The sequence below is a fragment of the Chthonobacter albigriseus genome (assembly GCF_013839445.1).
GTDB classification, from domain to species: Bacteria; Pseudomonadota; Alphaproteobacteria; order Rhizobiales; family Pleomorphomonadaceae; genus Chthonobacter; species Chthonobacter albigriseus.
This window is the reverse complement of sequence record NZ_JACDIT010000001.1, coordinates 851,664-908,369: the sequence shown is the minus strand read 5'-3', so window position 1 is coordinate 908,369 and position 56,706 is coordinate 851,664. Positions and strand designations below refer to the sequence as shown.

At 67.7% G+C, this 56,706-nt stretch carries 47 protein-coding genes and 1 other RNA gene (2 of these 48 running past the window's edge); 26 read left to right on the top strand and 22 right to left on the bottom strand.

Going from position 1 to position 56,706, the window contains the following annotated elements; all coding sequences use genetic code 11:
* The 7 genes in view from HZ321_RS04040 to HZ321_RS04010 are tightly spaced (at most 27 nt apart) and all read right to left on the bottom strand, a layout consistent with a single transcriptional unit that may run on beyond the window.
* Positions 1–1,415 carry the 5' portion of an ABC transporter ATP-binding protein gene (locus HZ321_RS04040; protein ID WP_181700445.1) on the bottom strand. The gene continues 217 nt to the left of window position 1, outside the view, so only the first 1,415 of its 1,632 coding nucleotides appear in the window; the start codon lies at positions 1,413–1,415; its stop codon lies beyond the left edge, outside the window.
* Positions 1,412–1,912 (bottom strand): type II toxin-antitoxin system VapC family toxin, encoded by a 501-nt coding sequence (locus tag HZ321_RS04035; protein ID WP_181700443.1) that lies wholly within the window; start codon positions 1,910–1,912, stop codon positions 1,412–1,414. Before HZ321_RS04035 ends, HZ321_RS04040 begins: the two co-directional genes overlap by 4 nt.
* Positions 1,912–2,151, bottom strand: a complete 240-nt coding sequence (locus tag HZ321_RS04030) for a hypothetical protein (RefSeq protein WP_181700441.1) — start codon at positions 2,149–2,151, stop codon at positions 1,912–1,914. The genes HZ321_RS04035 and HZ321_RS04030 overlap by 1 nt, the downstream gene beginning before the upstream one ends.
* A gap of 10 nt (positions 2,152–2,161) precedes the next feature.
* Positions 2,162–3,334 carry an ABC transporter permease gene (locus HZ321_RS04025; RefSeq protein WP_425305366.1) on the bottom strand — a complete coding sequence of 391 codons (1,173 nt, stop codon included), beginning with the start codon at positions 3,332–3,334 and terminating at the stop codon, positions 2,162–2,164.
* Between the two features lie 4 nt (positions 3,335–3,338).
* On the bottom strand, positions 3,339–4,442 hold the full coding sequence (locus tag HZ321_RS04020; protein WP_181700439.1) for a microcin C ABC transporter permease YejB: 1,104 nt from the start codon (positions 4,440–4,442) through the stop codon (positions 3,339–3,341).
* 27 nt (positions 4,443–4,469) lie between these two features.
* Positions 4,470–6,350 (bottom strand): extracellular solute-binding protein, encoded by a 1,881-nt coding sequence (locus HZ321_RS04015; RefSeq protein WP_181700437.1) that lies wholly within the window; start codon positions 6,348–6,350, stop codon positions 4,470–4,472.
* Positions 6,350–8,224, bottom strand: coding sequence for an extracellular solute-binding protein (locus HZ321_RS04010; protein WP_244635558.1), 1,875 nt, complete (start codon positions 8,222–8,224; stop codon positions 6,350–6,352). The genes HZ321_RS04015 and HZ321_RS04010 overlap by 1 nt, the downstream gene beginning before the upstream one ends.
* A 242-nt stretch (positions 8,225–8,466) precedes the next feature.
* Here HZ321_RS04010 and ffs point away from each other — a divergent pair.
* The 4 genes from ffs (at position 8,467) to recR (ending at position 11,519) form a co-directional block, all read left to right on the top strand.
* Positions 8,467–8,563, top strand: an RNA gene (gene ffs / locus HZ321_RS04005) — signal recognition particle sRNA small type.
* Positions 8,564–8,671: 108 nt separating this feature from the next.
* A complete protein-coding gene (locus HZ321_RS04000) occupies positions 8,672–10,516 on the top strand; it encodes a DNA polymerase III subunit gamma/tau (protein WP_181700433.1) in 1,845 nt (614 codons plus the stop codon).
* A 16-nt stretch (positions 10,517–10,532) separates the two neighbouring features.
* The gene (locus tag HZ321_RS03995; RefSeq protein ID WP_181700431.1) at positions 10,533–10,859 is read left to right on the top strand and encodes a YbaB/EbfC family nucleoid-associated protein; all 327 of its coding nucleotides are present in this window, start codon (positions 10,533–10,535) and stop codon (positions 10,857–10,859) included.
* A gap of 54 nt (positions 10,860–10,913) precedes the next feature.
* A complete protein-coding gene (recR, locus tag HZ321_RS03990; RefSeq protein ID WP_181700429.1) occupies positions 10,914–11,519 on the top strand; it encodes a recombination mediator RecR in 606 nt (201 codons plus the stop codon).
* Positions 11,520–11,526: 7 nt separating this feature from the next.
* Here recR and HZ321_RS03985 read toward each other — a convergent pair whose 3' ends face one another.
* On the bottom strand, positions 11,527–12,903 hold the full coding sequence (locus HZ321_RS03985; RefSeq protein WP_181700427.1) for a glutamine synthetase family protein: 1,377 nt from the start codon (positions 12,901–12,903) through the stop codon (positions 11,527–11,529).
* Between the two features lie 6 nt (positions 12,904–12,909).
* Positions 12,910–14,268, bottom strand: a complete 1,359-nt coding sequence (locus HZ321_RS03980; RefSeq protein WP_181700425.1) for a transaminase — start codon at positions 14,266–14,268, stop codon at positions 12,910–12,912.
* A 167-nt stretch (positions 14,269–14,435) separates the two neighbouring features.
* On the opposite strand from HZ321_RS03980, the gene HZ321_RS03975 reads away from it, so the two are divergent.
* Positions 14,436–14,816 (top strand): VOC family protein, encoded by a 381-nt coding sequence (locus tag HZ321_RS03975; RefSeq protein ID WP_181700423.1) that lies wholly within the window; start codon positions 14,436–14,438, stop codon positions 14,814–14,816.
* A gap of 9 nt (positions 14,817–14,825) precedes the next feature.
* Here HZ321_RS03975 and HZ321_RS03970 read toward each other — a convergent pair whose 3' ends face one another.
* Positions 14,826–16,598, bottom strand: coding sequence for an SPFH domain-containing protein (locus HZ321_RS03970; protein WP_206682717.1), 1,773 nt, complete (start codon positions 16,596–16,598; stop codon positions 14,826–14,828).
* Between the two features lie 278 nt (positions 16,599–16,876).
* Between HZ321_RS03970 and dnaK the strand changes: the two genes are divergently transcribed.
* The 3 genes from dnaK (at position 16,877) to HZ321_RS03955 (ending at position 20,946) form a co-directional block, all read left to right on the top strand.
* Positions 16,877–18,775 (top strand): molecular chaperone DnaK, encoded by a 1,899-nt coding sequence (gene dnaK / locus HZ321_RS03965; protein WP_181700421.1) that lies wholly within the window; start codon positions 16,877–16,879, stop codon positions 18,773–18,775.
* Positions 18,776–19,034: 259 nt separating this feature from the next.
* Entirely contained in the window at positions 19,035–20,180 is a 1,146-nt protein-coding gene (gene dnaJ / locus HZ321_RS03960) for a molecular chaperone DnaJ (RefSeq protein WP_181700419.1), read from the top strand.
* Positions 20,181–20,316: 136 nt separating this feature from the next.
* A complete protein-coding gene (locus tag HZ321_RS03955; RefSeq protein WP_244635556.1) occupies positions 20,317–20,946 on the top strand; it encodes a class I SAM-dependent methyltransferase in 630 nt (209 codons plus the stop codon).
* 27 nt (positions 20,947–20,973) lie between these two features.
* Here HZ321_RS03955 and HZ321_RS03950 read toward each other — a convergent pair whose 3' ends face one another.
* Both HZ321_RS03950 and HZ321_RS03945 read right to left on the bottom strand, forming a co-directional pair.
* Positions 20,974–21,474, bottom strand: a complete 501-nt coding sequence (locus HZ321_RS03950; RefSeq protein WP_181700417.1) for a MarR family winged helix-turn-helix transcriptional regulator — start codon at positions 21,472–21,474, stop codon at positions 20,974–20,976.
* 209 nt (positions 21,475–21,683) lie between these two features.
* Complete coding sequence (locus tag HZ321_RS03945; RefSeq protein WP_181700415.1) at positions 21,684–22,184, bottom strand: GNAT family N-acetyltransferase; 501 nt, start codon at positions 22,182–22,184, stop codon at positions 21,684–21,686.
* A gap of 153 nt (positions 22,185–22,337) precedes the next feature.
* Here HZ321_RS03945 and lepA point away from each other — a divergent pair, with 153 nt between their 5' ends.
* From lepA to olsB, 3 genes are all read left to right on the top strand, one after another.
* Complete coding sequence (gene lepA / locus HZ321_RS03940) at positions 22,338–24,143, top strand: translation elongation factor 4 (protein ID WP_181700414.1); 1,806 nt, start codon at positions 22,338–22,340, stop codon at positions 24,141–24,143.
* Between the two features lie 238 nt (positions 24,144–24,381).
* Positions 24,382–25,386, top strand: coding sequence for a TerC family protein (locus HZ321_RS03935; RefSeq protein WP_181700412.1), 1,005 nt, complete (start codon positions 24,382–24,384; stop codon positions 25,384–25,386).
* Positions 25,387–25,709: 323 nt separating this feature from the next.
* Positions 25,710–26,591, top strand: a complete 882-nt coding sequence (gene olsB / locus HZ321_RS03930; RefSeq protein WP_181701721.1) for a l-ornithine N(alpha)-acyltransferase — start codon at positions 25,710–25,712, stop codon at positions 26,589–26,591.
* A gap of 60 nt (positions 26,592–26,651) precedes the next feature.
* Here olsB and HZ321_RS03925 read toward each other — a convergent pair whose 3' ends face one another.
* Positions 26,652–27,050 carry a GtrA family protein gene (locus tag HZ321_RS03925; RefSeq protein ID WP_181700410.1) on the bottom strand — a complete coding sequence of 133 codons (399 nt, stop codon included), beginning with the start codon at positions 27,048–27,050 and terminating at the stop codon, positions 26,652–26,654.
* 173 nt (positions 27,051–27,223) lie between these two features.
* Between HZ321_RS03925 and HZ321_RS03920 the strand changes: the two genes are divergently transcribed.
* The 6 genes from HZ321_RS03920 to HZ321_RS03895 all read left to right on the top strand — a co-directional run bounded on the left by HZ321_RS03920 (position 27,224) and on the right by HZ321_RS03895 (position 34,239).
* Positions 27,224–29,074: a hypothetical protein gene (locus HZ321_RS03920; RefSeq protein WP_181700408.1), complete on the top strand. Its 1,851-nt coding sequence runs from the start codon at positions 27,224–27,226 to the stop codon at positions 29,072–29,074.
* A 612-nt stretch (positions 29,075–29,686) separates the two neighbouring features.
* Positions 29,687–29,887, top strand: a complete 201-nt coding sequence (gene rpmI, locus HZ321_RS03915) for a 50S ribosomal protein L35 (protein ID WP_181700406.1) — start codon at positions 29,687–29,689, stop codon at positions 29,885–29,887.
* 39 nt (positions 29,888–29,926) lie between these two features.
* Positions 29,927–30,292, top strand: a complete 366-nt coding sequence (rplT, locus tag HZ321_RS03910) for a 50S ribosomal protein L20 (protein ID WP_181700404.1) — start codon at positions 29,927–29,929, stop codon at positions 30,290–30,292.
* 169 nt (positions 30,293–30,461) lie between these two features.
* The gene (gene pheS, locus HZ321_RS03905) at positions 30,462–31,544 is read left to right on the top strand and encodes a phenylalanine--tRNA ligase subunit alpha (RefSeq protein ID WP_181700402.1); all 1,083 of its coding nucleotides are present in this window, start codon (positions 30,462–30,464) and stop codon (positions 31,542–31,544) included.
* A gap of 25 nt (positions 31,545–31,569) precedes the next feature.
* Positions 31,570–33,993, top strand: coding sequence for a phenylalanine--tRNA ligase subunit beta (gene pheT / locus HZ321_RS03900; protein ID WP_181700400.1), 2,424 nt, complete (start codon positions 31,570–31,572; stop codon positions 33,991–33,993).
* 66 nt (positions 33,994–34,059) lie between these two features.
* The gene (locus tag HZ321_RS03895) at positions 34,060–34,239 is read left to right on the top strand and encodes a hypothetical protein (RefSeq protein WP_181701798.1); all 180 of its coding nucleotides are present in this window, start codon (positions 34,060–34,062) and stop codon (positions 34,237–34,239) included.
* Between the two features lie 6 nt (positions 34,240–34,245).
* Here the strand turns inward: HZ321_RS03895 and mepA are convergent, their stop codons facing one another.
* Positions 34,246–35,127 (bottom strand): penicillin-insensitive murein endopeptidase, encoded by an 882-nt coding sequence (gene mepA / locus HZ321_RS03890; protein ID WP_181700398.1) that lies wholly within the window; start codon positions 35,125–35,127, stop codon positions 34,246–34,248.
* Between the two features lie 116 nt (positions 35,128–35,243).
* On the opposite strand from mepA, the gene HZ321_RS03885 reads away from it, so the two are divergent.
* A complete protein-coding gene (locus HZ321_RS03885) occupies positions 35,244–35,921 on the top strand; it encodes a DUF2799 domain-containing protein (protein WP_181700396.1) in 678 nt (225 codons plus the stop codon).
* A 356-nt stretch (positions 35,922–36,277) separates the two neighbouring features.
* On the opposite strand, the gene infC is transcribed toward HZ321_RS03885, so the two are convergent.
* Complete coding sequence (gene infC, locus HZ321_RS03880; RefSeq protein ID WP_181701720.1) at positions 36,278–36,814, bottom strand: translation initiation factor IF-3; 537 nt, start codon at positions 36,812–36,814, stop codon at positions 36,278–36,280.
* A gap of 907 nt (positions 36,815–37,721) precedes the next feature.
* Between infC and HZ321_RS03875 the strand changes: the two genes are divergently transcribed.
* The 4 genes from HZ321_RS03875 to HZ321_RS03860 all read left to right on the top strand — a co-directional run bounded on the left by HZ321_RS03875 (position 37,722) and on the right by HZ321_RS03860 (position 40,818).
* Positions 37,722–38,498 (top strand): alpha/beta hydrolase, encoded by a 777-nt coding sequence (locus tag HZ321_RS03875; protein WP_181700394.1) that lies wholly within the window; start codon positions 37,722–37,724, stop codon positions 38,496–38,498.
* 166 nt (positions 38,499–38,664) lie between these two features.
* Positions 38,665–39,474: a 4-hydroxy-tetrahydrodipicolinate reductase gene (gene dapB / locus HZ321_RS03870; RefSeq protein ID WP_181700392.1), complete on the top strand. Its 810-nt coding sequence runs from the start codon at positions 38,665–38,667 to the stop codon at positions 39,472–39,474.
* Between the two features lie 109 nt (positions 39,475–39,583).
* Positions 39,584–40,204: a 2,3-bisphosphoglycerate-dependent phosphoglycerate mutase gene (locus HZ321_RS03865; RefSeq protein ID WP_181700390.1), complete on the top strand. Its 621-nt coding sequence runs from the start codon at positions 39,584–39,586 to the stop codon at positions 40,202–40,204.
* A 77-nt stretch (positions 40,205–40,281) separates the two neighbouring features.
* Positions 40,282–40,818, top strand: coding sequence for a GNAT family N-acetyltransferase (locus HZ321_RS03860; protein WP_181700388.1), 537 nt, complete (start codon positions 40,282–40,284; stop codon positions 40,816–40,818).
* Positions 40,819–40,923: 105 nt separating this feature from the next.
* On the opposite strand, the gene HZ321_RS03855 is transcribed toward HZ321_RS03860, so the two are convergent.
* Positions 40,924–41,802, bottom strand: a complete 879-nt coding sequence (locus HZ321_RS03855; protein ID WP_181700386.1) for a methylated-DNA--[protein]-cysteine S-methyltransferase — start codon at positions 41,800–41,802, stop codon at positions 40,924–40,926.
* 176 nt (positions 41,803–41,978) lie between these two features.
* Positions 41,979–42,515, bottom strand: a complete 537-nt coding sequence (locus HZ321_RS03850) for a DUF2244 domain-containing protein (protein ID WP_181700384.1) — start codon at positions 42,513–42,515, stop codon at positions 41,979–41,981.
* A 22-nt stretch (positions 42,516–42,537) separates the two neighbouring features.
* Between HZ321_RS03850 and nth the strand changes: the two genes are divergently transcribed.
* Complete coding sequence (gene nth / locus HZ321_RS03845; RefSeq protein WP_181700383.1) at positions 42,538–43,305, top strand: endonuclease III; 768 nt, start codon at positions 42,538–42,540, stop codon at positions 43,303–43,305.
* A 336-nt stretch (positions 43,306–43,641) separates the two neighbouring features.
* Here nth and HZ321_RS03840 read toward each other — a convergent pair whose 3' ends face one another.
* Positions 43,642–45,918: an NADP-dependent malic enzyme gene (locus HZ321_RS03840; RefSeq protein ID WP_181700381.1), complete on the bottom strand. Its 2,277-nt coding sequence runs from the start codon at positions 45,916–45,918 to the stop codon at positions 43,642–43,644.
* Between the two features lie 178 nt (positions 45,919–46,096).
* Here HZ321_RS03840 and murJ point away from each other — a divergent pair, with 178 nt between their 5' ends.
* Together murJ and trpS are read left to right on the top strand one after the other, a co-directional pair.
* Complete coding sequence (gene murJ, locus HZ321_RS03835; RefSeq protein ID WP_181700379.1) at positions 46,097–47,701, top strand: murein biosynthesis integral membrane protein MurJ; 1,605 nt, start codon at positions 46,097–46,099, stop codon at positions 47,699–47,701.
* A gap of 64 nt (positions 47,702–47,765) precedes the next feature.
* Positions 47,766–48,803, top strand: a complete 1,038-nt coding sequence (gene trpS / locus HZ321_RS03830; protein WP_181700377.1) for a tryptophan--tRNA ligase — start codon at positions 47,766–47,768, stop codon at positions 48,801–48,803.
* Positions 48,804–48,848: 45 nt separating this feature from the next.
* On the opposite strand, the gene HZ321_RS03825 is transcribed toward trpS, so the two are convergent.
* Together HZ321_RS03825 and mutS are read right to left on the bottom strand one after the other, a co-directional pair.
* A complete protein-coding gene (locus tag HZ321_RS03825; RefSeq protein WP_181700376.1) occupies positions 48,849–50,900 on the bottom strand; it encodes a sensor histidine kinase in 2,052 nt (683 codons plus the stop codon).
* Between the two features lie 108 nt (positions 50,901–51,008).
* Entirely contained in the window at positions 51,009–53,738 is a 2,730-nt protein-coding gene (mutS, locus tag HZ321_RS03820; RefSeq protein ID WP_244635554.1) for a DNA mismatch repair protein MutS, read from the bottom strand.
* A gap of 164 nt (positions 53,739–53,902) precedes the next feature.
* Here mutS and HZ321_RS03815 point away from each other — a divergent pair, with 164 nt between their 5' ends.
* Positions 53,903–54,403 (top strand): GNAT family N-acetyltransferase, encoded by a 501-nt coding sequence (locus HZ321_RS03815; RefSeq protein ID WP_181700374.1) that lies wholly within the window; start codon positions 53,903–53,905, stop codon positions 54,401–54,403.
* Between the two features lie 6 nt (positions 54,404–54,409).
* On the opposite strand, the gene HZ321_RS03810 is transcribed toward HZ321_RS03815, so the two are convergent.
* Positions 54,410–54,928 carry a metallophosphoesterase family protein gene (locus HZ321_RS03810; protein ID WP_181700372.1) on the bottom strand — a complete coding sequence of 173 codons (519 nt, stop codon included), beginning with the start codon at positions 54,926–54,928 and terminating at the stop codon, positions 54,410–54,412.
* 16 nt (positions 54,929–54,944) lie between these two features.
* Positions 54,945–56,706, bottom strand: the 3' portion of a protein-coding gene (locus HZ321_RS03805; RefSeq protein WP_181700370.1) for a [protein-PII] uridylyltransferase. Its footprint extends 1,025 nt past the window's final position; only the last 1,762 of its 2,787 coding nucleotides appear in the window; its start codon lies off the right edge, out of view — the gene reads right to left on this strand; the stop codon is at positions 54,945–54,947.

Sequence of the window (56,706 nt, the reverse complement as noted above, 5' to 3'; positions counted from 1 at the left end):
AGATCCCGCAGCAGGTCCACCACCTGCGCCTGCACGCTCATGTCCAGCGCCGACGTCGGCTCGTCCAGCATCACGAACTTCGGATTGAGCGCCATCGCACGCGCGATCGCGATGCGCTGCCGCTGCCCGCCGGAGAATTCGTGCGGATAGCGGAAACGCGTCTCCGGATCGAGTCCCACTTCCGTAAGCGCGTTGACCACCCGCGCCTCGCGCTCCTCCGCTCGCATATCCGGCTCGTGCACCAGGAGCCCCTCGCCGACGATGTCGCCCACCGACATGCGTGGGCTGAGCGAGCCGAACGGATCCTGGAACACGATCTGGATGTCGCGCCGGAGCGGCCGGATCTCTGCAGATCGCAGCGTCTCGATCGATCGCCCGAGAAAGGCGATCCGCCCCTCGCTGCCGATCAGCCGCAGCAGCGCAAGTCCGAGCGTGGTCTTTCCCGACCCGGATTCGCCAACGATGCCTAGCGTCTGCCCCGCCCGAACCCTTACCGAGACGCCGTCCACGGCCTTCACGTGGCCCACCGTCCGGCGCAGGAACCCCCGCCGGATCGGGAACCACACCTTCAGGTCGCTCGCCTCCATCACCACCGGTGCTGACGCATCCGCCGGCGGCGGTTCGCCATTGGGCGCCGCGGAGAGCAGGTGCCGGGTATAGGCGTGCTGCGGGTCGGCGAACACCGCCTTGGTCGGCCCCGCCTCCACGATCTTGCCCCTGGTCATTACGCAGACCTTGTCGGCGAAGCGTTCCACGATCCCGAGGTCGTGCGTGATGAACAGGATGGCCATCCCGCGCCTGGCCTGCAGGTCCTTCAGAAGCCTCAGGATCTGCGCCTGCACGGTGACGTCGAGCGCCGTCGTCGGCTCGTCCGCGATCAGGAGGTCCGGCTCGTTGGCGAGCGCCATGGCGATCATCACCCGCTGCCGCTGCCCGCCGGAAAGCTGGTGCGGATAGGCCCCGAGCCGCGACTCCGGCGACGGGATGCCCACCTCGCGCAAAAGCTCGAGCGTCCGCACCCGTGCCTCGCCGTCCGACAGCCCCTTGTGTACCTTCAGGATCTCGCCGATCTGCCGCTCGATCGTGTGCAGCGGGTTGAGCGATGTCATCGGCTCCTGGAACACCATGGTGATCGCGTTGCCGCGCACCTGCCGGAGCGCCGCGTCCGACGCGGCCAGCAGGTCCTCGCCCTTGAACAGGATCCGACCGCTCGGATGCGACGCCGCCGGATAGGGCAGCAGCTTGACCACCGATAGCGCGGTCACCGACTTGCCCGACCCGGACTCGCCAACGATCGCCACCGTCTCGCCCGCCTCCACGGTGAACGAGATCCGGTCCACCGCCAGCGACGTCCCGCCACCCTGCGCGAACGCCACGCTGAGATCATCCACCACGAGAAGGGGTTTGGGTATCATGGCGACAGCATCTCCAGAAGCGTGTCGACAGTTTTCCTGTCAGGCCGAAGCATGATCAGGTTCATCGGTCCTCGGACGAGGCCGTGGGGATGGTGCGACATCGCAACATCATTCGGAAGTCGCTGATCGTCTGACAGAAAATGAGTGCATTGTGATCCGAAGGCCGTCGAAAGGTGGATCGCGTCGGGAAGTTTCAGCGACTTGTAGGTACTCCGCAAAACCGCCGCGTAATACAGACAATCAGGATCCAATGGACACACGTCCAGGACATTGTTGCCGGTTCGAAGCCAGTTTGAATAGAGGTCGATGAGCCGATCGTTTCGTTCCGCATAGGGCTTTTGGATCGCCTCAGCGTAGGTGAGTTGGCTGGTCACCAGGAGCGGACGCCCTTCGACACCGTAGAACAAACGTCTGATCCGGGCGGCCAGTTCGTCGGTTCCTTCGAACGCACGTATGAAGATGTTGGTGTCGAGGTACAGGCGACCGACGGCCTCCATCAGTCGTCCCATTCGTCTCGAAGCGCGCGGACCCGCTGTACGGCTTCCTCGCTGGTCACTCCAGGCTTGTCGGAAATCTGGTGGTACTCTTTGAGAAGCTGGATCGGATCTTTACGGTCATCGTGCGTGACCTCTTCCGAGACCGTGACCGTCACAAGCGCTGATGGCGGGATCTCCCCGCGGAGATCGGCGGGCAGTTCGGAAGCCCGGACGTGTTGTCGCGTCACCACCTTGTTCATCGCCTCATCCTCACCGGAACGTCTTGCGCGGGTCGAACGCATCGCGCACGGCCTCGCCGACGAACACCAGCAAGCTTAGCATGACCGAGATCACGATGAACCCGGAGAAGCCCAGCCATGGCGCCTGGATGTTGTTCTTGCCCTGCGCCAGCAGTTCCCCGAGCGAGGGCGATCCCGGCGGCAGGCCGAACCCCAGGAAGTCCAGCGAAGTCAGCGTGGTGATCGAGCCGTTGAGGATGAACGGCAGGAACGTCAGCGTCGCCACCATCGCGTTCGGCAGCATGTGCCGCCACATGATCGTCCCGTTGGAGACGCCGAGCGCCTTGGCCGCCCGCACGTATTCAAAGTTTCGCGCCCGCAGGAACTCGGCCCGCACCACGCCCACCAGCGCCACCCACGAGAACAGCAGCATGATGCCGAGCAGGATGAAGAATGACGGCGTCATCACCGCCGCCAGGATCAGGAGCAGGTAGAGCGTCGGGATCGACGTCCAGATCTCGATGAAGCGCTGGAACACCAGGTCCACCCAACCGCCGAAATAGCCCTGCACCGCGCCCGCCGCAACGCCGACCACGGACGAGATCACGGCCAGGATCATCCCGAACAGCACGGAGATCCGGAACCCGTAGATCAGTCGCGCCACCACGTCGCGGCCCTGGTCGTCGGTGCCGATCCAGTTGAAGTTGCCGAGCGTGCAGTTGGGGTCGTCCACCCCCATCGGGTAGCGCGAGCAGAGCTCCTCCCGCTCCATCATCCACCACGGCGGCGACGGCGCCGGCCGCGGCATTTCCGTGTTCACCGTGGAGTAGGAATAGCGGATCGGCGGCCAGACCATCCAGCCGTTGGCGTTGATCTCGTCCTGGATGAAGGGGTCGCGGAAGTTGGTGATCGCCAGGAAGCCGCCGAACTTCTCCTCCGGATAGTCCACCAGCACCGGATAGAGCGTCTCCCCCTTGTAGGAGACGAGCAGCGGCTTGTCGTTGGCGATCACTTCGGCGAACAGCGACAGGACGAACAGCGCCAGGAAGATCCAGAAAGACCACACCCCCCGACGGTTGGCCTTGAAGTTGTCGAGCCTGCGCCGGTTGATCGGCGACAGCTGGAACCGGCTGCGCTTGGCCACGAGCGGTTGGGCGGGCGGCGCCTGCGTGGTCGGCGGCGGGGGCGGGACGGTCATCTCCATCGGCTCAGACCTCCCGCGCCTCGAAATCGATCCGTGGATCGATCCAGGTGTAGGTGAGGTCGGAGAGAAGGTTCGTCACCAGCCCGATCAGCGAGAAGATGTAGAGCGTCCCGAACACCACGGGATAGTCGCGGTTGATCACGCTCTCGAAGCCCAGGAGCCCGAGCCCGTCCAGCGAAAAGATCGTCTCGATCAGCAGCGATCCCGTGAAGAAGGCCGAAATGAACGCCCCCGGAAACCCCGCGATGATCAGGAGCATCGCGTTGCGGAACACGTGCCCGTAGAGCACCTGCCGGTCGTTCAGCCCCTTCATCCGCGCCGTCAGCACGTATTGCTTGCGGATCTCGTCCAGGAAGGCGTTCTTGGTCAGGAGCGTCGTCGTCGCGAAGGCGGACAGCGCCATCGCCGTCAGCGGCAGCGCCAGGTGCCAGAAGTAGTCGACGATCCGCGCCGGCCACGACAGCTGCTCCCAATTCTCCGACGTGAGCCCGCGCAGCGGGAACCAGTCGAAGAAGCTGCCGCCCGCGAACAGCACGATCAGCAGCACCGCGAACAGGAAACCTGGCACCGCGTAGCCGATCACGATCACCGTCGAGGTCCAGGTGTCGAAGCGCGAACCGTCTTGCACCGCCTTGCGGATCCCGAGCGGGATCGAGATCGCGTAGGAGATCAGCGTCAGCCAAAGCCCAAGCGAGATGGAGACCGGCATCTTTTCCAGAATGAGGTCCACCACCGCCGTGTCGCGGAAGTAGCTGGTCCCGAAGTCGAACCGCGCGTAGTTCCACAGCATCAGCCCGAAGCGTTCCAGCGGCGGCTTGTCGAAGCCGAACTGTACCTCAAGCTCCTTGATGAACTCCGGGTCGAGCCCCTGCGCACCCCGGTAGTTCGAGGTGGTTCCGCCACCGCCGCCCGGCTCTGCCCCCGCGGCGAAGTCGCCGCTCCCGCCGGTGATCCGGTCGGTCGCCGACACGTCGGTGCCCTGCAGCTGCGCCAGGATCCGCTCAACCGGCCCGCCCGGCGCGAACTGCACCACGATGAAGCTGATCGCCATGATGCCGATCAGCGTCGGGATCATCAGGAGGATGCGTCGGAGGATGTAGGCTGCCATGGACGGGCGGTGGTCCTTCGATCTCGGTCAGAGCGGTCGGCCGATCGCCTCTGCCTTGGCGGCGTCGACCCACCAGGTCGTCTCCACCGGGAAGAAGTAGTCCGGCTTCCTTTCCGGCCAGCCGAACTTGTCCCAGAAGGCGGCCCTGATTCGGCCTGAATACCAGTTCGGGATCCAGATGTAGTGTGTCCGGACCACGCGGTCGATCACCTTCAGCAGCGTCACCATCTCCTCGCGCGTCCTGACGGCCCGCACCCGTGCCGTCAGCTCGTCCACCACCGGGTCCTTGAGGCCGGAGAGATTCGACCCGCCGGGAACGTCCGCGTTGCGCGAGGAAAACAGCTGCTCCACATCGTCGAGCGGCGTGGACGACAGCGACGTCGCCCGCCCGATGATGTCGAACTCGCGCTCCTCCACCCTCCGCTGGTACTGCGTCGCATCGACAAGGCGGATCGTCGCCTCCGCCCCAAGCGTCTTCAGCGCCTGCACCACGGGCGCCATCACCTTTTCGAACACCTGCGCCTCGATCAGGAACTCCACGGTCAGCCGCTCGCCGGCTTTGTCGACCAGCCCCTGCGGCCCGCGCGTCCAGCCGGCTTGCGTCAAGAGCTCGTTCGCCCGCCGCAGCATCGCCCGATCGCGGCCGGACCCGTCCGACACCGGCGGCACGATCGCCTCCCCGAACGCCTCCGGTGGCAACCGGTCGCGCAGCGGCTCCATGATCGCCAGCTCGTCCGGCCCGGGCTTGCCGGAGGCCTCGAAATCCGATTGCTCGAACATCGAGATCTGCCGGTCGTAGGAGCCGTAGAAAAGGTTCGCCCGCGTCCATTCGAAGTCGAAGCAATAGCCGAGCGCCTCGCGCGTCCGCGGGTCCGCGAACTTCGGCCGGCGCATGTTGATGAACCAGCCCTGCATGGTGGGGCGCAGGTTGGCGGGGAACTCCGCCTTCTTCACCTTGCCTTCGCCCACCGCCGGAAAATCGTAGCCGGTCGCCCAGAGCCGCGACGTCGGCTCCGTCCGCCACTCGATCTCGCCCTTGGTGAACGCCTGGAATTCCGGCTCCCGGTCCTGGAAGAACACGATCCGGAGCGTGTCGAAGTTGGCATGCCCCACCGACACCGGCAGGTCCTTGCCCCAATAGTCCGCCACCCGGTCGTACTCGATGAACCGTCCGGTCTCGAACCGTCCGATCCGGTAGGGCCCGGACCCGAGCGGCGGCTTCAGCGTGGAAGCGGTAAAGTCCTCGCCCGCATAGAAGGCCTTGGAGAGGATCGGCATCCCCGTTGCCGCGATCGGCACCGAGGCGTTCTGCTTGCCGGAGAACACGAGCACCACCTCGGCCCCCTCCGCCGTCGCGGAGACCAGCTCGCTCAGGCTTTCCCGGATCTGCGGATGCGCCTTCTCCTTCAGGAGCCCGTAGCTGAACGCCACGTCCTCCGCTGTCAGCGGCGACCCGTCGTGGAAACGTGCCTCCGGCCGCAGCCCGAAGCGGTAGGTGTTGCCGTCCTCCGAAACCTCCACCCACGCCGCGACGCGCCCGTAGACCGAGTCCGGCTCGTCCAGTGCCGACGACATCAGCGTGTCGAAGGTGTACTCCGTCCGCGGCGGCGCATCGCCGGAAAGCACCAGCCCGTTCAGCGTGTTGAAGGTCTGCGTCGACTGGTTGAAGTACCAGTAGGACGGCGAGAAGCGGAATGTTCCGCCCTTCGGTGCCGCCGGATTCACATAGCCGAAGTGCTTGAAGTCGGCGGCATACCTGAGCTCCCCGAACACCGACAGCCCGTGGCTGCGTCCGCGCCCCGCCTGGGCCGGACTGTGCGGAAGGGCGACGGCAAGCGCCCCCGCTCCGGCCAGTTGCAGGAAACTGCGGCGACCGATCGCCGCGCCGAACAGACCGGCCGGGTGCATCAGTTGGCCCCTCCGCCTGTCGCCTTGGCCTTCTCCGCGTCCCACCACCACACGGTCGGGAAGCCGAACGAGTATTCCGGCAGCTTTTCCGGATGCGAGAAGCGGTTCCAGTAGGCGTAGCGGTCGTAGTCCAGCGTCCACTGCGGGATCACGAAGTGGTTGGCTAAGAGCACCCGGTCCAGTGCTTTGGTCGCCGCCACCAGGTCCGCCCGATCCTTAGCGAAGATCACCCGTTCGATCAGGGCGTCCACCGCCGGGTCCTTGATGCCCGCATAGTTCTGGGAGTCCGGCGTGTCCGCCGCCTTGGAGCCCCAGTATCGACGCTGCTCGTTGCCTGGCGAAAGCGACTGGCCCCAGGGCACCATGATCATGTCGTAGTCGAAATCGCGCACGCGGTTCACGAACTGCGCGGACTCCACGATCCGCACGGTCATGGTGATGCCGATCCGCTTCAACACCTGGGCATAGGGCGTGACGAAGCGCTCGTCGTTCTGCGACTGGGTGAGGTACTCGATCGTGAATGGCTCGCCCTTGGCGTTCACCAGCTGGCTGCCCTTGAAGGTCCAGCCTGCTTCGCCCAGAAGCTTCACCGCCGTGCGCAGGTTTTCCCGGAGCTTCTCTGGAGAGCCGTTCACCGGGTTCTCGTAGGGCGTGGTGAACACCGCCGGCGGGACCTGGTCCTTCAGCGGCTCCAGGATCGCCAGCTCCTCCGGCGAGGGCAAGCCGCGCGCCGCCAGCTCGGTGTTTTCGAAGAAGCTCGCCACGCGCTTGTACTGCCCGAAGAACACGGTGCGGTTCAGCGATTCGTAGTCGAACGCCAGGTTCAGGGCCTGCCGCACCTTGGTGTCCTTGAACTTCTCCCGGCGAAGGTTCGGCACGAAGGCCTGCATCACGCCGGACGCCTTGTCCGGATAGGTGGCCAGAACCACCCGGCCATCGTTCTTGGCCGGAAAGTCGTAGCCCGTCGCCCAGTTCTTGGCCGAGTTCTCCACCCGGAAATCGAACCGGTCGCCCTTGAACGCCTCCAAGAGCACAACCGCATCCTTGTAGGTCTCGTAGATGATCTCGTCGAAATTGTTCTGGCCGACCTGGGTCGGCAGGTCCTTGCCCCAGTGGTTGGGATCACGCTCCATCACCACCCGCCGGCCGGGGTCGATCGCTTTCACCTTGTAGGGCCCCGATCCCATGGGGAATTCCAGCGTGGTGTTGCGGATGTTGCGCTTCTGGCCGCTGGCGTCGGTGCCTTCCCACCAGTGCTTCGGCAGCACGGTCAGCTGCCCCACGATATGCGGCAGTTCGCGGTTGCCGGGCGCATCGAAGGTGAATTTCACCTCCCGCTCGCCCACCTTCTCCGCCTTCGTCACGTGGCTGAAGTAGAACCCGTCGTTGGGATTGATCTCCTTCAGCGTCTCCATGCTCCAGATCACGTCCTCCGGCGTCACCGGCTGGCCGTCCTGCCAGCGGGCGTTCGGGTTCAGCCGGTAGATCACCCAGGAATAGTCGTCCGGATACTTCAGGCCGTCCGCCAGCAGGCCATACATCGACGAGATGTCGAGTTCGTCGAGCGACGAGGTCATCAACGTCTCGTAGACGAGCCCGACGCCCGGAGCTGGTTCGCCCTTCAGTCCGAGGTGGACGTTCGTGCTGTCGAATCCGCCCTGCACGCCCAGCCGCACCCGCCCGCCCTTCGGCGCGTCCGGGTTCACGTAGTCGAAGTGCTTGAAGTCCGCCGGGTGGCGCGGATCGCCGGTCAGTGCCGTCGCATGCCGCCAGGGCGGATCGGCTTGCGCCAGCGCGGGCGGGGCGGCGAGCGACACGGCCACCGCGACCGCGGCGGCAAGGCGAGACAAGAACCCGGACCGGACGATCGTCAATCTACCCTCCAGAGGAATGACAGCAGCCGACAGGTTTCCATCAACCGCAAGGGTTTGCAAACCCCGCCTGGGCCGCACCTGTTCCGTTCTCGTCATGAACCTAGCCCGACAAAGGCGCCGAAACAGGGACCTCCGCCACAATGACGAAAATTTCATGGTGGCCGGCTTGCTGGCGAGGTCCCTTGTGGTCGCGCCATGGCCGCTCTTGCGTTTTGGCCGCCGAGCCGCGATATGTGTCGCCGGGAGGTTGGCGGTGGACGTGCCACTCGCCAACCGGGTCAGGTCCGGAAGGAAGCAGCCCCAACGAGCTTCGGCTCGGGTCACTCGTCGGCCTCCCACCCTTTTCTCCGGGTCCGTCACTCCCTGAGCTCCGCGGATGATGCACCGGCGCCGAAGCGGGTCCCGGAGCGCCGGCCTGACGAACGGGGCGAGCGGCGGACGAGGACGATGGACGACATTTCCGAAACCCCGGCCCTGTTGCCCGCCGAAGCGCCCGCGCCCGGCAGCCCCTATCGCGTGCTCGCCCGCAAGTACAGGCCATCTTCCTTCGACGACCTGATCGGCCATGGCGCCATGGTTCGCACGCTCTCCAACGCCTTCGAGAGCGGCCGCATCGCCCAGGGCTGGATGCTCACCGGCGTCCGCGGCGTGGGCAAGACCACCACCGCCCGCATCCTCGCCCGCGCCCTCAACTACGAGCTCCCCGGCAAGGTGGAACGCCCCACCGTCGACCTCCGCGAGGAGGGCGTCCACTGCCGCGCCATCATGGAAGGCCGGCACGTCGACGTCATCGAGATGGACGCCGCCTCCCACACCGGCGTCGGCGACGTACGCGAGATCATCGAGGCGGCCCGCTACAAGCCGGCGACCGCCCGCTACAAGGTCTACATCATCGACGAAGTGCACATGCTCTCCACCCAGGCGTTCAACGCCCTCCTGAAGACGCTGGAGGAGCCGCCGGAGCACGTGAAGTTCGTCTTCGCCACCACCGAGATCCGCAAGGTGCCGATCACGGTGCTGTCGCGCTGCCAGCGCTTCGATCTGCGCCGCATCGACACCGGCCTGCTCGGCGCCCACCTGAAGCACATCGCCGAGGCCGAGAAGGTCGAGGTCGAGCCCGAAGCGATCGCTCTCGTCGCCCGCGCCGCGGAGGGCTCCGCCCGCGACGCCCTCACCATCCTGGACCAGGCGATCGCCTACGGCGACGGCGCCGTCACTGCCGAGAGCGTCCGCTCCATGCTCGGCCTTGCCGACCGCGGGCGCGTCATCGACCTTTTCGAATCTATCATGAAGGGCGACGTCGCCGCCGCGCTCGCCGAACTGTCGGACCAGTACGACACCGGCGCCGATCCGGCCGTCGTGCTCTCCGACCTCGCCGCCTTCGTCCACCTCGTCACCCGCCTCAAGCATGTGCCGGCGATGAGCGAGGATCCCGCCCTCACCGAGGGCGAGCGGGTCCGCGGCCGCGCCTTCGCCGACGCCCTCTCCGTCCGCGTCCTCAGCCGCGCCTGGCAAATCCTCCTCAAGGGCATCGCCGAGGTCCAGGCCGCCCCGCGCGCGCTTCCGGCCGCCGAGATGGTCCTCGTCCGCCTCGCCTACGCCGCCGACTTGCCCACCCCCGACGAGGCGCTCCGCCAGCTCCGCGAAGGCATCGGCGGCAGCGGCGCGCCCGCACCCGGCCCATCCGGCGGCGGAAGCGGCGGCGGTAGCGGCGGCGCGCAAGGAGCCGCCCGCGGCGGCGGTTTCGACCGGCCTGTCCGCACCGAAGCCCCCCGGGCCCAGCAGCAGCCCGCCGAAGCGCCCACCATGGCGCTCGCCTCCTTCGCGGACGTCATCGGCCTCTGTGCCGAACGCCGCGAGATCGGCCTGAAGATCGCGCTCGAACGCGACGTCCACCTCGTCCGCTTCGAGGATGGCCGCATCGAGTTCAACCCGGCGCCGACGGCCAGCCCCACGCTCGCCGGCGACCTTGGCCGCAAGCTCACCCAGTGGACCGGCCGCCGCTGGATCGTCGCCGTCTCTCGCGACGCCGGCGAGGAAACCGTCCAGGCCCGCCGCGACGCGGCGCGCCGCACGCTGGTCGACGACGCCCGCGCCGACCCGGTGGTCTCCGCCATTCTCCGCCGCTTCCCCGGCGCCGAGATCGTCGACGTCCGCATGCCCGGCGATCCCGCCCTCCCGATGACCGCCGACGCGACCGGCGATCTGCCGCCCTCCGGCGACTACCCCCTCGACCCCTCCGCGGACTGGCTCGAACCCGACTGGGTGCCGTCCGATTTCGACGACGACTGACTGAAGGAGCACCCCCATGTTCGGCGACCTCGGCAAGATGATGAAGCAGGCGCAGGAGCTGCAGGGCCGCATGGCCGCGGCGCAGGACGAGATCGCCCGGCTGGAGATCACCGGCGCATCCGGCGCCGGCCTCGTCACCGTCGCGCTCTCCGGCAAGGGCGACCTGCGCGGTATCAAGATCGACCCGTCGCTCCTCAAGGAGGACGAGGCGGAGATCCTGGAGGACCTGATCCTCGCCGCCCACGCCGATGCACGCGTCAAGCTGGAGACGGCGGTCGCCGAGCGCATGCAGGCCGTCACCGGCGGCCTCAACCTGCCGGCGGGCCTGAAGCTCCCCTTCTGACCGGGCGCCCCGCGCCCGCCCCCGGCGCGAACCGTTGAGGCCAGTCCCCATCCCATGTCGCGCCGCGTCACCGGACCCGAGATCGAACGCCTCATCCAGCTGCTCGCCCGCCTTCCCGGCCTCGGGCCGCGGTCGGCCCGGCGCGCGGCGTTGCAGCTCGTCAAGAAGAAGGACCAGCTGCTGGAGCCGCTTGCCGAGGCGCTCGTTCGCGTCCGCGACACCGTGAAGGTCTGCTCCGTCTGCGGCAACGTCGACACGGCGGACCCGTGTATCGTCTGCACCGACCCGCGTCGCGACGCCTCCGTCATCGTTGTGGTGGAGGACGTGTCCGACCTCTGGGCCCTGGAGCGCGCCGGCGCCATCGACGCCCGTTACCACGTGCTCGGCGGCGTGCTCTCCCCGCTCAACGGCATCGGCCCGGACGACCTGACGATCGCCGGCCTGATCGAGCGCGCCCGCGACCCGGCCGTCCGCGAGGTCATCCTCGCCGTCAACGCCACGGTCGACGGCCAGACCACCGCCCACTACGTCACCGACCGCCTGCAGGGCCTCGACGTCAGGGTCTCGCGGCTCGCCCACGGCGTGCCCGTCGGCGGCGAGCTGGACTATCTGGACGAGGGCACCCTCGCCGCCGCCATCCGCTCCCGCACGCCTTTCTGAGGGGCGATCAGGCCAGCCTGAGATACCAGTGGAAGTCGCGGTCGCTCACCTCGGCGAAAAAGCGGTCGCATTCCGCCTCCTTGATGGTGAGGAACACGTCGGCGTAGCGCTCCCCGAGCCGCCGCTTCAGGAACTCCGACGCCCGCGCGCGCCGCAGCGCGTCCGGCCAGAACCGCGGCAGGCTCGGCGCGATCTGCGCGTAGCCGTTGCCGACGATCGGCTTGGAGGGCTCCAGCTTCTGCTCCACCCCTTCCAGCATGCCGGCGAGCACCGTCGCCATCGCCACATAGGGATTGGCGTCCGCCCCGCACACCCGGTGTTCCAAGTGCCGCGTCTGCGGCGGGCCGGCGGTCACGCGGATCGGCACCGAGCGGTTGTCGATGGCCCAGGCCGGCCCCACCGGCGCGTAGGAGTTCGGCTTGAACCGGCGGTAGCTGTTGGCGTTCGGCGCGAACATGGCCATCGATTCCGCCATCGTCGCCTCCAGCCCGGCAATTGCGTGGCGGAGCAGCAGGTTGCCGTCCGGCTCTTCCCCGGCGAAGAGGTTCCGGCCGTCCGCATCGCAGAAGCTGACGTGGAGGTGCGTGCCCGACCCGGCGAACTCCGCGAAGGGCTTGGCCATGAAGGTCGCGGCGTAGCCGTGCTTTTCCGCCACGCCCTTCACCAGCCGCTTCCAGAGGATCGCGTCGTCGCAGGCCCTGAGCGGATCCGTCCGGTGCTCCAGCACGATCTCCAACTGTCCCGGCGAATACTCCGAGATCAGCGTGCGCGCCGGTAGCCCCGCCCCGTCCGCCGCCCGGTAGACGTCGTCGAGGAACGGCGCGAAGTCGGAAAGGTCCTGCAGCAGGTACGCCTGGAACTCGCTCTGCGCGAAGCCGTTCGGCGCCGTCGGCGGCACGGCCCGACCCTCCGCGGCCGCCTTGCCGTCGAGGAGGTAGAACTCCAGCTCCACCGCCGCAGCCGGGTAGAGTCCCGCCGCGTGGCAGTCCGCCACCACCCGCGCCAGCGCGTGCCGCGGATCGGCCAGCGACCCCGACCCGTCCTTCTCGTAGGAGGTCAGGATGAACTGCCCGGTCGGCGTCGCCTTCCACGGTGCGCGGGTCAGCGTGCCCTTCACCGGCCGGCACATCCGGTCGCTGTCGCCTTCGTCCCAGACCAGCCCCGTCTCCTCCACGTCGGCGCCCTTGATGTCGAGCGACAGGATGGAGCAGGGCAGGGGCCGCCCGTGCTTGTAGGCGCCGGGAAGCTCCGAACGGCGCAGGATCTTGCCCCGCTGCACCCCGGACGAGTCCGTCAGGAAGGTCTCGAACTGCACCACGTCAGGGTTGGCCTTGAGGAAATCCTCGGCTTCGGAGAGGTCGGCGATGAAGCTGTTGTCGGTCAATTCGGATCACCCGGAGAGCGCGTCGAGCGCCTGGTCGAAGGCCGTCACCAGCCGGGCCACGTGGTCCGGCGTGGTGGCGGGCGAGACGAGCGTCATGTTGTGGAACGGCGTGACGATCACGTCGCGGTTGAGAAGAAAGAGGTGGATCGCCCCTTCAAGGTCGTGGTCGACGGTCCGGTAGGCGTGTGCACCGTCCGTCAGCGGTGTCGGCGAGTGGACGATCTCCGCCCGCGCCCCGAGCCGCGTCACCGACCACGGCAGCCCGTACGCAGCGATCGACGCGGACAGCCCGTCCGCCACCTCCGTCGAGAGCGCCAGCATGTGCACATAGGCCGCCTCGGTCATCACCGCCTCCAGCGTCGCGCGCATCGCGGCCAGCTGCAGCATGTTGCCCGACAGCGTCGTGCCGATGCCGGAGTACCCGGCCGGCCGCTCAGCGTCCACCGCCCTCATCCGCGCCTCGATCGCGTCGGTGAAGCCGAACACCGCCGCCGGCAGCCCGCCGGCGATCGGCTTGCCCACCACCAGGAAGTCCGGCGCAAGCCCATGCGCCTTGGCGTAGCCGCCGCGCGCCGTGGAGATCGTGTGCGTCTCGTCGATGCAGAGGAGCGTACCCGCCGCCCGGCAGGCCGCCGCCAGCGCGTCCAGGTACCCTTCCTTCGGCAGCACCATCGCCGTGTTGGTCAGCGCCGGCTCCGTCAGCACCAGCGCCACGTCGCCGCCCGCCAGCGCCGCGAGCGCCGCGTCGATATCGTTGAACGGCACGCAGACGCTGGTCGCCGCAAGGTCGACCGCCTGTCCCAGCAGCCCCGGCCGTACGGTCGTCTGCCCGTCCGCGCCGATCGTCACGAAGGTGTCGTCCACCTGCCCGTGGTAGCAGCCCTGGAACACCAGGATCTTCGCCCGCCCGGTGATCGCCCGCGCCCAGCGGATCACCGCCCGGTTGGCGTCCGAGGCGGTTTGAGTTACCTGCCAGAAGGGCAGGGCGAAGATGTCGGCCAGCAGCGCCCCCACCGCGCCGGCATCTTCCGACGGCATCATCGCGGTCAGGCCCCGGGGCGCCGCGGCGGTGATCGCGTCCACCACCGGCCCCGGCGCATGGCCGAACATCGCGCCAGTGTCGCCCAGGCAGAAGTCCGCCATCACGTGGCCGTCCGCGTCGGTCACCTCGGCGCCCGCAGCGCGTTTCACCGCAAGCGGGAACGGCGTGCCCCAGTCCTTCATCCAGTGCAGCGGCACGCCGCCCGGAAAGTGCCGGGAAGCCTTCTCCGCCAGACCGGCGGAAACGGGGTTGCGGTCGCGGTAGAGTTGGCGCTCGGCTGCAAGCAGGCGCTCGATACGGTCGTTCGGAACGGGATGCGGCATGATCGTCTTGCGATTTGTGATCACAACAAGAGGCACGAGCGGCCCCGGCTTGTCCAGATCCCCGATCGGCGAAGTGCGCTGTCGGCTGGTCCTGCGCTGAGCGGGTCATGCATCCGTCGCTCGTCGGTGCTAGTCTTGCCAGCGTCCAACCTGACGGGGAGGCGGACATGCCCGGGCACGGAACCTTCTACTGGAACGAGCTGATGACCGACGACGTGGAAAAGGCCAAGGCCTTCTACGGCGACCGGCTCGGCTGGACCTTCGACGTCATGCCGATGTCGGAGGGGAACTACTGGCTGATCCGCCAGGAGGGCGTCGAGGGCCCCGTCGGCGGCATCATGAACTGGCCGGCCCAGAACGGCATGCCGACCAACTACTGGTTCGCCTACGTCCACGTCGACGATCTCGACGACGCGCTCGCCGGCGTAGCGGCGGCCGGCGGCTCGGTCCTGCGCCCCGCCTGGGAGGTACCCGGCGTCGGCCGCATCGCCATCGTCAAGGACGCCGTCGGCGCGGTCCTCGGCTGGATGACGCCCGCGGCGATGTAAGGCTCGGCGTCAGGGCTGCGGGCGCACTGCCTCCTGGATCGCCTGGCCGATCACGGCGGCGGCGCCTTCCACGCCCCCGCCGCCGGAGGTCACCAGCGTCTGCGGCACCAGCCGCCCGACGAGCTGGATGATGTCCGGCCGCTTCTCCAGTGTCGCCAGCACCTTTTCGAGCGCCTGCAGCATCGCCACGCGGTCCTGGCCGAGCACCCCGGCCTGGGCTGACTGGCCTTTCGCCAGCTCCTCCAGGAACTTGCGCTCGGCGCGGCCCAGCGCCTCGCGCTCCTGCTCGCGCTGCTGGGCGACCTGCACGGCGATCTGGCTTTCCACCAGCCGCGGTTGCTCGTCGGCGGTGGCCCGCGCCTGCTCGGTCTTGATGCGCTCATTCTGCGCCGCGGTCTCGCGGGCGTAGGCGTTGCTCAACTGGTCCGCCAGCTGCTGGCGGAGCCGCGTGATCAGGATCTCCGGCGGGATCGCCGGCTCGCCGAGCCGGATCTCGCGGACGTCCACGCCCGCCTTGCGGCCTTCCACCTGGATGATCGTCTCGATGGTCTGCTCAAGCGCCTCGCGGTTCTCGATCAGGTCCAGCACCCGCGACGGCCGCGTCTCGAACTGCGCCGGCGAAATCAGCGTCCCGTCCGCGTCGCGCACCGGAACGCGGATGTTGGAGCCCGCCACGTTGCGCACGATCGAGCGGATCGCCGGCACCAGGATGCGGTCCTCCACCTCCTTTAGCCCGCCCACCGAGCCCACCACGATCGGTGCGTCCGCGGGATCCACCTGCACCAGCACGCGCAGTTCCACCGGGATGTCCCAGCCCTCGATCTTCACAAACACCGCGCGGTCTGCCGCCGTGCTCGGAACCTCCTCGACCACCGACCGCGTGTCCTGCTGCAGCTTGCCCTGCTGGTCCACGGAAAGGTCCACGATCCGCTTGGTGTAGCCGCCCTTGAACTCCCAGGTCTGCACCCGCGTGTCCACCAGCTCCACCTCGTAGGCGCGCCGGTTGAGGTAGTAGGCGCCCGGCAGCAGCGGTTCCTTCCAGATGCCGACGCAGCCGCGCGGCACCAGCGGCACCGACAGCGAATCGCTGTCCCGGCTGCCCTCCGCCGCCACCACCTCCTCGCGGCAGGCGAGCCCCGGCGTCGCCACGTTGGACTTGACCACGCCCACCTGGCCGGCCGGCACCACCGTCGCGGTGGTCGCCTCGTTGATGGTCACATCGAACAGATATCGGTTCAGCCGGTAGGAGCCCGGCTTCAGCACCGTCTCCTGTGGCCCCCGGTAGCCGCCCGTGGAAAGAAACGCCGACGCGTCCATCATCTGGTCGATCCGGTCGTCCGGGATCGCCGGCGCCATGAACATGCCCGACGGCATCGCCGCGCCGTCCAGCGCGGTGATCTGCCCGTAGAAGCCTTCCGGCACCGTGACGAGCGGAAACTCCTCGTAGTCGTAGAGCACGCGCACGAACGGAATGAAGTGGAAGCCGGGCCCGAGCACCGCCGCCTGCGGACCCTTCTGGCCGGACAGTGCCACCACGTGGCCGGGCGGCAGTTCCTCGAAGCCGTAGATCCGCTTCAGGTGCCCCACCTGGTCGGCCGCCACGAACACGAACGACGTGTTCGCCACCATGATCACGCCCACGGCCGCAACACCTAGGCCGATCAGCCGCTTGCCGAGCGCCATCGCGGCACCCTTCAGGTCCTGCGTCCCGCCCACGCCGGCTCGCAGAAAGTAGCCGATGCCGCCGACGATGAGAACGAAACCGACGATAATCCAGCCCATGGTGCCCGTCCTGCTGGTTTAACCGACCGCAGGATACGCGCCGTTCCTGTAGAGACCATCAACGGCGCGGCTGAAATGCGCGATGACGGCCAACGTTTCACGCCGGCGTGAGGCCGCCGCCTTGCAGGGAATTCGCACCCCACTTATATAGCCGATGAAACTCGAACCGGGTGCGGGTCACCCGGAAATCCCAGTGTTTCGATGGGGGCCGGCCGGGGATCCCGGCTTGCCGGACGCCTCTCCGAGGGTCCGGACGGCCTGCCGAAAGGAGAGAGAGAATGGGTAAGGTCATCGGTATCGATCTCGGCACCACCAATTCCTGCGTCGCCGTCATGGACGGCAAGAACGCCAAGGTGATCGAGAACTCGGAAGGCGCCCGCACCACGCCCTCCATCGTCGCCTTCACGGACGGCGGCGAACGGCTCGTCGGACAGCCGGCCAAGCGCCAGGCCGTGACGAATCCGGAAGACACCTTCTTCGCGGTCAAGCGCCTGATCGGCCGTCGCTACGACGATCCGATGGTGGAGAAGGACAAGAAGCTCGTTCCCTACAAGATCGTCCGCGGCGACAACGGCGACGCCTGGGTCGAGGCCGAGGGCAAGAAGTACTCGCCCTCCCAGATCTCGGCGATGACGCTGACCAAGATGAAGGAGACCGCGGAGGCCTATCTCGGCCAGCCGGTCACCCAGGCCGTCATCACCGTTCCTGCCTACTTCAACGACGCCCAGCGCCAGGCCACCAAGGACGCCGGCAAGATCGCCGGCCTGGAAGTGCTGCGCATCATCAACGAGCCGACGGCGGCGGCGCTCGCCTACGGCCTCGACAAGGGCGACAAGTCCAAGACCATCGCGGTCTACGACCTCGGCGGCGGCACCTTCGACGTCTCCGTGCTGGAGATCGGCGACGGCGTCTTCGAGGTGAAGTCCACCAACGGCGACACCTTCCTCGGCGGTGAAGACTTCGACATGCGTCTGGTCAACTACCTCGCCGACGAGTTCAAGAAGGAGCAGGCGATCGACCTGCGCGGCGACAAGCTGGCGCTGCAGCGCCTCAAGGAAGCCGCCGAGAAGGCCAAGATCGAACTCTCCTCGGCCACCCAGACCGAGGTGAACCTGCCCTTCATCACCGCCGACGCCACCGGTCCGAAGCATCTTGCGATCAAGCTCACCCGCGCCAAGTTCGAGGCGCTGGTCGACGATCTCGTGCAGAAGACGATGGAGCCCTGCAAGGCGGCCCTCAAGGACGCCGGCCTCTCCGCCGGTCAGATCGACGAGGTCGTCCTCGTCGGTGGCATGACGCGCATGCCGAAGATCCAGGAGATCGTGAAGCAGTTCTTCGGCCGCGAGCCCCACAAGGGCGTCAACCCGGACGAAGTCGTCGCCATCGGCGCCGCGATCCAGGCCGGCGTTCTGCAGGGCGATGTCAAGGACGTCCTGCTCCTCGACGTCACCCCGCTGTCGCTCGGCATCGAGACGCTCGGCGGCGTGTTCACCCGCCTGATCGACCGCAACACCACGATCCCCACCAAGAAGAGCCAGGTCTTCTCCACCGCCGAGGACAACCAGACGGCCGTGACGATCCGGGTCTTCCAGGGCGAGCGCGAGATGGCGGCCGACAACAAGATCCTCGGCCAGTTCGACCTCGTCGGCCTGCCGCCGGCGCCGCGCGGCGTGCCGCAGATCGAAGTCACCTTCGACATCGACGCCAACGGCATCGTCAACGTGTCGGCCAAGGACAAGGGCACCGGCAAGGAGCAGCAGATCCGCATCCAGGCCTCCGGTGGTCTCTCCGACGCCGACATCGAGAAGATGGTCAAGGACGCCGAGGCCAACTCCGCCGCCGACAAGAAGCGCCGCGAGGCCGTCGAGGCGAAAAACCAGGCCGAGGGTCTGATCCACTCCACGGAGAAGTCGCTCGCCGAGTACGGCTCCAAGGTCTCGGCCGCCGACAAGTCGGCCATCGAGACGGCGCTCGCCGATCTCAAGTCCTCGCTTGAGACTGACGACGCCGAGGCGATCAAGGCCAAGACCAACACTCTCGCCCAGGCTTCCATGAAGCTCGGCGAGGCCATGTACGCCGCCTCGCAGGGCACGGCCGACGCCGCCCCCAACACCGAGGGCGACGACGTGGTCGACGCCGACTTCGAGGAAGTCAAGGACGACAAGAAGAGCGCCTGACACTCTTCTTGCAGGACGAGCATAACCCGGTGCGGAAACGCACCGGGTGTTTTCTGTGGTGTGCCCGTTTCCCCGTCATGGTCCGCGAAGACGGACCGCCCACGACTTTTTCCTTGCCGTGGTCGGCGGGTTGACGAGAAATGCGTGGGTGGTCCGCCTGCGCGGACCATGACGATTGAGAGTGCCGCACCACGTTGGAAGTCTGCCCGCGTCCGGCACGGAGCGGATGAGCGACCGTTACTGAGGGACCACGCCAGACATGGCCAAGCGCGACTACTACGAGGTTCTCGGCGTCGGCAAGACGGCCGACGAGAAGGAGCTGAAGGGCGCCTTCCGCAAGCTCGCCATGCAGCTCCACCCCGACAAGAACCCGGGCGACACCACCGCCGAGGCGCGCTTCAAGGAGGCCAACGAGGCCTATGAAGTTCTGAAGGACCCGCAGAAGCGCGCCGCCTACGACCGCTTCGGCCATGCCGCCTTCGAGAACGGCATGGGCGGACGCGGCCCCTTCGGCGGCGGCGAGGGCTTCTCCTCGTCGATGGCCGACATCTTCGACGACATCTTCGGCGAGTTCATGGGCGGCGGCCGCCGCGGCGGCGGGCGCTCCGGCGGGCGCGAGCGCGGCGCGGACCTGCGCTACAACCTGGAGATCAGCCTGGAGGAGGCCTTCTCCGGCAAGACCGTCGAGATCGAGGTCCCGACCTCCATCACCTGCACCAAGTGCTCCGGCACCGGCGCCAAGCCCGGCACCAGCCCGGTTCCTTGCCGCACCTGCGGCGGCGCCGGAAAAGTCCGCGCCACCCAGGGCTTCTTCACCATCGAGCGCACCTGCCCCACCTGCCAGGGCCGCGGCGAGACCATCGCCGACCCCTGCGACGCCTGCGCCGGCACCGGCCGCCAGACCCAGGAGCGCACCCTTTCCGTCAACATCCCGGCCGGCATCGAGGACGGCACCCGCATCCGCCTCGCCGGCGAGGGCGAAGCCGGCCTCCGCGGCGGTCCCTCCGGCGACCTCTACATCTTCCTCTCGTTGAAGCCGCACGAGTTCTTCCAGCGCGACGGAGCGGATCTCTACTGCCGCGTTCCGATCTCCATGACCACGGCTGCCCTCGGCGGGGGCTTCGATGTGCCGACGATCGACGGTGGCAAGACCCGCGTGAAGGTCCCCGAGGGCACCCAGACCGGCAAGCAGTTCCGTCTGCGCCAGAAGGGCATGCCGGTGCTCCGCTCCCGCGACACTGGCGACATGTACATCACGGTGGTGGTCGAAACGCCCCAGAGCCTCACCCGCCGTCAGCGCGAGCTCCTGGAGGAGTTCGAGCGCGGCTCCTCCGGCGAAAACCACCCGGAATCCACCGGCTTCTTCGCCCGGATGCGCGATTTCTTCGACGGTCTCGGCACGTGACGTGCCGGTGATCCGCCAGCTGCCGCGGCGCTTCGCCCGCGGCCCAAGTGCCGGATACCCCAGCCCGGTCGGTAGATTAGCCGACCGGAGCTGATTAGGATCAGTCTCGATCATTCCTCGGGAAGGAAGTGGGCGGATGCGGCAACAGCGGAGCGAGCGCTTTTCGAAGTCGGACATCAAGCGATTCAAGGCCCTGATGGCTGACGAGGTGCGCTTCCTCCGGACCTGGATGGGAAAGCCGCTCACCACCGGCGCCGTCTCGCCTTCCGGTCGCGGCCTCGCTCGCGCCATGGCCGCCCGCATCGAGCCCGATTGGCCCGGCCACGTCGTCGAGCTGGGACCGGGCACCGGCGCGGTGACCGCCGCGCTGCTGGAGCACGGCATCGCACCGGATCGGCTGGTCGCCATCGAGTACAATCCGGATTTCGCGGCCCACCTGCGCGATCGCTTTCCCGGCATCCACGTGATCGTCGGGGACGCCTACGCCCTGAAGACCACGCTCGCCCTGCACGGCATCACCAACGTGTCGTCGGTGATCTCCAGCCTGCCGCTGTTCACCCGGCCGCCGCTCCAGCGCACGCTGTTGATGCAGCAGGCGATGGAGATCATTCCGGACGGCCGGCCTGTCGTGCAGTTCTCCTACGCGCTCGTTCCCCCGGTTCCGGCGAGCGCCGGCGCCTGGACCCTGGAATCCAGCGATTGGATCCTCCGGAACCTGCCCCCCGCGCGTGTCTGGACCTACACCAACCGCAGCGGCCACGCCTGACCGGCGGGCCGCCTTCAGCCGGTTCGTTCAGGCGTCCACCGCTTCCGGGACGGCCTCGTGCAGGCCGCAATCGCACGCGCCGCGTCGGCACATGCGGCAGAACTTGTCCGGGTCCACCTCGCCCCGCCCGTGCACGCGGATCATCTTGTCCACAAGACGGTTCAATTCGTCCTGCTCGTCCGGGTCGAGCCCTGAAAGGAAACCCGTCACCGCCGCCAGCCGCAGCTCCTGCAGCTGCTGGGCGCGCCGGCGCCCCCGCGAGGTGATCTCCACCATCACTTCGCGTCCGACCCGCCGCTGCCGACGGACGAGCCAATCCTTCTCCAGCCGGTCCACCAGCCGAACGGCAGCCGAATGCGTCAGCCCGACCACCCGAGCGATGTCGCCGATCGAAAGCGGCTCCTGGTCGCGGATGGTGATCAGTGCGGCGACGGCCGTCGGGGCCAGATCGTCCGACTGAGCCAATGTGGCATCTGCGATCGCCAGCGACAGTGCGGCGACCTTGTTGGAAAGCGGCGAGTCATCCATCGCCTGAGCCCTAGGAGGCGGGCACCCCACCCGTCCGCCACCCCGGCCGCCCCGCCGCAGGTCGCGTTCAAGGCCCGCGTCGTCTGAACACGGCATGACCGCGACGCCGCCGGCTGGCGAGCGCCATGCCGTCCTCGGCGCGCCCGTCGCACGCTTCCTTCGGCTCGGTCGATGGCCGCCCTCAAAAGGCGAGACCTCTCTAGCAATTGTTACAGGACGGATTGCAATAACACCAGATCAAGCCAGCGTCCGAACTTGAATCCGACCTCCGGCATGCGTCCTACTTCGACAAATCCATTGCGTTTGTGCAGATTTAGCGATGCGGTATTACTGGCTTCAATGCCTGCTACAAGCACATGGACTCCACGGGCCCGCGCCGCGGCCATGAGAGCCTGCAGAAGCCCGTTCCCGATTCCTTCTCCTCGGAACCGTCCGTCCACGTAGACCGAGAGCTCGGCCGTGAAGCGGTAGCCATCGAAAGGGCGGAACGGACCATAGGATGCGTACCCTGCAACCGCGCCCTCGCGCTCCGCCACGAGCACGGGGAAACCGCCGCCCGTCCGCGTCTGGAACCAGCGCTCTCGGTCGGGGAGGTCGACCAGCGCGTCGTTCCAGATCGCCGTCGTGTTCGCCACGGCGTCGTTGTAGATCGCCATGATGGCGGGCAGGTCGCTTTCCCGCCCCTCGCGGATGGTGGGTGTGGTGGGCATAGGAGACGGTCCTTGCGACGGCGGCGGCGGGGCGTCGATCGTATCGCCGGCCCTCGGAGGGTTCAAACGGCCCGGCGCTCCCGCCCTTGCAAAACCGCCGCGCCGCATCAACCAAGCTTGGCGATCCCCGGTGCGGGTGCTATTTGAGCGCCCATGACCACGACCCCGATTTCCCACATCCGCAACTTCGCCATCATCGCCCACATCGACCATGGCAAGTCCACGCTCGCCGACCGGCTGATTCAGTCCACCGGCGCCGTCAGCGATCGCGAGATGAAGGAACAGATCCTCGACAGCATGGACATCGAGCGCGAGCGCGGGATCACCATCAAGGCGCAGACTGTCCGTCTCTCCTACAAGGCCAAGGACGGCGAGACCTACACCCTGAACCTGATGGACACCCCGGGCCACGTCGACTTCGCCTACGAGGTGTCCCGCTCGCTCGCCGCCTGCGAAGGCTCGCTCCTCGTCGTCGACGCCTCGCAAGGTGTCGAGGCGCAGACGCTCGCCAACGTCTACCAGGCCATCGACAACAACCACGAGATCGTTCCGATCCTCAACAAGGTCGACCTGCCCGCCGCCGAGCCGGAGCGCGTCAAGCAGCAGATCGAGGACGTCATCGGCCTCGACGCCTCCGACGCCGTGCAGATCTCCGCCAAGACGGGCCTCAACATCGAGGGCGTCCTGGAGGCGATCGTCACCCGCCTGCCGCCGCCCAAGGGCGATCCGGACGCCCCGCTGAAGGCGCTCCTCGTCGACAGCTGGTACGACGCCTACCTCGGCGTCGTCGTGCTCGTGCGCGTCATCGACGGCTCCCTGCAGAAGGGCCAGAAGATCCGCATGATGCGCACCGGCGCCGTCTACGAGGTGGACCGGGTCGGCTACACCACGCCCAAGCTCGTCCTCACCGACAGGCTCAACACCGGCGAGGTCGGCGTGCTCACCGCCTCCATCAAGGAGGTGGCCGACACCGCCGTCGGCGACACCATTACCGACGAGCGCCGCCAGACCGCCGAGCCGCTGCCCGGCTTCCGCCCGGCCCAGCCCGTCGTCTTCTGCGGGCTCTTCCCGGTCGACGCCGCCGAGTTCGAGGACCTGCGCGCCGCCGTCGGCCGGCTGCGCCTCAACGATGCAAGCTTCTCCTACGAGATGGAAAGCTCCGCCGCCCTCGGCTTCGGCTTCCGCTGCGGCTTCCTCGGCCTCCTGCACCTGGAGATCATCCAGGAACGCCTGGAGCGCGAGTTCAACCTTGACCTGATCGCCACCGCGCCGTCGGTCGTCTACAAGATGCTCCTCACCGACGGCACCGAGATCGAGCTCCACAATCCGGCCGACATGCCGGACCCGATGAAGATCGAGGAGATCCGCGAGCCCTGGATCCGCGCCAATATCATGACGCCGGACGACTACCTCGGCTCCATCCTGAAGCTCTGCCAGGAACGCCGCGGCGTCCAAGTCGACCTCTCCTATGTCGGCAACCGGGCCATGGTCACCTACGACCTGCCGCTCAACGAGGTCGTCTTCGACTTCTACGATCGCCTGAAGTCGATCTCCAAGGGCTACGCCTCCTTCGACTACCAGCTCACCGACTACAAGCCCGGCGATCTCGTGAAGATGCAGATCCTGGTCAACGCCGAGCCGGTCGACGCGCTCTCCATCCTGGTCCACCGCAGCCAGGCGGAGCGCCGCGGCCGCGGCATGTGCGAGAAGCTGAAGGACCTGATCCCGCAGCACATGTTCCAGATCCCGGTCCAGGCCGCGATCGGCGGCCGCATCATCGCCCGCGAGACCATCCGCGCCCTGCGCAAGGACGTCCTCGCCAAGTGCTACGGCGGCGACGTCACCCGCAAGCGCAAGCTTCTGGAAAAGCAGAAGGAAGGCAAGAAGCGCATGCGCCAGTTCGGCAAGGTGGAGATCCCCCAGGAAGCCTTCATCGCCGCCCTGAAGATGGAAGACTGAGCCGCTTCTCCTCGGAACGATCGGTCTGCGCCGTCGCTCCCTCCCGGCGCGCTGGACAGGCCTGATACATTCAATACACCATAAGCATTATCCCTTAGAGCGCCTCTTGAACGTCGCCTTGGCTTCGCCATATACGGTCCATCTCAGGCGGATCCGGGCCCCTCTGGCGAAACTGGTCGGCGTTTCGTGATGTCGGATCCGCAGGCGGAAACGAGCCGACGTCCGCGTGTTCACCCAAATGGAATTCCTGTACCTCGACTTCCTTGGAAAGCCGGGCTGGATGTGGCTGGCCTTTGTTTCGGTCGTCCTCGTCCTTCTCGTCTTCGACCTCGGCGTGCTGCATCGCAAGCCGCACGAGATCGGCATCCGCGAAAGCTTCCTGCTCTCCGGCTTCTACATCGCCCTCGGCCTCGCCTTCGGCGCCTGGGTCTGGTGGTCCCTCGGGCCTGAACTGGGCCTTGCCTACATCACCGGCTTCGTCATCGAGAAGTCGCTCGCGATGGACAACATCTTTGTCATCGCGATGATCTTCGCCTACTTCCACATCCCGCGGATTCATCAGCATCGCGTGCTCGTCTGGGGCATCATCGGCGTGCTGGTCCTGCGCGGCATCATGATCGCCGCCGGTGCGGCCATCGTCTCGGAGTTCAGCTGGGTCCTCTACATCTTCGCCGCCTTCCTCATCCTCACCGGCATCAAGATGATCATGATGGCCGACAAGGAGCAGGACGTCGGCAACAACCCGGTCCTCAGGCTCGCCCGCAAGTACCTGCCCGTCACCGACGAGCTGCACGGCGATCGCTTCCTGGTGAAGCTTCCCGATCCGACGACCGGCAAGCTGAAGACCTTCGTCACGCCGCTTCTCCTCGCGCTGCTTCTCGTCGAGTTCGCCGACGTGATCTTCGCGGTCGACAGCGTGCCGGCGATCTTCGCCATCACCACCGACCCCTACATCGTCTACACCTCCAACATCTTCGCCATCCTCGGCCTGCGCGCCCTCTACTTCGCCCTGGCGGCGCTGATGCACCGCTTCGTCTACCTGAAGTACGCGCTGGCCTCGCTGCTGATCTTCATCGGCTCCAAGATCTTCCTTGCCGACATGCTCGGCCTGGCCAAGATCCCGCCGGCCGTGTCGCTCGGCGTCACCTTCCTGATCCTGGCTGTCGGCATCGGCGCCTCGCTCTGGAAGACGCGCGGCCAGGATCCCCTGCCGCCGGACGCCGAGCCGGCCCGCGGCCACTGACCCCCGCCCGCCCGGCCGCAAAGGCCGGGCGGCCACCGCCATCCGCATCAGCCCGGCCCCTCGAAGGCCGGGCTTTTCCATGCCGCCCTGTTTGTCATACGTCCGTCCGGAAACTATGTTTTGAAACAGCGATGCCGGCGGATGGGCGCCGGTTTCGGTCGGGTCCGCCGGGCGGTCCGACGATGGGGCAGGGGAACTTGCACGTGTCACAGAATGCGCCATCCGATAGCGTGCGCGGCCGGGGCCTGTCGCCTCGTCGTCTGGTGGAAAAGGTCGGCCCACTCCTCCGGTCGCCCTTCCACCGCGATTTCCCGCCGCCTGGCATGGGCTCCACGCCGATCAACCTCCTGCCGGGGCTCTCCGTCCCGAATCCGATCGCCCGCCGCCCTGTCGAGACCTTAGGCCGCATCGGGCCGCTGGAGGTTCGCCTCGCCCGTTCCGCCGGCGAGGTTCGCCAGGCGCAGGCCCTCCGCTACCGCGTCTTCTACGAGGAGATGGCCGCGGTCGCCGACCCCGCCACCCTCGTCAGCCGGCGTGACCGCGATGCCTTCGACCGCATCTGCGACCACCTGCTCGTGCTCGACCACGATGCGCCCGAGCCGTCCCGCTTCGGGCGCCCGCGTCCGCGCATCGTCGGCACCTACCGCCTGCTGCGCCAGGACGTCGCAGAGGCTCACGGCGGCTTCTACACCGCCGGCGAGTTCGACATCGCCACGCTGCTTGCCCGCCACCGCGGCGCTCGCTTCCTGGAGCTCGGCCGCTCCTGCGTGCTCAAGCCCTACCGCAACAAGCGCACCGTCGAACTGCTCTGGCACGGCATCTGGTCCTATGTGCTCCAGCACGGCATGGACGTGATGATCGGCTGCGCCTCGCTGGAGGGCACCGACCCGGATCGCCTCGCCCTGCCGCTCTCCTTCCTCCACCACCACGCCCGCGCGCCGGAGCCGTGGCGCGTCGGTGCGCTTCCCGAGCGCCGGGTGGAGATGGATCGCCTGCCGAGAGACGCCGTTGATGCGAAGGCGGCGCTCCACGCCCTGCCGCCGCTCATCAAGGGCTACCTGCGCGTCGGCGCCAGCGTAGGGGACGGCGCCGTGGTGGACCGCCAGTTCGGCACCACCGACGTCCTTATCGTCCTGCCCGTTTCGGCGATCGCTGCGCGCTACGTCAACTACTACGGCACCGACGCCAGCCGTCACGCCGCCTAGAACGCGTTCCGACCTGTCGGGTTCGTCCCGTCGTCAGGAAACCGCTCAGGAGGCGATGCTCTAACGCGGCATCTGCCGAAACACGAAGCGCGAATACCCGAGGTAGCTGACCACCATCGCCACGCCCGATCCTGCGGCCACCGCCAGCATCGGCCGCAGTCCCGGCGCGGCTGTCAGCACCGCCGCGAACACCGCATAGTTGACCGCCATCGCGGCGAGGTTCACGGCCAGGTACCGCCCGCCCTCGGCCACCCGGCCGCCGGCCTCCCGCGCGCTTTTCCGGTCGGCGAAGGTGATCGCCCGGTTCAGGCCGTAGGTCACGCCGATCGCCACCGCGAACGCGAACACGCGCGCCACCAGCGGCGATGAGCCCGCAGCCACCAGGGCCTCGGTCAGCCCGGCGTCCACCGCAAAGCCGGTCGCACCGACGAAAACGAAGCGGACGAGCCGGTCGGCCATTCCTTGCCCGTTCCTTTTCAAGAAGGCCGCACGATCGCGGCGCGCCTTTACCCTTTCTCCATCCTGTTAAGGGCAGGCTAACCGGACGCGAGGAAGCCCTCCTCCTTCTCCCGAAGCTCGGTTCTTGGTCAATGGTCTTCAAACCCGGCGCCCTCTCCGCGGATGCCTTGCCAATGGCCGCGCGCCCCTCGTCCCCTGTCCTGTTCGCGCTCGCCAGTCTCGCGACGGCGCTTCTCCTGGCCCTCCACGGCTGGCACGCAACCATTGCGAATGGTTTCGACGATCCCGACAGCCTGATGCGGATCGTGGAGGTCCGCGACTTCCTCGCTGGCCAGGGCTGGTACGATCTCCTCCAGCCGCGCCTCTTCCCGCCCGATGGCGTCTTCATGCACTGGTCGCGCCTGGTCGATGCCCCCATCGCCGGCCTGATCCTCGCCTTGGAGCCGACTCTTGGCCCCGCCGAGGCCGAACGCCTCGCCGTCAACCTCTGGCCGCCGCTGCTCGTCGTGCCCTTCCTGGCCGGCCTCGCCGCCATCGCCCACCGCTTCGCCGGTTGGACGGGCGCGTTCTGGGTCATCCCGCTGTTCCTGGTTTCCCCGTCCGTGGGCGGCATCTTCCTGCCCGGCCGCGTCGACCACCACAACGTCCAGGCCATCCTGATCGCCTGGATGGTCGCCGGCCTCGTCCGCGCCGCAGGCGGCTGGCGCGCCGGCGCGCTGGCAGGGTTTATGGCCGGACTCAGCCTCGCCATCGGCATGGAGGTGATCCACGCCGTTGCCATAGCCGCCGCCGGCCTCAGCCTCGCCTGGGTGTTCGACGGACGGCGCTACCGCAGCGCTGCGACCGGCTTCGGCGTTGCCTTCGCGCTTTCCACAGCCGCACTCTTCTTCGCCACGGTCGGGCCGGACCGCTGGTCGGCCCTTGCCTGCGACGCCCTCTCGCCCGTCTACCTGGTCTCGGCCGGCATCAGCGGCCTCGGTCTGGCCGCGGTCGCTTCGCTGCTGCGCGGCGAACCGGGCGACGGTCGTGCCGGCATGCTCATCCGCGGCGGCGCGCTGGCGGCCGTCGGCGCCTTCGTGATCTGGATTGCCGCGCTCTATTTCCCGCTCTGTCTTGGCGGCCCGTATGCCGGCGTCGATCCGGCGCTCCAGCCGATCTGGCTGGATCTCACCACCGAGGCGCAGAACATCTTCATCGTCTGGAGCAACGACCCGACGACGGTTCCCATCCTCTTCGGCCCTCCGGTCCTTGCCTGCGTGGTTGCCGCTGTTGTCGGCCGCAAACTCGCCCGGTCCGACCGGATCGGCTTCGCCTGCCTTATCGGCCTGATCGCCGCCTGCCTCGCGGTCGGAACCTTTCAGATCCGCGGTACCGTCCCTGCCCAGTCGCTCGCCGTCGCCCTTGGTGCCGCGGCCGTAGGCCTCGTCTGGCAGCGCCACCGCGGCGAAACCGGCCTCCTGGCGGTGCTGAAGCGATCCATCTGGCTTCCTCTGGCGCCGATCGCTTGGTTCTTCCTGCTGTTGCCGTGGATCGACGAAACCGCGGACCGGCGCACCGCCGAATACGCCGATTTCGGCACCTGCCGCGTCGAACTCGGCGAAACCCTCTCCGCCGAGCCGCCCGGCAAGGTCGCAGCCACCGTCATGCTCGGCGCTTTTCTCCTCTTCCGCACCGAGCACAGCGTTTACGCCGCGCCCTACCATCGCGGCGGCGAGGGCATCATCGCCATGGAGGAGATCCTCACCGCCCCGGCGGGGCCGGATCGAACGCTGCTGTCCCGCCTCGGTGCCACCTACCTTGCCGTCTGCAGAGCCGATCGCGCCAACCCGCCGGTGACAAAGAAGGCGCCGGACGGCCTTCTCGCCCGCGTCCTGAACGGAGCCGCGCCCGCTTGGCTGCTACCCCTCCGCGTGACCGACAGCATTCTCGTCTACCGCATCGACGGCGCCGATCCGTCCGTACGCATCGACGCGCTCTCCGTCACCGGCACGCCTGGCCGGCTGGGATTGCGCCCATCCCTCTAGGTCAGCCTTGGCGGAGCAGTGCCCAGCGTTGATCCCTCGTCATTTTCTGCTAAACTGCAGGAGTGGGACGGGAAGCTGCGAACTCCCCGCCCCTATGCTCATCTCACCAGTGTGATGCGGACCGTTACAATCCAGCGGTCCGCATCTCTGGCCAGGTGAACCTCCAGCTTCCATCGCCTTCGCGACATGGCCGGACTCCTCCACGGAGGGCGAGGCCGTCGCCACGGCCGGGGTGGCCCATCCTCCCCGGGCGCGCCGCTGGATCGGCGCTGCTGCTTCCGCCTCCCTCGGCGTCAAAGCTGATGGAAGGCCGGAACATCGTCAAATATGCGGATCGATATCCGATGGTCCGTCCTCGGCGCTGCTGCCATGATCACCGGCGACTTGCACTTTTCCCCGTGTTCCGCTAGAACGCGCGCACTTCGGGTCGACCGGCTCGGGGGCGGTTCTCCGTTCCCAAGGGCATGCCGTGGCGGCCTCGAACGCTCAACCCCGGACGACCGGTCGGTTTCAGCCTCGGCAAGGCCGTGGCCGGAACGCGCCCATGGGTTCGGACAAAGGACAACCGGTGACGGCTTCGGCCGATCCCGATAGCACTCGGAAACGAGCAAAATGCCCAAGTTGAAGACCAAGTCCGGCGCCAAGAAGCGCTTCAAGATCACCGCCAACGGCCGGGTGAAATCCGCCCAGGCCGGCAAGCGTCACGGGATGATCAAGCGGACGACCAAGTTCATCCGCCAGGCGCGCGGCACCACGGTGCTCAGCGACGCCGACGCCAAGATCATCAAGAAGAACTTCCTGCGCAACGGCTGACCCCTCGCGCTATCGGACACCAATCAGGAGATCTGAACCATGGCGCGCGTTAAGCGGGGCGTCACAGCCCATGCCAAGCACAAGAAGGTCCTCGCTCAGGCGAAGGGCTTCCGTGGCCGTCGCAAGAACACGATCCGTACCGCCAAGGCGGCCGTCGATCGCGCGATGCAGTATGCCACCCGGGACCGCCGGGCCAAGAAGCGCAACTTCCGCGCTCTCTGGATCCAGCGCATCAACGCGGCCGTCCGTGACGTGACCGGCGGCGAGCTCACCTATGCCCGCTTCATCGACCTGCTCGCCAAGGCGGGCATCGCGGTGGACCGCAAGGTGCTCTCCGACATCGCGATCCGCGAGCCGGAAAGCTTTAAGGCGCTGGTCGAAAAGGCCCGTGCCGCGGCGGTCTGACCGTCGTGATGAGGACGGGCCGGTCTGAAGACCGGTCGCTGGAGATCAAGGGCGGCGTACCGGTCGGTGCGCCGCCTTTTTCTTGTCCCGGTCGATCGAAGAACGAAGTGGCAGGGTCGTGTTTTCCGCGATAGAACCCGCCCGACCAACACGAAAGCCAGCATCCGTCATGTCCGATCTCGCCAGCCTGGAAACCGAAATTCTTGCCGCCGTCGACGGCGCCGCCGACGAAGCGGCGCTGGAGGGCGTGCGCGTCGCTGCCCTCGGCAAGAAGGGCTCGATCTCAGAACTCCTGAAGACCCTCGGCGCCATGTCGCCGGACGAGCGTCGCACGCGCGGCGCCGCCATCAACGAGGCCAAGGATCGCGTCGCCGCCGCCATCGCCGACCGCCGCGGCGTGCTGAGGCGGGCCGCCATCGAGGCCCGCCTGTCCCGCGAGACGGTGGACGTCACGCTGCCCGTCCGGCCCGGCCCGCTGTCGGAGGGTCGCATCCACCCCATCAGTCAGGTCATCGACGAGATCACCGCCATCTTCGCCGACATGGGCTTTTCCGTCGCCGAAGGCCCGGACATCGAGACCGACCACTACAACTTCACCGCCCTCAACTTCCCGGCCGATCATCCGGCGCGGGAGATGCACGACACCTTCTTCTTCAACCCGAAGGAGGACGGCTCGCGTCTCCTGCTGCGCACGCACACGTCCCCGGTGCAGATTCGCACGATGATCAGCCAGCCGCCGCCGATCCGCGTCGTCATCCCCGGCCGCACCTACCGCTGCGACAGCGACGCGACTCACACGCCGATGTTCCACCAGGTCGAAGGTCTGGTGATCGACCGCTCCAGCCACTTCGGCCACCTCAAATGGATCCTGGAGGAGTTCCTCAAGGCCTTCTTCGAGGTCGACCACGTCAAGACGCGCTTCCGCCCGTCCTTCTTCCCCTTCACGGAACCGTCCATGGAGGTCGACGTCGGCTGCCGTCGCTCCGGCTCGGAGATCCGCATCGGCGAGGGCGACGACTGGCTGGAGATCCTCGGCTGCGGCATGGTCCACCCCAACGTGATCCGCAACTGCGGCCTCGATCCCGACGAGGTCCAGGGCTTCGCCTGGGGCATGGGGATCGACCGCATCGCCATGCTGAAATACGGCATGCCTGACCTGCGCGCCTTCTTCGACGCCGACGTCCGCTGGCTGAAGCACTACGGCTTCCGCCCCCTTGACCTGCCGAACCTCCTCGGCGGGCTGACGAGCTGATCGAACCGAACCGGACGACCGACCGATGAAATTCACCCTTTCCTGGCTCAAGGATCACCTCGACACCGAGGCCTCCCTCAATGACGTCGTCGAGGCGCTGACGATGATCGGCCTGGAGGTGGAGGGCGTCTCCGACCCCTCGGCCGCCATCAAGCCCTTCACGATCGCCAGGGTGCTCACCGCCGACAAGCACCCCAACGCCGACAAGCTGCGCGTCCTCACCGTCGACGACGGCCGCGGCGGCGAGCCCGTCCAGGTGGTCTGCGGCGCTCCCAACGCCCGCGCCGGCCTCGTCGGCGTCTTCGCCGCGCCGGGAACTCATATTCCCGGCACCGGCATCGACCTTGCCGTCGGCACTATCCGCGGCTTCGAATCCCGCGGCATGATGTGCTCCGAGCGCGAGCTCCTGATGTCGGAGGCCCACGACGGCATCATCGAGCTGCCCGCGGACGCCCCCGTCGGCACCTCCTTCGCCGACTACCTCGGCCTCGGCGATCCCGTCATCGAGATCGCCATCACCCCGAACCGGCCCGACTGCCTCGGCGTGCGCGGCATCGCCCGCGATCTCGCCGCCCGCGGCCTTGGCCGGCTGAAGCCCGACACCGTGGAGATGGTCCGCGGCGCCTATCCGTGCCCGGTGCCGGTCGCGCTGCGCTTCCCGGAGACGGCGGAGAATGCCTGCCCGGTGTTCGCCGGCCGCCTCGTTCGCGGGGTCCGCAACGGCCCCTCGCCCAAGTGGCTGCAGGACCGCCTGAAGGCCGTCGGCCTCCGCCCGATATCCGCGCTCGTCGACATCACCAACTATGTCTCCTACGACCGCGGCCGTCCGCTGCACGTCTACGATGCCGCCAGGCTCACCGGCACCGTCCACGCCCGCCTCGGCCGCGCCGGCGAGAGCTTCCTCGCGCTCGACGGCAAGACCTACGCCGTCGACGAGACGATGACGGTGATCGCCGACGACGCCGGTGTCCTCGGCCTCGGCGGCATCATCGGCGGCGAGGCCTCCGGCTCCACCGAGGCAACCACCGACGTCTTCATCGAGAGCGCCTACTTCGACCCGAACCGCACCGCCCGAACCGGCCGCAAGCTCGGTATCAACTCCGACGCGCGCTACCGCTTCGAGCGCGGGGTCGACCCGGCCTTCGTCCTCGCCGGCCTGGAGCTTGCGACCATGATGGTCATCGAGCTCTGCGGCGGCGAGCCGTCCGAGGCCGTGATGGCCGGCCAGCCGCCCGTCGTGGTCAAGGTCGTCGACTTCCCAGTTTCCGAGGTCAAGCGTCTCTCCGGCCTCGACCTGCCGATCGCCGAGGTCCGCGCCGTCCTGGAGGCACTCGGCTTCGGCGTCGCCGGCTTCGGCCACGACCTCGCAGTTACCGTGCCGTCCTGGCGCCCGGACATCGAGGGCAAGGCCGATCTCGTCGAGGAGGTGGTCCGCATCATCGGCCTCGACGCGGTCCGCTCCACGCCCCTGCCGCGTCTCGCCAGCGTCTCCGCCAAGGTGTTGACCCCGATCCAGATCCGCACCCGCCGCGCCAAGCGCGTGCTGGCCGCCGAAGGTCTCGTGGAGGCGGTGACCTGGTCCTTCGTCTCGGAGGCCCAGGCGACGCTGTTCGGCGGCGGCGCGCCGGCGCTGAAGCTTGCCAACCCGATCTCCGCCGACATGAGCGACATGCGCCCGAGCCTGATCCCCGGTCTCGTCGCCGCGGCCCGCCGCAACGCCGACCGCGGCTTCGGCGACCTCGCCCTCTTCGAGGTGGGCCAGATCTTCGCCGGCGACCGTCCGGAGGACCAGTCCACCGCCGCCACCGCCATCCGCCGCGGCACTGCCCGCCTTATCGGCAGCGGCCGCCACTGGAGCGGCGCGTCCGGTCCCGTCACCGTCTACGATGCCAAGGCCGACGCTTTCGCGCTCCTGGACGCCCTCGGCTTCGACGTTTCCAAGGCGCAGGTCGTCCGCACCGCCCCGTCCTGGTTCCACCCCGGCCGGTCCGGCACGATCCAGCTCGGCCCGCAAACGGTGATCGGCCACTTCGGCGAACTGCACCCCGCCGTCCTGGAGGCGCTCGACGTCGCCGGGCCGATCGTCGCCGCCGAGATCATCCTGGAGAAGATCCCGCAGCCGAAGGCCAAGGCGAGCAAGGCCAAGCCGGTCCTCGCCGCCTCCGACCTGATGCCCGTCCGGCGCGACTTTGCCTTCATTGTCGCCGACGACGTGGAAGCCGCCCGCATCCTCAAGGCGGCCGAGGGCGCCCGCAAGGGCCTCGTCGGCGGTGTCCAGGTGTTCGACGTCTTCCGCGGCGAGCACGTTGGCGAAGGCCGCAAGTCCGTCGCCATCGAAGTCACCCTCGTCCCGTCGGAGAAGACGCTGACGGAGGAGGAGATCGAGGCGGCTTCCCAGGCGATCGTCGCCGCGGTCTCCAAGGCGACGGGTGCGACGCTGCGCGGCTGAAGCTGAAGGGAACAGCGCCCGTCCGAGACCGTTCTCCCTTCAACGAGGGAGAACGGAGACTCGATCATGGACGGATATTCCTTTCTTTGGCTGATCGTCACTGCCGGCGGCGCGGCGCTGCTCGGCGCCGGGTTCGTCTACGGCATCATGCGCAACCGCCATCGCACAGTGGGCGAGAAGCGAGCCGGCGAGATCGGCTCGCACGAGGTCTACGAGGCGGAGAACCGCCGCAGCCACGGCAACTGACCCGGGTCAATTGGAGACGAGCACCTGGCTGCAGGCCGGCGGCAGGTCTTTCAGCGTCACCGGACGCGGCTTCCTGGCCGGCTTCTCCGGCTTCTTCGCCGGCTCCGGCGGCTTGAACCACTCCGCCAGTTCGTCCCCGCAGCCGTCTCCCGGCGGCGGGGCGTCCTGGTCTTTGCAGCCCACCGCACCCGACGGGCAGGCGAGCCGGACGTGGAAGTGGTAGTCGTGCCCCCACCAGGGCCGCACCTTGCGCAGCCAGCTCCGGTTGCCGCTCGCCCCCTCGCAGAGCGCCTTCTTGATCCCCGGGTTGACGAACACCCGCGCCACCGCCCGGTCGCTTGCCGCCGCGCGGATGATCGCCGCATGCGCCGCCGTCCACACCGCGGGGTCCACGTAGGGCCCCTTGCCCTTGCCGCTCAGCATCGACGTCGCCGAGATCGTTTCGCGCTCCTGCCGGGTCAGCTCCCGGTCCGGCATCGGCGTCAGCCAGATGTCCGCGTCGAGCCCGATCTGGTGGCTGGCGTGTCCGGTCAGCATCGGCCCGCCGCGCGGCTGCGCCATGTCGCCCACCAGGAGCCCGCGCCAGCCGACCGAGGGCGCCTTGCCGGCGAGAGTCTCCAGGTATGCCACCAGCGCCGGGTGGCCCCAGTTGCGGTTGCGCGACAAGCGCATCACCTGCCATCGCGCCCCGTTCACCGGCAGCGCCTGCGCGCCGGCCAGGCACCCGCGGGCATAGCTGCCGATCGACCGCGCTTCCAGCACGGCGGGCGTCCGCGCTGCGCCGAACAGCTCCTTGGCCGGCCGTTCGTCCACCGCGCCCGCCGGTCCCGGCAGCATGGCTACCGCAACGGCGACAAGCGCCAGCACCCGTCTCGTCGTCTGCCTCATCGCCGTCGTCCCGCTCCTGCTGCCGGCCCCCTTGGAAGGCTCCTCCGCCCTCGTTGACATCCGGTTAACCTTGGCCGACGGTGCGCGAAAGTCCCACCGTCACCGAAAGCTCGTCCATGTCTTTTCCCGTTGCCCGCCCGCGCCGCTCCGCGCCCCTTTCGGGTGCGGGCGCGCTGGTCGGCCTTTTCCTCGTCCTTGCCGGCTGCTCCACGCTCTCCAAGGAGCAGTGCCAGTCCGGCGACTGGTACCAGATCGGCGTCGTCGACGGCCGCAACGGCAAGTCCTCCGCCATCCTCGCCGAGCACGAGAAGGCCTGCGCCCGCTACAAGATCGGCGTCGATGCCATCACCTGGCAGCGCGGCCGGTCTGAGGGATTGAAGGATTATTGCACGCCCGTCTCCGGCTTTGCCAACGGGTCGGCGGGCAAGAGCTACGAGAACGTCTGTACCGGCCGCGCCGGCGCCGACTTCCTCACCGCCTATGGCCTCGGCACCGACGTCTACCAGGCCCGCAGCGAAGCCCGCGAACTCGCCGACGAGGCCAGACGGGCCGAGAACGAGGAGGATCGCATCGCCGACGAGATCCGCGACCTGCGCCGCCGCATGCGCGACGCCAGCGACGACGAGCGGGACGACATCCGCGACCGCATCGCCAATCTCCAAAGCCGCCGCTTTGGCTTCGACGATGGTTTCTCCGCCCGCATGGATGCGGCGAGGGCCGCTCGGGAGGCCGAGATCGCCGAGGCCCGGGCCCGCGCAGCCTTCACCGACATCTTCGGCTACCCGCCCTACTGATACCGACCTCACGAAGTCCTGACCCGTCTGCGCTCCCCGATTTTGGCCGAATGCCAGGAGCGGGAGGGGACATGGACGTCCGTCCATGCCCCGAGCGCGACGCCGCAGTCGGCCAAAAGCGGGGAGCCCGAAGGGTTTGTCAGGTTCATCCGCCCGGGTTCGTCGCTGTTCTTGCTCGACCGGACGGTCGAGCTGCGACCAGCTCCTGCCCCGATCGGCGAACCTGGCAAACGCAGAGGGGTCAGGACTTCGTGAGGTCGGTATGACAGCGAAAATGACCCGTCGCTGTCCCCGAAAAGCGAAACGGCGCCGGTTGGCCCGACGCCGTTGCAGAAATTCGACTGGGCGACGTTCGCTCAGCGCGGGGCGAGCACCATCACCATCTGGCGGCCTTCAAGGCGCGGCTCGCTCTCCACCTTGGCGATGGTCGCAGTCTCGTCGCGCACTTGCAGCAGAAGCTTCACGCCCAGGTCCTGGTGCGCCATCTCGCGGCCACGGAACCGCAGCGTCACCTTGACCTTGTCGCCTTCCTCGAAGAACCGATGCATGCTCTTCATCTTCACCTCGTAGTCGTGGGTGTCGATGTTCGGACGCATCTTGATCTCTTTGATCTCAACCGTCTTCTGGTTCTTGCGCGCTTCGGCGGCCTTCTTCTGCGACTGGTACTTGAACTTGCCCACGTCGAGAATCTTGCAGACCGGCGGCGTAGAGTTCGGCGAGATCTCCACGAGATCGAGCCCGGCCTCGTTGGCGGCGGCAAGGGCGTCCAGGATCGCGACGACCCCACGGTTCTCGCCGTTCTCGTCGATCAGCTGGACCTGCGGAACTCGGATTTCACGGTTGACGCGCGGACCTTCCTTGATCGGCGCAGTGGCTCGGAACGGGCGACGAATGGCTCGTGTCTCCTCTATTGTTTCAACGAACGGCGATCGGCTTCGAAGCGCCAAGGCATTTGCCGCAGACGAGCGCTTCGCCATGGAAGCATCGCTGCCGGACAAAGCCTCGATGAAAACGAAGGACCGGGGCGCCGGTTTCCCGCACGAAGCGGGCCGCCGCTCGGTATCCGGGTCTCCCTGGGAGATGTGGTGCCTGCAGGGGAACGCTGGAACGCCCGCCGGTCACCCCGGAGCCTGGGTCCGTGCGCTGCCGTCGGCAGGAGCCACTGGATCCAAGGAATCGATACGGCTGCCCATCGCATGGAGCAACGGGCCTCAAAGTCGTGCTTATCTGCCGAAAAGTCAATCCTCGGCTGGATACTGATTGGGCAACCCCGGCGGGATTCCGCCGTCATCGCTTCCTTTCCATGAACCCTTCCCTCACCGTTCCCACTGTCCCGCCCCCGTGCAGTCGGACCACGCCGGTTGAGAACGCCGAAGGTACTCGGTCGCCCGGCTGCCCACTCCGCATATCCCCGCCGTCCCGCCCTGTCGCGCCGTCTCGCTCGCTCCGTCCTCCTCCCTTCCCGCCTTCATGGTCCGCCTGCGCGGACCATGACGGGTATGAAAGCAGAAAGCGCCCGCTCGGCACCGGCTCACCACTTTGCAACATTTCCTCCTGCCCCCTTGATCGTCCTACCTATCCCTCGCTCCCGCTCTCCCCTTCCCGCCGTCATGGTCCGCGCAGGCGGACCACCCACGCTTTTTTCCCTCCCGCTCGGCGCCGGCGATCCTTCCCCGATCTCCCGCCTTTCCCGCGCGCGCCGTGAACAGCCCCGTTTTCCCACGCCGCCCATTCACAACACCCGCCCACCATGGCAAACGTCAAACCCGCACCCGCCGCACCCCATCCCGAGGTCCGCCCATGCCGTCCGCCCCCGAAACGCTCGTCGTCGGCTCCGGCCCGGACGCCCGCTCCATCGCCCTCCTCGTCGACGAAGGCGTCGGACCGGCGCTCCTCTGGCTCGGCGGCTTCCGCTCCGACATGACCGGCTCCAAGGCAGAGGCGCTGGCCGAGTGGGGCCGGCGGAACGGGCGCCGCGTCGTCCGCTTCGACTATTCCGGCCACGGCGCCTCCGGCGGCCTCTTCACCGACGGCACCATCAGCCGCTGGGCGGAGGAGGCCGAGGCCGTCCTCGATCGCTTCACAGAAGGCCCGGTCGTCCTCGTCGGCTCCTCCATGGGCGGCTGGATCGCACTCCTCCTCGCCCGCCGGCTTCAGGCGGCCGATCGGGCCGACCGGCTCGCCGGCCTCGTCCTGATCGCGCCGGCGCCGGATTTCGCCACCCGCCTCATGGAGCCCGCCTTCACCGAGGCCATGCGTCGCGAGCTTGCCGCAACCGGCTCCGTGCGCCTTCCCAGCGCCTACGCCGACGAGCCCACCGTCATCACCCGCGCCTTCCTGGACGACGGTGCCCGCAACACCGTCCTCGACGACGACATCCGGATCGGCGCGCCCGTCCACATCGTCCAGGGCATGCAGGATCCCGACGTCCCCTACGCCCACGCCCTTCTCCTCGTCGACCGCCTCGTCCACGACGACGTGGTCGTCACCCTCGTCAAGGACGGCGACCACCGCCTCTCACGCCCCGAGGACATCGCCCGCATCCTCGCCGCCGTCGCCGAGATGGGGCAACGCTGAGCGCCGATGCGGCCGCTGTGTCCGGTGGGAGGCCGCAGGCGGCATCCGCCGCTCCGGATGCGACCATGGTCGGAATCGCCGGCAGAGGCCGTCCTCGCCCTTTCCACCCGCCGCGCCCGCCTGCTATAGGCGAGGCCGCTCGGGATTTTCGCGAGGAACGGCTGGGATGACTGACATGAAGCTCGTCGTGGTGGGCGCAGCGGGCCGGATGGGCCGCACGCTGATCCGCGCCGTCGCCACCACCCCCGGCGTCGTCCTCTCCGGCGCGATCGAGCGGGAGGGCGCTGCCGATCTCGGCAGGGACGCCGGCCTTCTCGCCGGCGTCGGCGAACTGGGCGTGCCCGTCACCGACGATCCCTTGCCCGCCTTCGCGGCGGCGGAGGGTGTCCTCGACTTCACCACGCCGGCCGCCAGCGTCGCCTTCGCCGAACTCGCCGCCCAAGCCCGTATCGTCCACGTCGTCGGCACCACCGGTTGCTCGGCCGAGGACGAGGCGAAGTTCGACGCCGCCGCGCGCCACGCCGTGGTCGTCAAGTCCGGCAACATGAGCCTCGGGGTCAATCTGCTCGCCAGCCTCGTTCGCCGCGCCGCGAAGTCGCTGGGTCCGGAGTGGGATATCGAGATCGTCGAGATGCATCACCGCATGAAGGTGGATGCGCCCTCCGGCACCGCGCTGCTGCTGGGCGGGGCCGCGGCCGAGGGCAGGGCGATCCGCCTCGAGGACGCTGCCGTCCGCGGCCGCGACGGCCAGACCGGCGTCCGCCCGCAGGGCGCGATCGGTTTCGCGGCCCTGCGCGGCGGCACCGTGGTCGGCGACCACGCCGTCATCTTCGCCGGTGCCGGCGAGCGGATCGAACTCACCCACCGTGCCGAGGATCGCGCCTTGTTCGCCACCGGCGCCCTCCGGGCGGCGCTGTGGGGCCGCGGCCGCAAGCCCGGCCGCTACTCCATGGCCGACGTGCTCGGCCTCGATTGATTGCGTCCCGTCCGGCTGACACGCGGTAAACGCGGCAGCCGGAGAGTGTCAGGAAAGGGCGTCGGCCGGCAGCCGGCAGGCGCTTCCATCAGAAGGGAGTTCCCCCCGCATGAACCGCCTGCTCGTCCTCGTCCGCCATGGCCAGAGCGACTGGAACCTGAAGAACCTCTTCACCGGCTGGAAGGACCCCGACTTGACGCCCCAGGGCATCGAGGAGGCCAAGGCCGCCGGCCGCAAGCTCCGCGACCTGAAGCTCGGCTTCGACGTCGCCTATACCTCCGTGCTGACGCGCGCACAGCACACGCTCCGCCTCATCCTGGAGGAGATCGGCCAGACCGACTTGCCGACGGTCAGGGACCAGGCCCTCAACGAGCGCGACTACGGCGAGTTGACCGGCCTCAACAAGGACGACGCCCGCGCCCGCTGGGGCGAAGAGCAGGTCCACGTCTGGCGCCGCTCCTTCGACGTGCCCCCGCCCGGCGGCGAAAGTCTGAAGAACACGGCCGAGCGGGTCTTGCCTTATTTCGATCGTGAAATACTTCCTCGCGTGATGGCGGGCGAACGGGTCCTCGTTGCCGCGCACGGCAATTCGCTGCGGGCGCTCATTATGCAGTTGGAAGGGTTGACGGGCGAAGAGATTGTCGCCCGGGAACTCGATACGGGCGTTCCGATCGTATATCGTCTGAACGAGGACGGAAGCATCGCAAGCAAGGAAGTCCTGAAGGGCTGATCCTCCAGGCCGACCTGCCGACGAGCGGGCATCAACCGCCAGCGAACGACCGCCCTTATCCACCTGGGGAGGCGGACATGACGGTTGATGTGGCACGGCAGGTCTCCATCCGAAGGCTGACCCCGGAAGAGGTCCGCAACCGGGCTCACGAACTCGCGGACATGCTGATCGACGCTGTCGATGCCGGCGCGCAGGTGTCTCTCATGAGGCCGCTCGCGCCGCTGTCGGCGGTCCGCTTCGTGCTCGACGTTGCCGATGCGATGAAGCGCTCCACCCACCTGTTCATCGCCGAGGACGCCGAGGGTATCGTCGGCGCGGCCCAACTGGTCCGCGCCTCCGCCGCCAACCAGCCCCACCGGGCCAGTGTGGACCGACTGCTCGTCCACCGTCGCGGTCGGGGCAGGGGCGTCGGACAGGAATTGATGCAGGAGCTTGAAACCAGCGCGCGGGTGATGGGGATAACCCTCCTCACCGCCGATGCGGCGCCAGGCGGACCCGGCGAGCGACTCTATCGGCGGGTCGGCTTCCTGGAGGCCGGAACAATCCCCGGCTACGCCCTCGACCCCGACGGCGCCCCCACCGACGCCGTCATCTACTACAAGCCGCTACATTGAGCCTTTGGGCGCTACGTAGCCGCGACTTGCCACGATAAAGGCGACTACACACCCCCGAAAAACGGCGCGGAAGATCACCCTCCGCGCCGTGTCCGCAAGGTCGTCTCATTCCGTGCCGGACAGCTTGTTCACCAGCCCGGTCTCCCAGCCGAGGATCGCCTTCTTGCGCGTCAAGCCCCAGTGATAGCCGCAGAGATCGCCCTGTCGGCCGAGCACGCGATGGCAAGGAACCACGAACGAAATGGGGTTGCGGCCCACCGCGGAGCCCACCGCGCGCACCGCCTTCGGGTTCCCGATATGCCGGGCGATGTCGCTGTAAGTCGTTGCTTTTCCAAGAGGAATCCGCAGCAGCGTCTCCCATACCCGAACCTCGAAGTCCGATCCGATGAACACCAGGCGCAGCGGCCGGTCGTGGCTCCAGAAGCCCGGATCGAACACCTGCCGGGCATAGGGTGCGGTCACCTCCGGGTCGTGGACGAAGGCTGCCGCCGGCCAGCGGGTGGCCATGTCCTCGAACGACCGCTGCTCCTCGCCCGGGTCGGCGAAGGCCAGACCGGCCAGGCCGCGATCGGTCGCCATCACCACCGCCGTCCCGAACGGCGACGAATGGAACCCGTAAGCTATTGTAACTCCACCACCTCTTGCCTTGTAGGCGCCCGGGCTCATGGCCTCGTGGGTGACGAAAAGGTCGTGCAGCCGGCCCGGTCCTGACAGGCCCACCTCGTAGGCGGTGTCGAGAATCGAGGCGCTGTCGTTGAGCATCCGGCGCGCCTGATCCAGCGTCAACGCCTGGACGAACGCCTTCGGCGTCAGTCCAGCCCAACGTGTGAACACCCGGTGCAGATGGTTTGCATCAGTACCGACCGCCGCAGCGATGGTCTCGAGCTCGGGCTGATCTCTCCACCGTTCGGAGATATACTGTATGGTATCGCGCACCAGCGTGTAATCGGCCGCCTGACGATCCAGAACGACAGGCTCCGCCATCCGGAACTCCTTGTGAAGATAGCTGCCGTCGGTCCGGGATGTCGAGCCTTCGGAATGGGGCGTGAACACGGAATCCATAACATATCTCCGTCGTATCGATGCTGAGACGGTAGTGGGAGCTTTTCCGCGCCACCACCCGTTTCTCGCAACCGCCGCCGATACCCTTCGAACTGGTGTCAGATTGTGCCGTCGGCCAGGGCAGGTCCGCCGCGTCTGGCCGTAACCAGCGCATTTCCGAGTGCCTGCGCGAAGCTCTCCCGATCCGCCGGGTTGAGGAAAGCGCCGACAGGTTGTGATTTGCCGTGACTGACCAGGCTGACCTGCACCACGCCCTCGTCCTCCAACCGCACCACGTTCAACCGGACCCAGAACGGGTTGAGATGATGCTCCCGGATCTCTCCGCGGTGCGACACCCGGATGATGTGCACGTCTTCCGCGGAAACGTGGATCTCCTCGAATTCCCTTGCCTTGTCATAGCTTAGCCGGAACGCGACATAGACGATCAGGACGTCGAGCCCCATGAACCAGAACACCGGCCAGGCGCCCACCACCAGGAACATCACCCCCGACCCGAAGCAGAGCGCGCTGACGATCGCCATCAGCGCCACGAAGCCGCTCGGCCCGAGCGATCGGTAGGGCGTCAACCGCGCCGAGAAGAAGGGTTGCGCCGCTTCTGACCCGGCGGGCGAAACGGGTGGATTGCCTGTCGTCATCTCAGCTCATTATAGAGGAGCCATGACCCGCGCAAAGCCCTCCGTCCCCGCCTCCGCCGTTGCAACGCCCAAGCCCAAGCCGGCCGCCCGCAAGCGCCGGCCGAAGTCGGTCTACACGCCGGATGAGGTCGAGGCGATCTTCGCCCGCTTCCGCGCCGCCAACCCGGAACCGAAGGGCGAGCTGGAGCACGTCAACGCCTTCACGCTGCTCGTGGCAGTGGTCCTGTCGGCCCAGGCGACCGACGCCGGCGTCAACAAGGCGACTCGCCACCTCTTCCAAGTGGCTGACACGCCTCAGAAAATGCTGGAACTGGGGGAGGATGCGGTGCGCGAGGCTATCAAGACCATCGGCCTCTTCCGCAACAAGGCGAAAAACGTCATCGCGCTTTCCAAGGCTCTCGTCGACGGCTACGGCGGCGAGGTTCCGGCCGACCGCGCGGCCCTGGAGCAACTGCCCGGAGTCGGCCGAAAGACCGCCAACGTCGTCCTCAACATGGCGTTCGGCCAGCCCACCTTCGCCGTCGACACCCACATCTTCCGGCTGGGCAACCGGTTGCTCCTCGCCCCCGGCAAGAACCCGTTGGAGGTGGAACTCGCCTTCGAGCGGATCGTCCCGGAGCCCTACAAGCTCCATGCCCACCACTGGCTCATTCTGCATGGTCGCTACATCTGCAAGGCCCGCCGGCCCGAATGCGAGCGCTGCCTGATCTACGATCTCTGCAAGAGCCCGGAGAAGCGCCCGGTGTCGCCGCCGTCCGACCTGCCGCCGGCCGAATCGGTCCCGACCTGAACGGCGGATTCCAAGTGGCGCAGGCCACGGCGACTTATGCTTGGATAGAAAATATCACCCCAAAAAATAGACACTGCACTGTGATGCGTCAGTCGGGGCGGTTAGCGTCAGCGGCGGGCCAATGGCCTCGTCAGACCAACCTATAAAAATCGAATCCGGCCCAACTTGTTAAGCCTTGATTCAGCAACTCCGCGCAATTCTCCAGTTGTCGCACGGGCAGGAGCACCAGCCACGTCCTGCCGGCGATCAGGTTTTACGATCGGCAGCCTCTCTGTCGATCCACTTGCCGCCCCGGGAAACTGGGGCGGCATTTTTCATGTCTCCGGGTGGAACCGGTCATCCCACGGTGTCGAAAGCCGCAAAAGCGGCCATGTTGACGATGTCACTGTCCTGGCTTCCGAGCGGCATGATCTGGACCGGCTTATCCAAGCCGACCAGCAGCGGCCCGATCACGGTCGATCCGCCGAGCTCCTGCAGCATCTTGGTCGCGATCGAGGCAGAGTGGAACGCCGGCATCACCAGCACGTTCGCCGGGCCCGTCAGCCGGCAGAACGGATAGAGCGCCATCCGGTCCGGATTGAGGGCGACATCGGCCGCCATCTCGCCGTCGTACTCGAAATCCACCCGCTGCCGGTCGAGGATCTGCACCGCCTCCCGCACCCGCGCCGACCGTTCGCCCTCCGGATGCCCGAAGGTCGAGTAGGCCAGCATCGCAACCCGCGGATCGTAGCCGAGCCGCCGGGCGAACCGGGCCGCTTGAACCGCGATATGCGCCAGTTCCTCAGCCGTCGGCATGTCGTGCACCGCCGTATCGGCGATCAGCACGGTCCGGCCGCGGCAGAGCGCGATCGAGACGCCGATCACCTTTTGCCCGGGCTTCGGATCGATCACCTGGCAGACCTCTTCCAGAACCACCGAGTAGTTCCGCGTCACCCCCGACACCATGGCGTCGGCGTCGCCGAGCGCCACCATCAGCGCGCCGAAGTAGTTGCGGTCGGTGTTGACCAGCCGGACGCAGTCGCGGTGCAGGAAGCCCTTGCGCTGCAGCCGGGCGTAGAGGGTGTCGGCATAGTCCTTGGTGCGGGCGGACAGCCGGGCGTTGGCGATCTGCATGCCCTCGCGGTTGAGGTCGATGCCGGCCGCCGCCGCGGTCGCGCGGATCTGGTCTTCGCGGCCGACCAGGATCGCGGTGCCGAGGCCCTGTGTGGCGAAGCTCGCCGCGGCACGGATCACCTGCTCCTCCTCGCCTTCGGCGAACACGATCCGCCGCGGCTTCTGCTTCACCTTGGAGAAGATGCGCTGCAGCGTTCCGGCCGCCGGATCCCGGCGCGCGGAGAGCTGGTGCCGGTACTGTTCCCAGTCGACGATCGGCTTGCGGGCGACGCCGCTGTCGATGGCGGCCCGGGCGACCGCCTCGGGGATCGTGGAGATCAGCCGGGGATCGAACGGCACCGGGATGATGTAGTCACGCCCGAACCGGGGACGCTGGCCCCGGTAGGCCGCCGCCACCTCGTCCGGCACGTCCTCGCGCGCCAGCAGCGCCAGCGCCTCGGCCGCGGCGATCTTCATACGGTCGTTGATGGTTGTCGCCCGCACGTCCAGCGCCCCGCGGAAGATGTAGGGGAAACCGAGTACGTTGTTGACCTGGTTGGGATAGTCCGACCGTCCGGTGGCCACGATAGCGTCGCCGCGGATGGCGTGCGCCTCCTCCGGCGTGATCTCCGGATCCGGATTTGCCATGGCGAAGATGATAGGGTCCTTCGCCATCGAGAGGATCATCTCCTTGGAGAGCGCGCCCTTCGCCGAGAGGCCGAACACCACGTCCGCCCCGTCCATCGCTTCGGCGAGGCTTCGGGCCGAGGTTTCCACCGCGTGGGCGGACTTCCACTGGTTCATGCCCTCGGTGCGGCCCTTGTAGACCACGCCCTTGGTGTCGCAGAGGATGACGTTCTGGTGCGGCATGCCGAGCGCCTTGACGAGCTCGATGCAGGCGATCCCGGCGGCCCCCGCGCCGTTGCAGACGAGCTTCGTCGTCCTGATGTCGCGTCCGGTCAGGTGCAGCGCGTTGATCAGCCCGGCGGTGGAGATGATGGCCGTGCCGTGCTGGTCGTCGTGGAACACCGGAATGTCCATCAGTTCGCGCAGGCGGCTCTCGATGATGAAGCACTCCGGCGCCTTGATGTCCTCCAGGTTGATCCCGCCGAAGGATGGCCCGAGGTAGCGCACGCAGTTGATGAAGGTGTCCGGATCCTCCGTGTCGACTTCCAAGTCGATCGAATCCACATCCGCGAAGCGCTTGAAGAGCACGGCCTTGCCCTCCATCACCGGCTTGGAGGCGAGCGGGCCGAGGTTGCCGAGCCCCAGGATCGCGGTGCCGTTGGAGATCACCGCCACCATGTTGCCGCGGGCGGTGTAGTCGAAGGCGAGCGAGGGGTCCTCGGCGATCTTGCGCACCGGCACGGCGACGCCGGGCGAATAGGCGAGCGACAGGTCCCGCTGCGTCGCCATCGGTTTGGTCGGCATGATCTCCAGCTTGCCCGGCCGACCTTGCGCGTGGAACAGCAGCGCCTCCTGCTCCGTGAACGACAGCCCGGATTTGGTATTCTCGGCCATGACACAACCCCTCCGCCGCCGCGTCCTGTCGCGGGGTGGCGGACCATAGTTCAGGGCAGGGGTGGTGCCAACTAGCCGGAAGGCGGGATACGGCCTCCGATGAGTGCCGCGCCCCTTGGCATCTAGTCCGGCTTGCCTGTATCTCTTGCCCACCTCAAGGCAGGAGCCGCATTCGCCGATGAACCTTTTGAAGAACTTCGCGACCGTCGGCATGGCGACGCTCACGTCCCGCGTGCTCGGCTTCATCCGCGACGTGTTCATGGCGAACATGCTGGGCACCGGACCGGTGGCCGACGCCTTCATCGTCGCCTTCCGACTGCCCAATCTTTTCCGCCGCCTCTTCGCCGAGGGCGCCTTCTCCGCCGCCTTCGTGCCGCTGTTCGCGAGAGCCTTGGAGGAGGGTGGCCCGCCGCGCGCCCGCGTGCTTGCCGAGGAGATCCTTTCGGTCTTCCTGCTGGCGCTGACCCTGATCACCATTATCGCCGAACTCGCGGCGCCGCTGCTGGTCTACGCCCTGGCGCCAGGCTTTGCCTCCGACCCCCAGAAGTTCACCGACGCGGAACTGATGACGCGCATCATGTTCCCCTATCTCGCCTGCATGTCGCTGACGGCGATGGCCGCGGGGATGCTGCAGTCCTTCGGCCGCTTCGCTGTCGCCGCCTTCGCGCCTTCGCTGCTGAACGTGGTGCTCGTCGCCGCGCTGGCGCTGATCTGGTCGCAAGGCTGGGCGGGAACGCCCGACGCCGCCTACACGCTCTCCTGGGCCGTCTTCATCGCCGGCTTCGCCCAGCTCCTGGCAGTCGCCGGCGCGCTCTGGTTCATCGGTTTCCCCGTGTCTCTGCGCCGGCCGAAGGTCACCGCCAACGTCCGGCGGCTCGTCTCGCTCGGCATCCCCGGCGTGATCTCGGGCGGCATCACCCAGATCAACATCGTCATCGGCACCATCATCGCCTCCCTGCAGGCGAGCGCGGCGAGTTGGCTCTACTACGCCGACCGCATCTACCAGCTGCCGCTCGGCGTCATCGGCGTGGCGATCGGCGTCGTGCTGCTTCCCGACCTCACGCGCCGCGTGCGCTCCGAGACGCCGGAAACCGCGCTCCACACGCAGAACCGCGCGCTCGAGTTCGCGATGGCGCTGACCCTGCCGGCGACCGTGGCCCTGGTGGCGATCCCCTTCACCATCATGCGCGTGCTGTTCGAGCGTGGCGCTTTCACTTCGGCCGACACCAACGCCACCGGCTGGGCAGTGATGGCCTTTGCCTTCGGGCTGCCCGCCTTTGTCGCCATCAAGGTTTTCCAGCCGAGCTACTTCGCCCGCGAGGATACCCGCACGCCGACGGTCCAGGGTGGCATCTCGGTGGCCGTCAACGTCGGCATGTCGCTCGCCCTGTTCCCAACCTTCGGCCATGTCGGGATTGCCCTGGCGACGGCCGTCGCGGCCTGGGTGAACGCGGTGATGCTGTGGGTCGTGCTGGTCCGCCGCGGCCATTTCGCCGCCGACCGTCTCCTCGTCCGCCGTCTCGTCCTGCTCGCGGTGGCCAGCCTGCTGATGGGCGGGGGCCTGGTGGCGGGCGTGGACTGGCTGTCGCCGTGGCTTTCCGACGACAGCGAGATCGTTTCCGGCCTCGCGCTCCTGGCGCTCTGTGCCGGCGGCATGGCGATCTATGGTCTGGCAGCGGTGCTCACCGGCGCGGTTGACATCCGGCGATACGGCCGCGCGCTTCTGGAGCGCCGGAGCCGCAAGACGAAGCCTGCGGCGGAACAGCCGCCAGCCGACACTTGAACGCGGACGGCGGCTCGCGCATAACGCCGTCGGCAAAATAGGCCTCCCTCCAAAAGAGACCCCCATGGCGTTCAAGCCCCTCGTGTTTTCCGGCGTCCAGCCGACAGGCAATCTCCATCTCGGCAACTATCTCGGCGCCATCAAGCGCTTCGTGGAGATGCAGGCCACCCACGACTGCATCTATTGCGTCGTCGACCTGCACGCCATCACGGTCTGGCAGGATCCGGTCGAGCTGAAGAAGCAGATCCGCGAAGTCACCGCGGCCTTCCTCGCCGCCGGCATCGATCCGAAGGCCCACATCGTCTTCAACCAGAGCCGCGTGGTGGAGCACGCCGAACTGGCGTGGGTGTTCAACTGCGTCGCCCGCATGGGCTGGCTGAACCGCATGACGCAGTTCAAGGAGAAGGCCGGCAAGGACCGCGAGAACGCCTCGGTGGGCCTGTTCGCCTATCCGACGCTGATGGCGGCCGACATCCTCGTCTACCGCGCCACCCATGTACCGGTCGGCGAGGACCAGAAGCAGCACCTGGAACTCGCTCGCGACATCGCTCAGAAGTTCAACAACGACTTCTCGGCCGCGATCGCCGCCAACGGCCACGACCCGGAGGACGGCTTCTTCCCGCTGCCGGAGCCGCTCACGCAGGGCCCCGCGCCGCGCGTGATGAGTCTGCGCGACGGCACCAAGAAGATGTCGAAGTCCGACCCGTCGGACTACTCGCGCATCGGCCTCACCGACGACGCCGACGCCATCGCGCAGAAGATCCGCAAGGCACGCACGGACCCGGACGCCCTGCCGTCCGAACTGGAAGGTCTCAAGGATCGTCCCGAGGCGGACAACCTCGTCACCATCTACGCCGCCCTGGCCGACACCTCCCGCGCGGCCGTGCTGAAGGAATTCGGCGGCTCGCAGTTCTCCACCTTCAAGCCGGCCCTCGCCGACCTCGCCGTCTCGGCGCTGTCGCCGGTCAGCACCCGCATGCGCGAGCTGATGGCCGACACCGCCTACATCGACGGCGTCCTGAAGGACGGCGGCGAGCGGGCGACCGCCATCGCTCGTCCGGTGATGGATCAGGTCAAGGACATCGTCGGCTTCCTGCGCTGAAGCCGGATCCGGTCGGACCGGCATGAGAGCGTCCGCCAGGCGCCCTCATGCATCCTCGAGCGGGGCGTCGATGGTGCAGACCACGCCGTCCGGCTCGAACAGGATCCGCACCTCGCCATCCAGTTCGCGAGACAGCCCCGTTTCGATCATCCGGCTGCCGAACCCGCGGCGGGCCGGCTCTTCCACAGGCGGCCCGCCGATTTCCTGCCAGCGGAATTGAAGCCGCTTGACGGGGCCGGCGGGAACCAGCACCCAGCTGATCCGCACGTGCCCGCCCTGAACCGACAGCGCGCCGTACTTCACCGCGTTGGTCGACAGTTCGTGCAGTGCCATCGCCACGGAGAGCGCCGTCTGCGGCGCCAGCCGCACCGGCACGCCGGTGATGCCGAAGCGTTCGCCGTCATGCGGCTCCACCGCCGATGTCACGATGTCCCGGAGGTCGGCGCCTTCCCAACGCTCCCGCGTGAGAACGTCATGCGCCTGCGCCAGCGCCACGATGCGGCCGGTGAAGGCTTCGCGGGCGACGACGGTGTCGACGTTTGACCTGAGGCTCTGCGCGGCGATGGAATTCACCGTGGCGAGGGTGTTCTTGACCCGGTGGTTGAGTTCGTTGATCAGCAGCCGCTGATGCCGCTCCACCTCCAGGCGCTTGGTCACGTCGGTGAAGGCGGTCAGAACGCCTTCCAGCCTGTCGCCGTCCATCACCGGAATCGCGTTGACCGACAGGATCGTCTGCTCGCCGCCGTCCGGACCGGAGATCGCGAACTCGTAGCCGAACACCGTTTCACCGCGCAAGGCGCGGGAAGCGGGCAGATCCTCGGGGGGGATGGGCCGGCCGTTAATGTCGGCGATGCCCCAATCCTTGTCATCCACCTTGCGGCCTTCCAACTCGGCCCGTGTCAGCTTCAGGATCGTCCCGGCGGCATGGTTTGCAAAGGTGATCGTCCGATCCGGCGCGAACTCCACGATACCGACGGGCGAGGCGTTGAGCACGCGTTCCAGCCGCCCGTTGATGGTCGCCAGGGCATTCTCGGCCCGGTTTCGGGCTTCCGCGCGCTTGTTGAGCTCCTGCGCGGCGTGATGGATGGAATCGCCGATCAGATTGATCTCGCGGATCGTCGTCGGCGCTGGCTTGTGCAGCGGCGTTGCCTGGCCGACGGCGGTGGCGGCCGTCGCCAGATTGGTAAGCGCCCGCGAAATCCGTCGACCGAACATCGCGGCGGCCAGCACCGAGAAGGAGAGCCCGGCGAGACCTACGCCGGTGATCCAGAACAGCGATTGGCGGAGCGGCTGCTCCACCGCCAGCATCGGCACGCCGGTCGCGATCCGCCAACCCGTCACCGGGGAACGCACATGAGCCGACAGAACCGCGACGCCCTCCTTGGTGGTGCCCTTCCAGGCGCCGCGCTCGCCGACCGCGTTCCGCCGCAGATCCTCCGTGGCGACCGCACCGAGAAAGCGCTCGTGCTGGCGCGACCGCGCGACGATCAGGTCGTTCTTGTCGACGATGGCGCCTACCCAGGCTTCCGGCAGGTTCTCCGCGGCTAGGATGTCGGCGAGGGTTTTCGGGGAGAACGATAGGCTGATCACGCCGACCGATCCGGGCTGATCGGTCAGCGGCACGGACACCGTTACCACCGGCGTTCCGCCGTCCGCCGACTCGAGCCCCGAAACCGCTGGCTCGCCGGATGCGATCGCGTCTTGTTCGCTCGGGGTCAGTCCTCGGGGAACCGCCTTTCCGTCGCTGGCCGCGAGAACGGAGCCGTCCGCCCGCTTCACGATCAGTGTCCCGGACAGAGCGGCCGCTGCGTTCCTCACTGCATCGGCAGAGGGCGGGATCACCGCCCCGCCGGTGCCGAGCGCGGCGGCGGCGAACACCGCGAGCGCCTCCTCGTAGCCGAGTACCTTGCGGTCGATCGAGGCGCTGATCCGTTCGGCGACCGCCATCGCGTCAAGGGTGTAGCGTTCCCGTTCGGTCGTGCTGAAGCGCACGGCCAGGAACATCGCCGCCGCGATGATCGGCACCAGGAGAAGCGTCACCAGCGCCACGAAGTGGAGCTGGGCCGAAAAGACGCGCGGCGAAGGAGACCCGGCCATGTGTCTGATGCCACCCCCGGCAACTGAATGTTACATGCGCGTTGCCGCAACTGTTCTCGTCAATATACGGTGCGAAGGGACAAGTCAGCAGCTTCGCCGATGGAGCCTTCAACCTGGCTTGACGGACCGTTGAAACGCTGCCTTGAGACGGTAGAGTTCCTCCAACGCTTCTCGTGGCGTCAGATCGTCAGGCTGCAGTGCCGCCAGCAGCAGGGTGATCTCGTTCTCGGTGTTCGGTCCCGTATCGACCGGAGGTGCAGGCCGTCGGCGAGCCGCGGAGAACAGCGGCAGGTCGTCGAGCACCGCCGGGGCGTTGTTGCCGCCGGACCGCTCGAGTTCCTCCAGCACCGACCGGGCACGGTCCACCACCACCGCCGGGAGCCCGGCGAGCTTGGCGACCTGGATGCCATAGGAGCGGTCGGCCGCTCCCGGCACGATCTCGTGCAGGAAAACGACGTCGCCCTTCCATTCCTTGACCTTCACGGTGGCGTTCGCCACCCGCGCCAGTCGTTCGTTGAGGGCGGTCAATTCGTGGTAGTGGGTCGCGAACAGCGCCCGTGACCGGTTCACCTCGTGCAGGTGCTCCACCGTCGCCCAGGCGATCGCAAGGCCGTCGTAGGTTGCGGTTCCACGGCCGATCTCGTCGAGGATGACGAAGGCACGCGGTCCCGCCTGGTTGAGGATCGCCGCGGTCTCGATCATCTCCACCATGAAGGTGGACCGTCCCCGCGCAAGGTCGTCGGCCGCACCGACGCGGCTGAACAGGCGGTCGACCACGCCGATGTGCGCCGACCGCGCCGGCACGTGCGACCCGGCCTGCGCCAGCACGGCGATCAACGCGTTCTGGCGAAGAAACGTGGACTTGCCCGCCATGTTGGGTCCGGTCACCAGCCACAGCTGTCCGGCGGCCTGGTCGTCGCGGGTACCCACGTCGCAACCGTTCGCCACGAAGGTTGCTCCGTCCTCCCGCAGCATCTGCTCCACCACCGGATGGCGTCCAGCGTCGATCGCGAAAGCAAGGCTGTCGTCCACCCGCGGCCTGACATACCCCTCCGCTTCCGCCAGGTCGGCCAGCGCGCTCGCGACGTCGATCACCGCGATTGCCTCGGCCGCCCGCTTCACCGGGCTGGCGGCCGCGATCACGCGGGCCGCCAGTTCATCGAACACGGAGAGCTCGATACCGAGCGCCCGCTCACCCGCCGAGGCGATCCGCCCCTCCAGTTCGCCGAGTTCGGTGGTGGAGAAACGGACTGCGTTGGCGAGGGTCTGCCGGTGGATGAAGGTGCGGTTGAGCGGCTCGGCCATCATCGCCGCGCCGTAGTTGGGCGCGACCTCCACGAAGTATCCGAGCACGCCGTTATGCCGGATCTTCAGCGAGCGGATGTCCGATAGGCTCATGTAGGTCGACTGCAATGAAGCGATGACCTGCCGACTTTCGTCCCTGAGAGCCCGCGCCTCGTCGAGGTCGCCGCGACAGCCGGCCCGTACGAACCCCCCGTCCCGCTTCAGCAGCGGAAGCTCGTCGGCGAGAGTGGCTGCGATATCCAGCCCGAGCTGGTGCGGCGCTGCACGAAGGGCCTTCACCGCCGCTGCGATCTCGGCGCCGAGGGGGTCCACGGTCGCGATCTGCTCCGCGAGGGCGGCAGCGGCCGTCAGGCCGGCGGCCAGTGCGGCGAGGTCGCGCGGTCCGCCGCGCCCCAGCGTCAGACGGGTGAGGGCGCGCGCCATGTCGGGCGTGCGTCGGAGGTCTTCGCGGACGCGGGCCCGCAACGCCGGCTCCGCAACAAACAGGTCGACCGCATCCAGCCGGTTGCGGATCGTCTCCGGGTCGGTCAGCGGGCAGGCGATCCGATCGGCGAGCAGACGCGCCCCGGATCCGGTGACGGTGCGGTCGACGGCGGCCAGAAGGCTCCCGCGCCGCTCGCCGGCCATGGTTCGGATCAGTTCCAGGTTGGCGCGGGTCGCCGCGTCGATGGCCATCGCCCCGCTTTCCCGCTCCCGCGCCGGCGGGTCGAGGGGCGGCCGGTTGCCGACCTGCGTCTTCTCCACATAGGCCACCAGCGCAGCCGCCGCCGACAGCTCCAGCCGGCTGAACAACCCGAAGGCGTCGAGCGACCGCACGGCGTAGAAGGAGGCCAGCCTGTCATGCGCGGTCGCGCCGTCGAAGAAGGCGCGCGGCACCGGCACGATCTCCGCTCCGGCGGTCTTCACGACCTGGCGCAGGCCGTCGTCTTCCAGGAGATTGTCGGGAACCAGCAGCTCCTTTGGCTCCACCCGCGCGAGCAGGGCCGGCAGGCCCGCCGGTTCGCACTCGCAAAGCCGAAAGGTGCCCGTCGACATGTCGAGCCAGGCGAGGGCGAAGCGGTCCGCCGTGCCGTCCGACCCGCGGCTCCGCGCCAGGCCGGCGAGCCAGTTGGAGCGGCGCGAGTCGAGAAGGTTCTCCTCGGTCAGAGTACCCGGCGTGACGAGGCGAACCACGTCGCGCCGGACGATCGACTTGCCGCCCCGCTTGCGGGCTTCCGCCGGATCCTCCATCTGCTCGCACACCGCGACACGGTGACCGAGCGCGATCAGCCGCTGCAGGTAGTCGTCGGCCGTGTGGAGCGGCACCCCGCACATCGGGATGTCCTGTCCGAGGTGCTTGCCGCGCTTGGTGAGGGTGATGCCGAGCGCGCGCGAGGCCACCTCTGCGTCATCGAAGAACAGCTCGTAGAAGTCGCCCATCCGGAAGAACAGCAGGCAGTCCGGGTTTGCGGCCTTGATCTCGATGAACTGCGCCATCACCGGCGTCACGTGGCCGGCCGCGGCGTCCTCGTCCAGGGGGGAGTGCTCGGTCATGGGCGGGACGCTACCAAAACGGGAGCCGCGGGGCACGCGGTGAGATGAGGCGCCGGGCATTGAGATGTGGAAAGGGCAGGCAATACGCCGACCCGCTCCGCCGGCGATTGCAGCCGCGCCTTTCATGCGATCCTATCGCCCATCTTGGGAAGGGAGATGCCGGGATGACGATCGTGATACGACCCGTGGTGGAGACGGACGCCGCGGCGATCGCCAATCTCCTCAACGCCATCATCGAGACCCGCCGGCTGACTGTGATGGTGGAGCCTCTGAGTGAGGACGACGAGCGGTCCTTCATCCGGAATATACCGTCGCGTGCACTGTTCCTGGCGGCCGTCGATCTTGCCGGCGGCGAGATCCTCGGCGTCCAGGACGTTCTGCCCCATGCCGGCGGCCCCGCGTTCGCTCACGTCGGGGAGATCAGCACCTTCGTCGCCGCAGCGGCGCGCGGGCGCGGCGTCGGCCGCAGCCTCGCAACCTCGATGCTGGCGGCGGCCCGGACGCGCGGCTTCGCCAAGCTGATGGCGACGGTACGCGCTGACAACCCCGCCGCGCTTGCCTTCTATGCCAGCCAGGGGTTTCGCACTGTCGGCGTTGCCGAACGCCATGCCGTCATCAACGGCCAAGCGGTGGACGAGGTTTTCCTGGAACGCCACCTCGCCTGAAGATCATCAAGCCCGAGCGGCGGCCTTGCGCGTCCGCGACGACAGGATGGCCGGCAGCGGCACCGGCCGGAATCCGAACACGTCCACGCCGACGTCGAACTGCCGCGGCATCGGCTTCAGCTTGCCGTGGCTGTGGCCGTGCAGGTCGATCCAGCCTTTTCCCATGTGGTTCCAGGTCCGGAACGGATAGTGGCAGAGCACCAGGTGCGTGCCGTCCAGTTCCAGTTCGCGATAATGCCCGACGCTCGCCCATGCCGGATTTTCCAGCGTCGACGGTCCGTCGTTGTTGCCGATGATGAGGTGCTTTCGTCCGTTGAGGCGTGACAGCAGGGTCGAAGCCCGCTCGGCCGGCTTGGCCAGACAGAAATCCCCGAGGTGCCATACCTCGTCGTCTGGCCCGACGGTCTCGTTCCACGCCTCGATCAGCGCCGCGTCGTGGGAGGCGAGATCCGGGAACGGCCGTCGGTCGATCCGCAGCACGCGCGGATCGCCGAAATGCGTATCGCTGGTGAAATAGACCGCCATGCCATGCCCGTCCGGCTCACCCGGCCTTGCGCGCCGGCTTCGTCTCCGCAACACCGTCGAAAGCCGCCGTGATCCGTCGCTTGATCGCCGCCTGCCTCGGCGAGGTCTGGATCTTCTGCCGGGTGAGATCGGTGACGTAGAACACGTCTACCGCCCGCTCGCCGAAGGTCGCCACATGCGCCGATGCGATGTTGAGGTTGAGATCGGAGATCGCCCGGGTGAGGTCGTAGAGCAGTCCTGGCCTGTCCAGCCCCGACACCTCGATGACGGTGAACTGCTCCGACAGCGTGTTGTCCAGGCTGACCTCCGTCGGCAGGATGAAGGCCTTCGGCGGCTTCTTGGTCGCCACCCGCTTAGCGACCATGTCGGGCACCCGCTCCCGCCCTTCCAGCGCCGCCTCGATCAGGCTGCAGATCCGTCCCGCCCGCCGCGTTTCGTCGGCGTCCTCGGCGAACTCGCGGCTGACAACGATGGTGTCGAGGGCGAGGCCGTCGGTGGTCGTGAAGATCTGCGCGTCCACGATGTTGGCACCGGCGGCGGTGCACGCGCCGGCGAGCGTGGAGAGAAGGCGGGGGTGGTCGGGGGCGACCACTGTGATTTCCGTCACCGCCTCGAAGCGCTTGGTGCCGAAGGCGGTCGCCAGCCGCCGGCTGGCCTCGTCGCTTTTCTTGAGAAGGTGGGCGTGGGCGACCTTGTCGGCGATGTCGACGCGCAGCCAGTAGGGCGAGTAGTGCCGCTCCATGTAGCGGTCGCGTTCCGTCTGCGCCCAGTCTGAAAGCCGGTCCGCGAGTTCCCGCTTGGCCGCCGCGACGCGCTGGTCACGCGACAGCTGGCTGTGCCCGCCGAGGAGATAGGGCTCCGTCTCGTAGTAGAGCGTGCGAAGCAACTGGCCCTTCCAGCCGTTCCAGACGCCTGGGCCGACCGCCCGGATGTCGGCCACCGTCAGCACGATCAGCAGCTTCATTCGCTCCAGCGTCTGCACCACGGCGGCGAAATCGCGGATCGTCTTGCGGTCGGCGAGGTCTCGGGACTGGGCGGTAATCGACATGGTCAGGTGCTGCTCGACCAGCCAGGCCGCCAGTTCCGTCTCCGCCGGCGAGAATCCGAAGCGCGGTCCGAGCCGCCGGGCGATCTTGGCGCCGGCGATCGAATGATCCTCCGGCCGGCCCTTAGCGATGTCGTGCAGGAAGAGGGCGAAATAGAGCACGCGCCGGTGCGGCAGGTGCTTCATGATCTCCACGGAGAGGGGATTGGAGTCCGGCGATTCACCGCGCTCGATGGAGGCGAGGATGCCGATGGCCCGGATGGTGTGCTCGTCCACCGTGTAGTGGTGGTACATGTTGAACTGCATCATCGCCACGACCTTGCCGAAATCGGGAACGAAGCGGCCGAGCACGCCGGTCTCGTTCATGGCGCGCAGCACCGCTTCGGCGTGGTTCTTCGACGAGAGAAGCTCCAGAAACAGCCGGTTCGCCTCCTCGTTCTCCCGCAGCGAGGCGTCGACGAGGCGCAGCGACCGCGTGATCAGCTTCAGCGCATCGGGATGGAAGGCGAGCTCCGTGCGATCCGCAACATGGAAGATGCGGATCAGGTTGACCGGGTCCCGGACGAACACGCTGTCGTCCTGGACCATCAGGCGGTCGTGGTCGACGATGAACTGCGGATGGCCGGGAATCGACTTGTGCCGGCGGCGCATTGCCTTGCTGAGCACCCGGTCGAGCACCGGCATCGGCTTGGCATGATTTTCCTCCAGCGCCGCGCAGAAGATGCGGGTAAGG

Excerpts from the sequence above, each read along its gene's own strand:
- HZ321_RS03850 (WP_181700384.1), bottom strand. The coding sequence starts at position 42,515 with ATGACGACAGGCAATCCACCCGTTTCGCCCGCCGGGTCAGAAGCGGCG.
- HZ321_RS03950 (WP_181700417.1), bottom strand. The coding sequence starts at position 21,474 with ATGGATGACTCGCCGCTTTCCAACAAGGTCGCCGCACTGTCGCTGGCG.
- HZ321_RS03955 (WP_244635556.1), top strand. The coding sequence starts at position 20,317 with ATGCGGCAACAGCGGAGCGAGCGCTTTTCGAAGTCGGACATCAAGCGA.
- HZ321_RS03970 (WP_206682717.1), bottom strand. The coding sequence starts at position 16,598 with ATGGGCTGGATTATCGTCGGTTTCGTTCTCATCGTCGGCGGCATCGGC.
- mutS (WP_244635554.1), bottom strand. The coding sequence starts at position 53,738 with ATGACCGAGCACTCCCCCCTGGACGAGGACGCCGCGGCCGGCCACGTG.
- HZ321_RS03865 (WP_181700390.1), top strand. The coding sequence starts at position 39,584 with ATGAACCGCCTGCTCGTCCTCGTCCGCCATGGCCAGAGCGACTGGAAC.
- pheT (WP_181700400.1), top strand. The coding sequence starts at position 31,570 with ATGAAATTCACCCTTTCCTGGCTCAAGGATCACCTCGACACCGAGGCC.
- HZ321_RS04000 (WP_181700433.1), top strand. The coding sequence starts at position 8,672 with ATGGACGACATTTCCGAAACCCCGGCCCTGTTGCCCGCCGAAGCGCCC.
- HZ321_RS04030 (WP_181700441.1), bottom strand. The coding sequence starts at position 2,151 with ATGAACAAGGTGGTGACGCGACAACACGTCCGGGCTTCCGAACTGCCC.
- HZ321_RS04020 (WP_181700439.1), bottom strand. The coding sequence starts at position 4,442 with ATGGCAGCCTACATCCTCCGACGCATCCTCCTGATGATCCCGACGCTG.
- dapB (WP_181700392.1), top strand. The coding sequence starts at position 38,665 with ATGACTGACATGAAGCTCGTCGTGGTGGGCGCAGCGGGCCGGATGGGC.
- HZ321_RS03975 (WP_181700423.1), top strand. The coding sequence starts at position 14,436 with ATGCCCGGGCACGGAACCTTCTACTGGAACGAGCTGATGACCGACGAC.
- HZ321_RS03885 (WP_181700396.1), top strand. The coding sequence starts at position 35,244 with ATGTCTTTTCCCGTTGCCCGCCCGCGCCGCTCCGCGCCCCTTTCGGGT.
- HZ321_RS04035 (WP_181700443.1), bottom strand. The coding sequence starts at position 1,912 with ATGGAGGCCGTCGGTCGCCTGTACCTCGACACCAACATCTTCATACGT.
- HZ321_RS03895 (WP_181701798.1), top strand. The coding sequence starts at position 34,060 with ATGGACGGATATTCCTTTCTTTGGCTGATCGTCACTGCCGGCGGCGCG.
- HZ321_RS03925 (WP_181700410.1), bottom strand. The coding sequence starts at position 27,050 with ATGGCCGACCGGCTCGTCCGCTTCGTTTTCGTCGGTGCGACCGGCTTT.
- HZ321_RS03840 (WP_181700381.1), bottom strand. The coding sequence starts at position 45,918 with ATGGCCGAGAATACCAAATCCGGGCTGTCGTTCACGGAGCAGGAGGCG.
- HZ321_RS03855 (WP_181700386.1), bottom strand. The coding sequence starts at position 41,802 with ATGGCGGAGCCTGTCGTTCTGGATCGTCAGGCGGCCGATTACACGCTG.
- recR (WP_181700429.1), top strand. The coding sequence starts at position 10,914 with ATGTCGCGCCGCGTCACCGGACCCGAGATCGAACGCCTCATCCAGCTG.
- rplT (WP_181700404.1), top strand. The coding sequence starts at position 29,927 with ATGGCGCGCGTTAAGCGGGGCGTCACAGCCCATGCCAAGCACAAGAAG.
- HZ321_RS03995 (WP_181700431.1), top strand. The coding sequence starts at position 10,533 with ATGTTCGGCGACCTCGGCAAGATGATGAAGCAGGCGCAGGAGCTGCAG.
- HZ321_RS04015 (WP_181700437.1), bottom strand. The coding sequence starts at position 6,350 with ATGCACCCGGCCGGTCTGTTCGGCGCGGCGATCGGTCGCCGCAGTTTC.
- HZ321_RS03825 (WP_181700376.1), bottom strand. The coding sequence starts at position 50,900 with ATGGCCGGGTCTCCTTCGCCGCGCGTCTTTTCGGCCCAGCTCCACTTC.
- nth (WP_181700383.1), top strand. The coding sequence starts at position 42,538 with ATGACCCGCGCAAAGCCCTCCGTCCCCGCCTCCGCCGTTGCAACGCCC.
- mepA (WP_181700398.1), bottom strand. The coding sequence starts at position 35,127 with ATGAGGCAGACGACGAGACGGGTGCTGGCGCTTGTCGCCGTTGCGGTA.
- rpmI (WP_181700406.1), top strand. The coding sequence starts at position 29,687 with ATGCCCAAGTTGAAGACCAAGTCCGGCGCCAAGAAGCGCTTCAAGATC.
- HZ321_RS03935 (WP_181700412.1), top strand. The coding sequence starts at position 24,382 with ATGGAATTCCTGTACCTCGACTTCCTTGGAAAGCCGGGCTGGATGTGG.
- HZ321_RS04025 (WP_425305366.1), bottom strand. The coding sequence starts at position 3,334 with ATGGAGATGACCGTCCCGCCCCCGCCGCCGACCACGCAGGCGCCGCCC.
- HZ321_RS03810 (WP_181700372.1), bottom strand. The coding sequence starts at position 54,928 with ATGGCGGTCTATTTCACCAGCGATACGCATTTCGGCGATCCGCGCGTG.
- trpS (WP_181700377.1), top strand. The coding sequence starts at position 47,766 with ATGGCGTTCAAGCCCCTCGTGTTTTCCGGCGTCCAGCCGACAGGCAAT.
- HZ321_RS03860 (WP_181700388.1), top strand. The coding sequence starts at position 40,282 with ATGACGGTTGATGTGGCACGGCAGGTCTCCATCCGAAGGCTGACCCCG.
- HZ321_RS03875 (WP_181700394.1), top strand. The coding sequence starts at position 37,722 with ATGCCGTCCGCCCCCGAAACGCTCGTCGTCGGCTCCGGCCCGGACGCC.
- dnaJ (WP_181700419.1), top strand. The coding sequence starts at position 19,035 with ATGGCCAAGCGCGACTACTACGAGGTTCTCGGCGTCGGCAAGACGGCC.
- pheS (WP_181700402.1), top strand. The coding sequence starts at position 30,462 with ATGTCCGATCTCGCCAGCCTGGAAACCGAAATTCTTGCCGCCGTCGAC.
- HZ321_RS03945 (WP_181700415.1), bottom strand. The coding sequence starts at position 22,184 with ATGCCCACCACACCCACCATCCGCGAGGGGCGGGAAAGCGACCTGCCC.
- dnaK (WP_181700421.1), top strand. The coding sequence starts at position 16,877 with ATGGGTAAGGTCATCGGTATCGATCTCGGCACCACCAATTCCTGCGTC.
- HZ321_RS03980 (WP_181700425.1), bottom strand. The coding sequence starts at position 14,268 with ATGCCGCATCCCGTTCCGAACGACCGTATCGAGCGCCTGCTTGCAGCC.
- olsB (WP_181701721.1), top strand. The coding sequence starts at position 25,710 with ATGGGCTCCACGCCGATCAACCTCCTGCCGGGGCTCTCCGTCCCGAAT.
- HZ321_RS03920 (WP_181700408.1), top strand. The coding sequence starts at position 27,224 with ATGGCCGCGCGCCCCTCGTCCCCTGTCCTGTTCGCGCTCGCCAGTCTC.
- HZ321_RS03815 (WP_181700374.1), top strand. The coding sequence starts at position 53,903 with ATGACGATCGTGATACGACCCGTGGTGGAGACGGACGCCGCGGCGATC.
- murJ (WP_181700379.1), top strand. The coding sequence starts at position 46,097 with ATGAACCTTTTGAAGAACTTCGCGACCGTCGGCATGGCGACGCTCACG.
- lepA (WP_181700414.1), top strand. The coding sequence starts at position 22,338 with ATGACCACGACCCCGATTTCCCACATCCGCAACTTCGCCATCATCGCC.